We start from the raw sequence: 41,126 nt of genomic DNA on the forward strand, positions 1-41,126 counted from the left end.
CCCGGGATTCTGGCGATCCTTTTCAGAGGGCGTCGACAGCGTTCATGTTGAGGACGGTCAACTGGTTTTGAAGCTCAGGGAATAAGGTTCCCTGTTCCAGAGGAGACTCGCCATGGGTCGACGCCACAGCCTGCTGCTTGCCGCCTGCCTGCTGCCCATGGCTGCACAGGCCGGCGTGGAGCTGACCCCGTTTGCCGGATACCGGCTGGGCGGGGATTTTGAAGTCCGCACTGCCGGCGCCAGCACCAAGGAGGATCTGACCTTCGACGACTCCCGCAGCCTGGGCCTGACTCTGAACGCGGATCTGGCGGAACCGGGCAAACAGCTGGAACTCTACGTCGCCCGCCAGGAAACCCGGGTCCGCTCCTCCGAGCCCCTTTTCACCCCGCCGGCTACTGCCCTGGATGTGGTGATCTACCAGTTGCAGCTCGGGGGCCTGCATTTCCCCCAAGGCGGGACGACCGGCCCATTTGTGTCCGGCGTGGCGGGCCTGACCCGGCTGGAGCCCAAACCAAGTGGCTTCAGAGACCATAACCGTGCCTCCATCTCCCTGGGCGGAGGCTACAAGCTGCCGCTGAACCAGAACCTGCTGATGCGATTTGACCTGCGAGGCATCTACACGGCCCTCGAAAGCGGCGGCGCTGTGTTCTGCTCCGGCGGGTGTACCGCCGTCTTTGATAGCAGTGGTTTTATTCAGGTGGAAGCGAGCGCCGGGCTGACACTGCGCTTTTAGTCGACCGCAGGAAGACCAGTCCTTTAGAAATCTACATGACTCCCGCCGACATGGTCTGGATGAATGTGGGTGATGAGGGCCGTGTCGTTGGCGCTGGCGTCGAGGCCGATGGCGTTGAGGTTGTCCATCAAACCGACACCGCCCTCGCCGGTGAAGGCGCCGATGCCCGTGTCGATCAGGATCCGGTGATCGCCGGTATCCAGCAGAAAGGCGTTAAGGGTGATGCGCGGCGGTGTGGGCCGGCAGTTCTCCGCGTGCAAGCGCCTGGCCTTTTCTTCAGGGATCGACTGGACTAGGCCGAAGCTAGCTTCCATCTGGGCATCGAGCGGGGTTGTGAGGACGGAATCGCCGATGTGGAGTTGGTGGGCGTTGCTGGGTTGAAGTTGGGGCATAAAATTACATCTCATACCGTTAACGGGATCAACCCAGATGGGAAGATTTACGTTTACTCACCCTGCTCTAGTTCTGTGCTACACAGCCGCAACAACTCCTCCCCCAAGTATGTCAGATCTACTTCTAAATCCTTCCTTATTCCATCCAAAGTATCAGAGGTTCGAAGCAAGTTTAATCGCAACAGATTCGAAACGGATAAAAATACCTCCTTAGACGGGAACGGCTGCCCTGACTCACTATTATCCATTGGAGCGGCTTTTTCCGGCAAATAACCTATATAAAAACCAACCTGAAGCGCCTCTGAATAACTATCCAGGGGAGGGGCGTCACCGATAACTTTGAGGATCTGTGCGTCCAAAGAGGTCATGTCCTCAAGTAGACTAACAAAGGCTCGTCTCAGTTCGACTTCGACTCGCTCATCGGCGGCATTAGTCAGCATTGCCGCCCACATATCCCGCAGATACTCATCTTCTTCCAAGGTTGCGGCCTGCAAAAGCGGAACAGCGAATGACAAAGGCACTGCCCGAGTTGGCTCAGAAAGCCCTCTTCGCGCCAAATGATCTTGGAACCTATCTCGGAGCTTAAGCTGATTTACAGCTCGGGTATATTTGAGTTTGTCTTGCCAGATCCCTGCAGCTTCCTCAAGCGGCCCTCCAATTACTCGATCGATAAGTTTAACCATTTCACGAACAGCATCCGCCGTTTTTCCGGATGCTTCCGCAATCTGGTCAATAATTTTTTCTTTTTCACTCATGCTATCTCAGCCTATAGCTTATTACGCATATATTCAGCCAAAAGGCTATTCATGCATCTAATGGAGATTAGACTACCCTGAACTCAGAATGAACGAAACCCAAACTCTCGAAGTCGAAAACTGACTGTTTATCACTTAAAACTTCAAGATAAAACAACTAAAGCACTAAAATAGTATTTTTTGCTCAAGACCTCCACTCTTTAAACAGCTCCTTAAGTATCTTTGTTCTACCTAAAAAGCTATTTTGATCATTCGTAGACCGATTGTACTTTCCAAAATTGACAAACCTTTCATCCATAGAATCTTTCCTTTCCTTTTCAAACCACTCCAAAAAAGCCCTAACCGCAGGGTATTCACTCTCGTCTAAATCACAGATAAAAAGATAGTAGACAGGAATTAAGCCAGCAGATTTGAGAAGCTTGTCCCTTGGAAGAAAGATAGAAGACATCACATCAAGCGTGTCTCTCGCTTTTCTGTACGACAGCTCTAAAGTCGCTTCATCATTCTTCACGCTTCCTGCAAAATCATCCAGATCCTTTTTCTTAGTATCTCTGGCTTCACCATAAAAACAAAACATTAATATCTTCGCGGCTGCGTTTTTATCTTGCCCCCTATTAACCGAAAACGCGATGTTCTCACAAAAGAATTGATGTTCGGATAGCTTTCGAATCAGGCGCGGGACATCGCCCTTCATTGCATTTCTAATCTCTGCCCCTGTCAATGGCTTACTTCGGTTTAGCCTCAAAAACAATTCATTGATCGCATCAACATCCTGAGCCATCACGCTTACAACGGATAAATTAAACTGCTCTACACCTTCGGCTAGTTCAGGATAGTTTTTCCGAAGATCCGAGAACTTCATCCCTCCTGCTTTAAAGCTAGGGTTCGCATAGTATTTAAAATCTGCATTCAAGGCTATTCGGTCATCCAAGAACTCAAACACAGCCTCGAGCCGTTGCTTTCCATCAATGACAGCATACATTTTCTTCTTTGGGTTTAACTTTTCGGTAGAAGACCACGTAAAATCTGCCAAATAAATTTTCGGAACATCAAACCCATTAATTATAGAATCAACAAGGTAGGCTTTATCGAAAGAAGTCCACAAGCCACCTTTTCTTTGATACGGAGGATCAAAATCAATATTATTTATTCTTGATTTCCACCAGGAAAGAGTCCGCCTGTCGTGCTCTGATACTTTATATTTCTCCATTTTCTACCCCTCAAACCCAAAATCTCTTTTTATTTCTTGAGCCAAGCCCTCTAGATCCGGAAATATTACAGATTCCGTTATCCCACTATCCAAAAGCTCTTTGCAAATATCCCCAATAACACTTTTCTTTATTAAAACCTTTTCAAAACAACCGCTTATTTTTGACATCTGATATATTTTTTCCATAGAGTAATCAGGCGCACCAAAAATAAAAAATGACCCGCGCTGGGCAACTATCCTAGAAGAATTGTAAGCCCCATATATCGCTAAGCAATATTGAGGGATACTACTAAAATCAGCCGGCGGCTTGAATGGTCTAAGTTGATCATCATCGACATTTAATATTCCACCTTTATAACCCTGAAACTCCAAAGCCTGATTATTCCACTCATCTGGATCCACCATCCAAACAACGGCATCTTTTTTATAGTTTCCGTTTTGGTACTTTTCTGCGTATTTAACTGCAAAAAATAGCGCCACAAAGGGATTTTCTGACCAATCCAAGAGCCTTGTCGGTACTCCATAATGCTGCATTAAGAACAGCCAACCCCAATCATCAAATGGCCTTGTCCCTATATAAGGCAAGGATCTATCTTTAAATCGGGTTATCATTTGCTTCTCTAGCTCACCAAGTTCGGTTCTACCCTGCACTTCTTTCCGAAGGAGTGACGGAACTTGGGTGTGCGAAGAATTACTGACACCACGCAGCCAAACTTTCGCGCGCCCCTCCCGGAATTTTGACACTATTTTTATGAACTCTCCGAGATTATTCGGCTGATGTACTATTGGTTGCAATCAATCACCCACTTTCATAAAAGCTGATCAGTTCAGTCTGCGCGACTATTACCGAATTTCCAAAAACCATTAGTTAAACCAAATCTTAAAGGTCGACACGCTACCAAGGACAACGTCCAACACCTTGCTGATAGCTTCCTAAAATCAGTTATCTACATGATATGCTCTAAGACTGGCATGGTAATGGAAGTTTAGTAGTAACGGCTATAATCCTCACCGGTGCAGCGTAGCGGATGGCCCATCTCCGGTCTATGGGGGGCATAAAATTCGGTATCCGTCCAGCGAAGGGTAGGTTCAGGTTGCAGCCGCTGATTAAGGGGTTAATCTCAAGAAAAGAGCTCTGTCCCAATGTTTTCAGTCACCTCATCGGCCAGCCGGTCCAACTCGGTCAATCTGTGTTGCTGATAATCAACTGTTGCTTGGTCATTTTGTAGCCCGACCCATACCAGCAGGGTCTCGCAGGCCTCTGCGTCATCAAACACGCCATGGATGTAACAGCCAGCCACAACCTGATCCTGGCTAACTGCCTCATCCGGCCGCCCCTCCAATGACACCAACGGCCGCTCCAACGCACTCCTAGTCGTCACCCCGTTATGAATCTCATACCCACTCATCGGCGTTCCGCTTTCGGCAAACACTCCGGTCACGCGCCGCAGTTGCTTCCCTTCCACCAGCCGCGTTTCAAGATCCAGCAGGTTCAGCCCTTCGGTTTCGCCGGGCTCGCCTTCGATGCCGTCCGGGTCGGCAATGGTTTTACTCAACATCTGGAATCCGCCACAGATCCCCAGCACCTTGCCGCCGTAGCGCAGGTGCGCTGGATGTGGTCGTCCCAGTCCTGGGCCTTGAGCCGTTCGCGGTCGGCTCGGGTGCTTTTGCTGCCGGGGAGGATGATGAGGTCGGCGCCGGGTTTGGGTTGGTCGGGCCGATGATCGCTTTGCGCAGCGGCCGGTTTGCGGAGTACAGCGGAACAAACCGGTCCGACTGACGCTACTGGTTATGAGTTGCTCTCTGATTTCGGGGCTGTATCAGCGCCTCCCACAATGGCAAAAACAGCGATCAGCGTGTAGACAATCCCGAAGCACTGCGCCCAAAGCTCTTCATTCAGCGACAAAATCAAGGCGCCTATTACTAAAACAGCGGCTCCCACAGATATGAAGCCCGCAGGTAGGAGATAGAAACCATTGAATTCAGTGAAGTGCTTGTCATAAAGCTTTGATAAATGATTCATGCCTGCACCACCAATCAGTGTGGCCGCTACGACACTCAACCAACCATCTAACAGTGATGCCCTACCTACGAACCCTAAAAACCACACATAAGAGCCCACAACAAGGCCCCACCAACCAATTGATGCAGATTTAATCCAAAAACGGCAATCCAATAGGATTTTGAAGTTTTCCAATCTCACTACGCTAAGCTCCTTTTTGCCTCATAACAGAGATCAGACCGCATTTTGTATGATTGAATACACGAGCGCTATGGCGATTTTTACCCTAAAAACGACAGCCTGACCGATACTAGGGGAGGTCTATGCAATTATTTAAATTCCCGTTTTCACGCAGCCCATGGGGGGTCGAGCTCGATAGATACCAAGCGGTATAAACTCAGTCCTGTTAAAGCAGGTCCGCGCTAACATGCTCCGCCACAGAGTCGGCCAGCCTATCCAGCTCTGCCAATCTGTGTTGCTGATAATCAGTTGTTGCTTGCTCGTCGGCTAATCCGGCCCAAGCCAGCAAAGCTTTGCAGGCCTCGGCGTCATCAAACACCCCATGGATGTAGCAGCCCGCCAAGGCCTGATCCTGGCTAACCGCCCCATCCGGCCGCCCCTCCAATGACACCAACGGCCGCTCCAACGCACTCCCCGTCGTCACCCCGTTATGAATCTCATACCCACTCATCGGCGTCCCGCTCTCCACAAACACCCCGGTCACCCGCCGCAGCTGCTTCCCTTGCACCAGCCGCGTTTCAAGATCCAGCAGGTTCAGCCCTTCGGTTTCGCCGGGCTCGCCTTCGATGCCGTCCGGGTCGGCGATGGTTCTGCCCAGCATCTGGAATCCCCCACAGATCCCGAGCACCTTGCCGCCGTAGCGCAGGTGGCGCTGGATGTGTTCGTCCCAGCCCTGGGCCCTGAGCCATTCGCGGTCGGCTCGGGTACTCTTGCTGCCGGGGAGGACGATGAGGTCGGCGCCGGGTTTGGGTTGGTCGGGGCCGATGAACTGGAGATCCACCTTGGGGTGGAGGCGCAGGGGGTCGAAGTCGTTGTGGTTGCTCATTCTGGGGAGCGCGGGGACGACGACCTTGAGGGCGTCTTCGTCGGCCTCGGTGCCGGTGAGGCCGACGCTGTCTTCGGCGTCCAGGATGAGGCCCTGGAGGTAGGGGAAGACGCCGACGATGGGTTTGCCGGTGTAGTCTTCGAGCCATTTGAGGCCGTCTTCGAGCAGGGCCGGGTCGCCGCGGAAGCGGTTGATGAGCAGGCCGGTGACGCGGTCGCGTTCGGACTGGGACAGGAGCTGGAGGGTGCCGACGAGCTGGGCGAAAACGCCGCCGCGGTCGATGTCGCCGACGAGCAGGACCGGGAGGTCGGCGGCTTCGGCGAAGCCCATGTTGGCGATGTCGTTTTCGCGCAGGTTGATCTCGGCGGGGCTGCCGGCGCCTTCGACGATGATGACGTCGTAGCGGGCCTTGAGCGCTTCCCAGGCGGCCATGACGCTCTTGCGGGCTTCTTTCTTGAAGCCGTGGTAGTCGACAGCGTCCATGTTGCCGTAGACCTGTCCTCTGAGGATGACCTGGGCGCCGCGGTCGGTCTGGGGTTTGAGGAGGACGGGGTTCATGTCGCTGTGCGGTTCGATGCCGCAGGCCAGGGCCTGGAGGGCGGTGGAGCGGCCGATCTCGCCGCCGTCTTCGGTGACAGCGCTGTTCAGGGCCATGTTCTGGGGCTTGAACGGGGCCACGGAGACGCCCTGGCGGTGGAGCCAGCGGCACAGGGCGGCGACGATGGTGCTCTTGCCGGAGTCCGAGGTGGTGCCCATGACCATCAGCGATTGCATGAGGTGTTGCCTCCGTTGTGCGTTTTCCCTGTAGGAGCGAGCTCTGCTCGCGATCCCCTTTGTAGGAGCTTGCTTGCAAGCGATAGTGCCAGAGAGGGTATCGCGAGCAAGGCTCGCTCCTACGGTAGATTGATTCGCTCGCGATATCGCTTGCAAGCAAGCTCCTACGGGTCAGGGAATCGCGGGCGTGCCCGCTCCTACAGTTCGACGCCTTTTTGGGCGCGGACGCCGAGGTCTTTGAAGGCGTGTTTGACGATGGTCATGTCGGTGACGGTGTCGGCCAGCTCGATCAGCTCTTTCGGGGCGTTACGGCCGGTGACCACGACGTGCTGCATCTCTGGGCGGTTCTGGAGGTCGTCCAGGACCTGGTCGAGGTCGAGGTATTCGTAGCGCAGGGCGATGTTGAGTTCGTCGAGCAGGATGAGGCCGTAGCTGTCGTCCTGAAGCATGCGTTGGACTTCTTGCCAGGCGTTTTCGGCGGCTTCGACGTCTTTTTCCCGGTCCTGGGTGTCCCAGGTGTAGCCCTGGCCCATGACGTGGTAGTCGACGTTGGGTTGGTCGCGGAAGAAGCGTTCTTCGCCGGTTTGCATTTTGCCTTTGATGAATTGGACGATGCCGACTTTCATGCCGTGGCCCAGGGCTCTTGCGGCCATGCCGAAGCCGGAGGAGCTTTTGCCTTTGCCGTTGCCGGTGTTCACGAGGAGGACGCCCTGGTCTTTCTGGGCGTTGGCCATGCGTTCTTCCATGACCTTCTTTTTGCGGGCCATTCGTTGGGCATGACGTTCAGGGTCTTTCGCATTCTCTCTCATATCTGGATCTCCTGACTTGTTGCAGGGGGCATGCCGGGGAGTCTTCCCCGGCATGCCCCTTCTAATGTCTCGATAACTCAGCTACACAAACCTCAACCCTTGAAGAGCTCTGCGATCAGTTTGGGGGCCGTGGGGAAGTAGCCGTGGAAGTAGCTCGCTGTGAGTGAGCCCTGTTTGAACACGCGCTCCCCTTCACTGCCGTTTTTCTTGGTCGTTCTCATGGCCGGTTCCAGTTCCGTTTCGAGTTCGGAGTGGTGGAAGGTGTGGCCTCGGAGTTCGCCATTTTCCGTGTTCAGGGATTGGATGCCCAGTGCCTTGAGTTTGGGGGCCATGGAGACTTTGCCGGGCATGAGGGCGTAGAGGCTGTGTTCGGTGCCGTCTTCCGGGTCGGTCATGGTTTCGGTGCAGGCCATTAGGCCGCCGCATTCGGCGTAGATGGGTTTGCCGGCCTGGTGGTGGGCCTGGATGGCGGCTTTCATGGCGGTGTTGTCGGCCAATGCTCGGCCGTGGAGTTCGGGGTAGCCGCCGGGGAGCCAGAGGGCATCGGCGTCCGGGAGTTCTTTGTCCGCGAGGGGAGAGAAGAACTTCAGGGTGGCGCCCATGGCTTCGAGGAGTTCGGTGTTGGCCCGGTAGATGAAGGCGAAGGCGGCGTCCTTGGCGATGGCGATGGTGGTGCCTTCGAGGAGCCTTGGCGGTTGTTCGGGTGTTGTTGCTTCCAGGGTGACCTGGGCCGGGAGTTGGTCGAGGCCGGCTTCTTTCAATACTTCCGCTGCTGCGTCGAGCTGGGTATCCAGGTCGGTGATTTCGTCGGCCTGGACGATGCCGAGGTGGCGATCCGGGATGTCGAAGGCCTCATTCCTCGGGATGGCGCCGAGGAGGCTGATGTCTTCGGGGAGGCTCTCCTTGCACAGGTGGGCGTGGTAGCCGCTGCCGGTGCGGTTGGCGATGACTTCCTTCACTTCCAGATCATCGCGGTAGCGGGCGAGGCCCAGAGCAATCGCGCCGAAGGTCTGGCCCATGGCGTTGGCGCCGATGACCGGTAGCGCGGGGATGCCGCAGGCGACGGCCATGTCGGCGGTGCTGGGGTCGCCGTCGAAGAGGCCCATGGAGCCTTCGACCAGTATCAGGTCAGCGGTCTGGGCGGCTTCGGCGAGGCGCCAGCGGACTTCGTCCATGCCGGTCATCCAGCCGTGGACCTGGTAGACCGGGTTGCCGGAGGCCCGTTCGAGGACCATGGGGTCGAGGTAGTCCGGGCCGTGCTTGAAGACGCGGACGTTGCGGCCTTCGTTTTTGTGGAGGCGTGCCAGGGCGGCGGTGACCATGGATTTGCCGTGGCCAGAGCCCGGGGCTGTGATCATGGCAGCAGCCGTTGTGCCTGTGATGGTCTGGGTGTTCATTGAATTCAGCCTCGGTTAGTCCTGTTCCCTGCAGGAGCGAGCTTTGCTCGCGATTGTTTTATCGCTTGCTTTGTCTGGATCGCTTGGATCGCTTGCAAGCAAGCTCCTACAGGGGGGTCATTTTTGGGGGTTCTTTCCCTCATGACGGCACGAATACGGGAGCCCCATCCACCTCCGCCCACGTGAGGGGCTGGCCGTAGAGCTGTTCGAGGGCCTTGGGTTTGAGCATGCTTTCGGCCTCGCCCCAGCAGGCTTCGCCGTCCGGGTACAGGAGCAGGAGGTGGTCGCACCAGCGGGCGGCGAGGTTGAGGTCGTGGAGGCACATGACGACGGTGTGCCCTGCCCTGGCCTGTTCCGAGAGCAGTTCCATCACGGCCACCTGGTGGCGGAGGTCCAGGTGGTTGGTGGGTTCGTCGGCGAGCCAGATGCTGGGGCTCTGGGTCAGGGCCGTGGCCAGGGCGACGCGCTGGCGTTCGCCACCGGATAGGGTACTGACGGAACGATCCGCCAGGTCGCTGAGTTCCAGGCGTTCCAGGGCCTTTTCGGCCATTTCGAGGTCGTCGCCGCCTTCTAGCTGCCAGGGGGACAAAAAGGGGTGCCTTCCGATCAGGGCGGTTTCGAGGACGGTGGCGGGGAAGCCGTCCTGGCGTTCCTGGAAGACGAGGCCGAGCTGCCGGGCGATGGTGCTGCGCCGCATCTGGCGCAATGGGGTGTCGTCGATCCGCACTTCCCCGCTCCTCGGGCGGTTGAGGCCGCCGAGGGTGTGCAGCAGGGTGCTCTTGCCGGCGCCGTTGGGGCCGAGGATGCCCCAGGTCTGGCCGGGTTCCATGCGCAGGCTGAGCGGGCGGCCGTCGGCGCGCTCGGGGATGTCGATGATGAGTTCCCGGGTTTCAAGCACGGCCATCAGCGACTCCGGTACAGCAGCACGAGGAAGGTCGGCACGCCCAGCAGGGCGGTGATCACACCCACGGGGAGCTGTTCGGGGGCGATGACGATGCGCGCGAGCGTGTCCGCCAGCGTGAGCAGTGCGCCCCCGGCCAGCGCGCAGGCCGGCAGTATGAGGCGCTGGTCGTTGCCCAGCACCAGCCGGAGCATGTGCGGCACCACCAGCCCCACAAAGCCGATGCTCCCGGCAGTGGTCACGGCCAGTGCGGTGAGCAGGCTGGCGAGCACGTAGATGGTCCATTCCAGCGGGCGCACGGCCACGCCCAGCGCCGCCGCCTGCAGCGGGCCACGTGCGAGGACGTTGAGGCTGCGCCCGAGGGGGATGACCAGCAAGCAGACCAGCGCCAGCGTGATCAGCGCTGGCCAGGGGGTCTGGGCGTAGGTGAGGTCGCCCATGAGCCAGTAGAGCATGCCCGGGAGTTTGTCCGTCGGGCCGATGGCCAGCATCAGTGTGATCACCGCGCCCCAGCCGGAGGCGACCACGATGCCCGTAAGCAGCAGTCGCGCCGGGGTCCAGCTGCCTGTGCCGTGGGCGAGGCCGAAGACCAGGAAGGTGGACAGCAGCGCGCCCGCGAAGGCGGAACCGGAGAGCACGGCGGTGCCGGTGCCGGCGAGCATGGCGGCGAGCGCGCCCACCGAGGCACCGCCGGAGACACCGAGTACGTAGGGGTCCGCCAGCGGGTTGCGCAGCAGGATCTGCATGAGCGCCCCGGCCACCGCCAGCAGGCCACCGGTGGCAAACCCGGCCAGTGCGCGCGGCGCGCGCAGCTCAAAGATGAGGGTGCGGTGCAGTTCACTGCCCTCGCCCAGGATCACCGCCCAGAACTCGCCCGGCGCGATGGTCACGCTGCCGATGGCGACGGCCATCATTAGGGCCAGCAGCCCCAGCAATGCCAACCACACCAGCGGCAGAAAGGGACGCCAGGCGGAAATGGCCATGGAGGCGCTGGCCCGGTGTGCGACGGCCTCAGCGGCGTTCACGGGCGGTCTCCAGTTTCTTGCACAGGGTGGCGCCGCCTTCCAGCAGGCGTGGTGTGGGCCGCTGCAGGGTGGACGGCGGCACGAAGAAAAGATTGCCCCGCTCAGTGGCGGTCAGCGAGCCGTACTGTTTCCATTCCTGCAACCAGTCCCGGTTCTGCTCGCCCATGCCGCCGGCGACGATCGCCTCCGGATTCCCGGCCAGTACGGATTCCCGGTCGATGCGTGGCACCAGCCGGTCGAGCTCCGCGTAGATGTTTTCGCCACCGCACAGTTCAATCACTTCGTGGATGAAGTGCTCGCCATTAACCGTCATCAGGGGCTGATCCCAGACCTGGTAGAACACTGGCACCGGATCGGCATCACCGTATTCATCACGCAGCGACTCGATCCCGGCGCGGAACCGATCGGCTTCCCTGTAGCCCACCTCTTTGGTATCCGCCAGGGTCGAGAGGCGCTCGATGGCAGTCGCGATGCCCTCGAAATCCCTGGGCTCGAGGTAGTACAGGGTGAGGTCCAGCTCTTCCAGCCGCTCGGTCTGTTCCTTGGGGTTGCCGGTCACCCAGACAATCACCAGATCCGGCGACAGGCTCAGGATCCGCTCGACATCGAGCCGCTTGAGGCTGCCGATGATGGGCAGTTCCTTCGCGGCCTCGGGGTAGTCGCTGTAGTTGACCACACCCACCACGTCGTCCCCGGCGCCGGCGGCGAAGAGCAGTTCAGTGGCGCCGGGCGAGAGGCTGATGATGCGTTCAGCGGGGCTGTCCAGGCAGACCTCCTTCCCACGGTCATCCGTGGCACAGACTTGCGCGTGGGCCATCGTGGTGGCGACCAAAAAGAGAAGGGCGATGGCGGTGAGTCGGTGCAGCATCCGGATCACTGGCTGTTCCCCTTGTCGATCATGATCATGCGCCCGGTTTCCGGGTCCCGGTAGACCTGGCCCATGGGCTGGAAGCCTTCACCGGATTCGCCGGCGCCCTCGGGCAGTTCCGGCATTTCACGGCCCGCCTCCACATCCACGCCGCTCTGCTGCGGGTCGTTGGCCCTTTCGGATGCGGCCAGCGCCACCATCAGGCCCACGGCGAACACAAGCATGATATCAGCCAGGTTCGCCAGCGGGCCCATGGGGTCCTCGTCGGTGACGTCGAAACGGCTGCGGCGGTACTCCGGCACACTCATGCGCTGGCCTCCTCCAGCCGTGCCATGGCGCCATCGTACCAGCGGCGGCGCATGCGCCCGAGCAGGAAGCCGATGATGCCGGCAAGCAGGCCGAGGACGGTGGTGTTGAAGGCCACGGTCACCGCCTCCGCCAGCACGTCGAGCTCACCGCGCCCGAGCGCGGCCAGGCCCGGGCCGAGCGGGATCAGGGTGCCCATGAGGCCCATCATGGGGCCGACACGGGCGATCAGGTCGGCGCGGTCAATGCGGCGCTGGGCGCGGGCCGCCAGTGAATCGGTATCACCGCGTTCGATCATCCGGCGCAGGCCGCCGGTGCGTTCACCGATGGCCAGGCCGGTTTCCCAGAGCGCCAGGGCGATCAGCGCCAGCAGCGCGATGATCACCGGCTCCAGGAGGAAGCTCACCATGGAGTCCATGATGTCGAGGGTTGCGGATGTAAACATTGCTTGCCTCCTTCAGGCCTTATGAGAGGCGTCGACCGGCGACGACACCACCACCGAGAAGCAGCAGGACACCACCGCCGATGAACCACGGAAGCAGGACCTGTCCGCCCTCGGCCGAGGCCTTTTGCGCATCGGGTTGCTCGGACGTTTGTTCCGTTTTCTTTTCCGATTGCTGCTGGGCCTTCTCTTCGGCTTCCTGCTGCTGGGGTTTCTGTTTCATAGTGACTTCGCGCATGCTCACCGGCTGGGCCTTGCCGGACTCCGGTGCCTGCATGCGGGCCGACTTGAGGACGGCCCTGAAGTCTTTCTTAAGCTCGGCATCGCTCAGGTTCTCGGCCACCCACTGCATGGTGGGGTGGTCCGGGCGGGTGTGGCCGCTGCCGGGCAGGCCGTTCTCGACAACGAGCTGGGCGAACTCCTGGCGCAGTTTCTTGAGGGTTTCCTCGTCGGGCTTCCAGAAGCCGCGATGCGCGGCCACCAGTGTGATCGCCTGCATGTGGGTTTTGACGTGGACGTTGTGGTCCTTCTCGAGGAACTTATCGAGACCCAGGTTGTGACGGTCCTCGAAGTAGACCTCGTTGATGTCGTCCCAGACGGCGGATTTCACCACGTCCGGGCTCGTCACCTGCCAGCCCCAGAGGTTGTCGAGGAAGTCCGCGGACATGGTGCGTGCGCCGGCGTAACCCTGCTCCATCAGCGGTTTGATCCACTGCGGGTTCAGGTTCTGGCCACGCAGCTCGCTGAGCAGGGCCTGCTGCAGGGATTCGACCCTGGGGTTGTCGGGGTCGGCGTGCATTAGGACGCGGTTAGTCGGGGCCTTGCCGGTTTCGTGTTCCACGGCCATGGAGAGCCCGCCCTGGAAGTCGAAGCCGTCGTCGTTGTCGAGCAGGCCGTAGACGTGGCTGGCGCGGCCGAGGTAGGTGCGGCCGACGTCATCCAGACGATCCTTGAAGGCATCGTGCGCGGGGCGGCCGCCCTGCTTGTCGCCGCCGAAGGCGTAGCCCATACGTCGGGTGTAGGCGTCGGCGACCTTGCCGCGGTCGTCCCAGGCGCCGGAGCGGTCCGCGAGGCGGTTGACGCCGGCGCCGTAGGAGCCAGGGGCAGTGCCGAAGACGCGCAGGGCCGCATCCGAGCCGGCTTTCTCGGCCTTGGCGCCGTTGGCCATCATGGCCTTGGTATCGGCGACCCAGCGGGCGGCCACGTCATTCTTCGCGAGGCTTTCATTGCCGGGATCGCGCATGTCCTCGGGGAGCGGTTCCATGGCGGCTTCCAGGGCGCGGTCCAGCTGCGGGTGCTTGTTCATGATGGTCTTGTAGGCGCCATCCAGGGCCAGGCGCGAGGCCTGGTCGAGGAGCACGAGCTGGTCCTCGTAGAGGTCGCGGAACAGGCCGGAGGTGGTGAAGAGGGCGTCGCGGCGACGGGCCCGGTCTTCCAGCGGCATGCGCTCGAGGCCTTCGACGATGCCACGGGAGTTCCACTTGGGCTTGATGCCGAGCATGTCCAGACCGAAGGCGATCATCACGCCTTCATCACGGACGGTGTCCGAGGCCCAGAGGACGATGGCTTCACTGCCCTCGGCCTTGGGATCGCCCTTGTTACGGGCGTCCTCGGCCATTTCCGCGCCCAGGGACCAGGCGACGCGGGTCGGGACCAGGTCGCTGGACAGGGCGTGGAAGTTGCGGCCGGTGGGCAGTACCGCCGGGGTACGCACGGGGTCGTTGCCCTCGCCCGGGGGGACGAATCGGCCATCGAGGCCGGCCATGAGGTGGTCCATCTCTTCGCCGGGGGAGGCCTTGAGCTTCTCGCGCCACTCGGGCTTCGGCTCCTCGTCGTCACCGGCCATGGAGCTGAGCATGGTCTCGATGCCTTCCTGCTCCCAGTCACGCCCGAAGACGTGCAGGCCGAGGGGCATGAAGCTTTCCTGCATGGTGGTCAGGTAGTGGCCGACCTCGTGCACCAGGAGTTCGTCGTCCACGTCTTCCAGGTGGACTTCTTCCTCGTGGTGGTGCTCGTGGCCATGCTCGTCACCGTCCTCATGCTTATGGGCGTGGGCGTGCTCGCCGCCCTCTTCCGGCGCCTCGACGTCTTCATGCTTGTGGTGATGTTCGGTCTCGGCGTGCACCTCGCCCTCTTCGTGCTTACCCTCTTCTTCGCCTTCCTCCTCGTTGTGCTCTTCTTCACCGTGGTGGTGCTCGGCGGCGAGTTCCTTCTCGATATCCTGGACCATGTCCAGTTCCCTGAGGCGCTTGCGCAGTTCCTTCACGGCACGGTCGCGCGAGGAGGAATCCGGGTCGTTGGAGGACTCCCAGGTTTCGACGAGCTGGCGCAGTTCCAGCAGGTTGTCGTAGAGCTTGGTGGTCTCCAGCGGCGGCGTGAGGTGGCTGATCATCACGCCCATGGCGCGGCGCTTGGCCTGGATGCCCTCGCCCACCCCGTCAACGATGTAGGGGTAGATGAGCGGGAGATCCTTGCCCAGCAGTTCCGGGTAGTCGTCCTCGGCCAGGCCCGCGCGGCGCCGGGGCAGGAACTCGCGCGTTGAGTGGCGGCCCAGGTAGACGAGCGCGTCCACGTTGAAGTCCTTGCGCAGCCACTGGTAGAAGCCGACGTACTGGTGCGTGGGCGGGAAGGTGGTGTTGGCGTGGAGCAGCTCCTCGCTCACTTCCCAGCCACGCGGCGGCTGCGGGCCGATGAACACATTGCCGAAGTGGAGGCCGGGGAACAGCATCTCGCCCTCGTGGACCATGGAGCGGCCGGGCGCCTCACCCCAACCGGAGAGGCCGGGGATGCCGGTGCGGATCAGGGCATCGCGGATGCTGGTGACCTTCTCCGTCGAGTTCTGCTCATTGCGGAGAACCGCGCGCCAGCCGGTCTGGTACTGGTCGAGCAGGTCCAGAGCGCGCTGGGTGGCGTCGTGCTCGTAGTTGCGCAGCATGTGGCGCAGGTCCTTCACGCCGTTCTTGAGCAGGTCATTGCCGAGCTTGGTATGGCCGTTGTTGGCGGCGTTCTTCAGCTGGGCGTGGAGGTAGCCCACGGGGCCGTGCTGCATCTCCGCCTGGACAGCTTCCGGCAGTTGCTTGAAGCGCTCCAGGTAGGTCTCCTTGCTCACGGAGGGCACCTTGCCGGCCAGATCTTCCAGGCCGGACTGCTGGTCCGGGAGGTTCACGCCACGATCCTGGATCTCATCCAGCAGGGCTTCCGGGGACTCGGGAAGCTCGCCCGTCTTGTAGCCCTCGGCCTTGAGCCGCTGCAGGATCTCGAACAGGGATTCCGGGACGTTGAGCTTGTCCGCACCAATGTTCTGCCGGCCCGGCGGGTGGTTGTAGTAGACCACCGCAACACGCTTGTCCGAGTTGTCCTTGGTCTGGAGCGTGACCCAGCGATCCATCCGGTTCGCGAGGGCGTTGACGCGCTCGGCCACCGGCGTGGTCAGCGTGAGTTCCACGCCCGTTTCCTCATCGATGCGCGGCGGCTCGGCCACCGCCAGCACCATGGGCTGGCTGATGCCCTGGAGTTCGGGCATGGCGAGCTGGTAATGCACCGAATCCCACGGCAGCCCTTCATCGGAGAGCAACCATTCGGGCTTGGTGAGCTTGGAGATGCGGATACCCTTGATGACAGGCACGTCCAGATTATTGAACGCCTCGGTCACGGCTTCGCGGCCATCGCCACCGCCAACGGTGAAATACTGCAGGCTGACGATGCCGGACAGCGTAGCCGGCTGGATCCGTTCCTCCAGCGTCTTCACCGCTTCAACGCTCGCCCCACCCCAACGGGCCAGGATGGTGAAGCACTTGATGCCACGCTCTTCCATCTGCTCGCAGGCGGCGTCCAGCAGGTCCCGATCGCCGGGGCGGTCGCCCGAATCCAGGTCCAGCAGGGCCACGGCCGGGCCTTCCTCCAGGTTGAGGGAATCCGGATCGGCACTGGCTTCGCCATTACGGTAGTACCGGATGGGCTCGCGGGGCTTGGGTTCCGGCACCTCGATGTCATACCCGGCCTGGGCCAGCGCCCAGCGGAAGAGGCCATCCATGTGCTCGGGGCTGCGGCCCTGGTAGAAGGCGCGGCCGGTGAGCCATTCCGCCTGCTCCGGGTACTGCTTGCGGCGTTCATCCAGGTGCGTGGCGGGGTCCTCGCCGGGTTCAGGGTTCGCGACCATCTCGTTGATGGTCCTGTCCGAGAGATCCGCCATCACGCGCTCGCCCTCGAGCCGGGAAAGGCGGGTTATGCCGCGCTTGCTGTTCATGGCCATGATGGGCACGTCCGCCCCCGGCCCCTGGTCACGCACCAGCCGGCGGATGCGGCCGGACTCCTCGCCAAAAACGGCGGCCAGGATGAGCGCGTCCGCGTCGCTCCAGAGGTCCGTAACCTGTTCGTCGGGAAGATCCTTCAGCTGCTCGGGCGTGCGCAGCACGATCTCGTGTTCCGGGAACGCGGCCAAATGCTCCTCGGCGCCCGCCGCCATTTCGGCGGAGGAGCGGTCCGAGACGATGCCGACGATGGTGGCGGCGCTGGCCGACACGCTCGTCAGCCCCAGCACCATACAGGTGAGCATCAACATCCGTGTGGCCGACCGCATCACTGAGCTCCATAACTAATAGTGGCGTAAACCGCACGTCCCGCAGCCAGGTAGTCAAACCTGGGCTGGAAGCTCCGGCTGGTGGTGCTGTATCGCCGATCAAAGACGTTCTCCACGTTCACGCTGACCGACAGAAGACGGGTCACGTCCATACCGGCTCGAAGATCGAGCCTGCCGAAGCCAGCAAGGACTTTGCTGTTTCCCCGATCGTTATAACGATCACCTTCGGCGATGAACGATGCACCGAAGTGATAGTTGGCGGGTGTGTAATCGGCATCGACCCGAACACTGCGCTTGGAGCGCCGCGCCAACCGATCACCAGTGGAACGATCTTCGGGATCCTGAAAGGTAACAGCGGAAGTTACCTCAAAGTTCGCCATTGAAAGGCCACCCGAAAGCTCTATACCGTCGATGCGCGCACGTTTAATGTTGTCTGGCTGAGCACTGATCAGGTTATCAACATCCGTCCTGAATAAAGCCACGTCCCAGAAGACCGATTCGCGATCCGACCGAAATCCGACTTCAACGGTTCCTGAGGTCTCAGGCTCGAGGTTCGGATTGCCAAAACCCGGGTAGTAGAGGTCGTTGAAGGTGGGTGCTCGAAAGGCGGTCCCGTAACTGGCTCGCGCACTGTATACAGAGCTCAGATCGTACCCCAGTGCCACTGCCCCTGTGGTCTCTTCACCAAAGGCCTCGTTGTCGTCCCAACGCCCACTGAGCTGCAGACTGGTGGCTCCAAACTCGCTCAACAGCTGAGCAAACGCAGCCCTGTTGCTGCGACGGTCTTCCTCGTAAGGTTCACTGCTATCAACATCGTCCACGCGATATTCAGTGCCGGCAATCAGTTCATGGTTTCCGAAACTGAACGTATTCTCCCACCGCGCTGTTCGACTCGTTGTGTCAAAGAAACTTGGACCACTAACCCGTTCACTGTCCTGTTCGTCCCTTGCCTCACTGAGTTGGATGGACGTCGTCCAGTTCCGGACGACAGGTGTGCTGGCTTTCACACCCAGCGTCCTCATGTCGAAATCGGTCTCCCCGCGGAAAAACTCTGTGTTGCCGCTACTCTGAAGACCAACGACCCCGATGGACGCGCCGTTATCAAACCCATGGCTCACGCTGAAGGTCCCTGCCGCATTCCGGAAACCTTTGTCTTCACCTCCGGGGCGCAGGTTGGTGCCGTCCGTCTCGAGGTAGTGGCCCTGCAGACTGTAGCGGGTGTCACCGTTCTGGCCGCTCACGCCACCGTTGAATTGCTGGGTGGAAAAGCTGCCTCCCCCCATCTCGATCCACTGTTGATCCTGGTCGCCACGCGGGGTGGTAAACCCCTGGATAACCCCACCGACAGCGTCAGATCCGTAAAGCGTTCCCTTGGGACCGCGGACAACCTCGATACGCTGAAGTAACTGGGGGGGGATGTATTGCCAGGGCGCACTGCCGGCAGTTGCCGAACGGATCCGGATACCATCCAATAGCAGGATCGTTGACTCACTGCTGGTTCCCCGAGTGAAAACGCTGGTGTTCTTACCGAAACTCCCACTCGAAGTGACATTGATCCCTGGTTGCGCCTGAAGAACGTCGCCGAGTTCCCTAGGATTACGCTGTTGAAGATCCCTGGAATCAATGACCGTTACAGAGGACAGGCTCTCACTAGCGGTCTCAACGCCAAGCGTCGAGGTAACAACCAGAGGATCCATATTGAAAGCGGCAACCCGGTTAATCCCGTCCGCCTCCTGGGCCGTAGAAACGGATGCGCTAAGACTTATTGCAGCTGCCAGAGGCAGAATGGCCTGTCGGTTGGTCATGGTGTAACTCCCTGTTGCCTGCTGCGCTTCCCCGCACAGCATTGCTGGACGCGTCGCGGGGGCAGACTCAGGGTGACAGGCGGCGGGAGGTTGAATAGTGCGCAGCGTGAGCCGCGGGGGAAGATCCGGCCGGCCTGTCGTTGCCCTCCGCAACGCATGGCGATCCCTTCAGGCCGGTCTACGGGCTGATGAGCGGATGCCCATGGCATCCCCAGCGACCGCCTTCCCATGCTTCTCCGGCACAGTGGCGTGATGGCCGCCTTTGACTCAATCACCGTTGCGGGGGCAGCGCCGGCCTCGCTGCTTCATGCAGCTCACCGGCTTCCCGTTTCATCCCTGCCACAGCAGGGACACCTGAAAGTGGATCGAACCCTACCAAGGGCCCATGACCGGGTCAACTCAGCCATGAATGCCAGAACCAGCCACCGGGCACGGGAAGTACGGATGACGGGCGGCTTGGACTTCCACCTGGCGCTGGCTATCATAGGCCGCCTGACGATTAACACTGGACATTGGATGGAAGGGATTTGCTGAAAACTCAACTCAGGGAACTCGGGCAACGCCTGAGCTGGACCGGCTGGTTTCTGTTAGCCAATGGCGTACTGGCTCTTCTGGTTGGCCTGCGTTATCTGCCCTGGATCACCATTCCAGACGGTACCACCGGCATCTATGTCACCTTCCTGTACCTGGCGCAGTTCCCGCTGCTGGCACTGGTCGCCGGCCTGCCGCTGCTGGTGATCGGACTCATCCCCAGCCGCCGGCTGCTCATCGCTTTGGGGACAGTGTATGCAACGGGCGCTCTCGGGCTCCTGCTGATTGATACCGTCACCTATGCCCAGTTCCGTTTCCATCTCTCCGGATTTGTTCTGGATATGGCCCTTAAGGGCGGCACCCAGATCTTTGCCTTTCCCTGGCAGATGTGGGCCATAGCCGGCGGCGCGACGCTCGGGCTGCTGCTTCTGGAGCTGGTCATGGGCATCTTCCTGTTCCGGCGGCGGCCACGGGGGCGCTGGCTGGCACTCGGTATTGCCACCGTCTTTGCCGGCCAGCTGGTTGTGCACGGCTGGCACGCCTGGGCGGATGCCAACCACGACAGCCGCATCACCTCAATCACCCGGGCCATGCCGCTGTATTACGGCGCAACCGCCAAGCGTTTCATGGAAAAGAACGGACTGGTGGACCCCGAGGCCATCCGGGAACAGAGCGCCGCCAGCGCGCTCACCACTGGCGGCGGCGGTGGCCAGTTGGATTACCCCACCGAGCCCCTGAGCTGTGAAAGGCCGGCCGAACGCCCCAACGTGCTGGTGATCGCGATAGACGGCGCCCGCGGCGACATGGTCGATCCCCGGTGGATGCCGAACATCCATGAATTTGCGGGCAGGAGCCTGCAGTTCACGGATCACTACAGCAATGGTAATGCCACCAAGCCGGGCATTTTCACCCTGTTCTATTCACTGCCCAGCGGCTACTGGGAGGCGTTCACCACCGCCAAACAGCCGCCGGTGATGATTACGCGCATGCAGGAACTGGACTACCGGATGAAGATCCTGAGCTCCGCGCCGCTGATCAGCCCCGCGTTCACCAAGAACGTCTTCGCTTCTGTGGACGATCTGCGCCTGGAAACACCCGGCGACAAACCCTGGGACCGTGACACCCGCATCACCAATGACTGGTTGGACTTCACTGCGCAGCAGAGTGAGGCCAGCACCGGTGAGCCATTCTTCGGGTTCCTGTTCTACGACACACCACACAACCACCGGGTGCCGGACGATTATCCGGTGAAATTCCAGCCGTACTGGGATCCGGTGAACAAGCTGGCCCTGGGCCCGGACTTCAACCCGGAACTGATGCGCAACAACTACAAGTCCACCCTGCATTTCGTGGACAATCAGGTCGGGCGCGTGCTTTCCGACCTCCGTGACCGGGACCTTCTGGATTCCACCATCGTCATGATCACCGGGGACCATGGCCAGGAGTTCAACGAATACGGAAAGAATTACTGGGGCCACGGCAGCAACTTCGGGCAGTACCAGCTGCACACCCCCATGATCGTGCACTGGCCGGGACGTGACAGCCGCACCATTGAGTACCGCACTGAGAACTTCGATGTTGCCCCTACGCTCATGGGCAGGGCCCTTGGCTGCAGCGCCACGGCCCCGGAGACCTATGCCACCGGCAACGGCCTGTTCCAGAAGCGCGAACGGGACTGGAGCATTGCCCACAGTTACATGGACTACGCGGTATTACTGGACGATCACCGGATTGTTCAGTATGCCTCAGGCCGGGTGGAAACCGTGGACGATGAGCTCAATCCGGCGCCGGAGTTCCGGCCGGATCCCCGCACTATCAAGGAAGTGCTCCAGGAAATGTCCCGGTTCTACCGCTAGAGGGTCTGGAGCGCACGCGCCAGCTGTTCCCATTCGGGCTCTGCCCCAGGCAGGCCAAAGCGCAGGGCGGGCGGCGCCTCGAACACACGCACCAGCACCGCCTGCGCGGCCAGCGCCTCTGCGACCCGCCCAGGCTCATCATGGGGGCAGTACGCAAAGTACGGCGCACTGCCCCGGGGAGCCAGCCCGGCGCTCCTGAGCAGTGCGACGAGGCGGTCGTGCCCGTGATGAAGCTGGCTTGCAGCGGCTTTCTGCCAGGCCGTATCCGACAGGGCCTGCTGCGTCAGATAGCGTGCGGGGTGGCTGACAGCCCAGGGGCCAAGCAGCTCACCAAGCGAGCCACAGAGCCCGCCAGGTCCGAACATCAGTCCGGCCCGCAGGCCTGCCAGCCCGAAGAACTTGCCCATGGAACGGTACACCACCAGTCCTTCACGCCCCGTCTCAGGCACCAATGTCTGAGTCGGCTCCGCGTCGATAAAGGCTTCATCCACCACCAGCCAGCCCCCATGGGCCGCCAGTTGCTCGTGGCAGGCCATCAGATCACGGGCCATCACCGGCTCCCCTGTGGGGTTGTTGGGATTGATCCAGACCAGCGCATCCAGCGCGGCCAGCTCCTCATCGCTGGGCAGGGTCGTGAACGGGATAACCCCATGCCCGGCAGCCCGCCACCCTTCGGCGTGTTCAGCATAGCCCGGGTCCGGCACGCCGATGCGCCCCGGGGCCCTTAATCGGGGAAGGGCCTGTATCGCGGCCTGGGTTCCGGCCACGGGAAGACATCCGGCATCGGGCGGCGCACCGGCCCAGTGCCGTGCCTGAGCCGGTAGACCGTCGTCCTCCTCCGGGAGCCGCTGCCAGACTTCAGCCGGCACCGCTGGAACCGGCCACGGCCAGGGGTTGATGCCAGTCGAAAGGTCCACCCACTGGCCGCGGGGAATCCCCCACTGCTGTACCGCCTGGTTCAGTCGGCCACCGTGTGTTGCCATTACCACAGCCCTCCCCGGCCCAGAGCTTCCACCAGCACCGTCACGATGGCCACCGCAAGCATCCAGAGCACAAGACTGCGCTGGATCAGCGTGATGGCGGATGGGATGGTAAGCGCATCGGGCAGCTCGCCATGGCCGAGCAGAGGCCGCTCACGCCAACCGTTGTGATAGGGCGCACGCCCGCCAAGCCATACGCCCAGCGCGCCCGCGCCGGCTGCCATCACCGGACCGGCATTGGGGCTCTCCCATGCCCGTGCCTGGGTTTTCCAGCACCTCAGTGCCATCCGCGTGCGGCCCGCAAGCGCGTACCCCAGCGCGGTCAGCCGTGCGGGAGCCCAGTTCAGGGCATCATCCAGCCGGGCCGCCACCCTGCCAAAGCGGTTGAACCGGTCGCTGCGGTAGCCCCACATGGCGTCCAGTGTATTCACGGCCCGATGCAGCAACAGCCCCGGAAGACCGGCAATCAGGAACCAGAAGAGGCTCGCGAAGATCGCATCCGCGCCATTCTCCAGCAGGGATTCCGTCGTAGCCTTGGCGATGGCTTCTTCATCCAGCCCCCGGGTATTGCGGCTGACCATCATGCCCACACGTTCACGGGCCGTCTCCAGATCCTCATCCATCAGTGGCTGGTAAACCGCCATACCGTGCTCCGCCAGGCTGCTGTGGCCGATGCAGACCCACAGAAGAATCACCGCCACGACCAGCCCATAGGGCCACGGCAGCGCCGACGCCACCAGGGCAACGCCGATCACCGGCAGCACCACCAGCACGGTTGCCAGCCCGCCAGCCAGAATGCCGCCCCGCCCAGAGGGATTCAGCGCAGCTTCAATACGGTCCGCATACCAGCCCAGGCCTACCAGTGGATGCCACCGGCGGGGCTCGCCCACCAGAAAATCCAGAACGAGGGCCAGCAGGCAGCTCAGAAGCGCCACTGCCATCACAGAAACTGCCGCACCAGCGCCGCCGCTACGAACCCTGCGCCGATGGCCGGCAGGGAGCGGCCCGTGGCAACCATGATCACCGCCGTGGTCAGCAGCGCCGCCTTGGCACCCAGATCCCCGGCGAAGGCCATGGGCACGACAATGGCGATCAGAACGGAGCTGGCCATGGCATTGATGAAGCTCTCCACCCGGCGGCTCAGGGGGACCCGTGCCATCAGGAAGGCGCCCCCGAAACGGGTGCCCAGGGTCACCAGAGACATGATGAGAATGATGGCCAGGATGCCGAGGGTTGTGGTCTCAATACTGGTCATGATGCGGCTCCAGCCAGAAGAGACCCACAACGCCGCCGGCCAGCGCGCCCACGATCACATGGGTGTGCGGCGGCAGCCATCGCCAGGCGAGCACCGCCGAGATGCCCGCCACCGTCCACGCCACCAGGATCCGCCGTGATTTCGGCCCGCCCAGTGCCATGGTCAACAGGAAGCATCCCAGCACCATATCCAGCCCGAAGGCTTCCGGGTTCTGAACAAGCCCGCCGAAATAGCCACCGAAGAGGGTACCCGCCACCCAGGCCATCCAAAGCACCAGACCACCACCGAGGATGGCTTCCAGATTCTCGCGCCCGGCCTGATACTGCTGGAAGGAGCGCGCCCAGTTGGCGTCGGTCAGCACCAGCAGTATGCCGTAACGCCGCGCCGGCGGGAGCTTGCGGAGCACGGGGTAGAGCGAGGCGCCCATGAGGATGTGACGGGAGTTGATCGCCAGCACTATGGCGACCAGGGGAATCAGCGAGACCTCCTGCCCCCAGAGCCCCAAAGCCGCGAACTGGGCGGCACCGGCGAAGACGGTGACACTCATCAGGCCCGCCTGCCACGGCAGAAGCCCCGCCTGCCCGGCCGCCAGACCAAACGCGATACCGAATACGGTTACGAAAACCGCAATGGGCAATAACTGGAAGAACTCGGCTTTCACCTGATCGGGGTTGAGCCGATAGGTGTCCGTCTTCGCGTCAGTGGCCATGAGGTGTCCCGGGCAATCGGATGGATCGAACGGGGATTCTATAGCCCGGACAGTGCCCGGTAAAGGCGCCACCCTGGCACTCCCGCAGTCTTCGGAGTAAGGTGCACCCATTTCAGCAATGCGATACTGAATGATGACCGACCCCTTCTGGCAGCTGCCCCTTCCGCAACCTTCCCGCGCCCACTATGACCGGGCCCTGGCCCGCCAGCAGCAGCTGACCAAGCCACCGGGCTCACTCGGGCAGCTGGAAGCACTGGCCTGCCACCTCTGTGCCCAGCAGCACCGCGACCGCCCGGCCGTGAACCGGGTGCATGTGGCGGTTTTCGCCGCGGACCATGGCATTGCGGCCGACGGGGTCTCGGCCTTTCCCCAGGAAGTGACGGCCCAGATGGTGGCCAACTTTGCTGCCGGCGGCGCGGCCATCAGCGTTCTGGCCCGCCAGCTGGGCGCCTCGCTGGAGGTGGTCAATCTGGGCGTGGCCCACCCGCTGCCGGACGATCGGGGCGTGACGGACGAATGGATTGCGGCAGGCACCGGCAATCTCATGAAGGAACCCGCCATGACGGCGGAGCAGCTGGAACAGGCCCTGGAGGCTGGCGACCGCTCGGCGGCACGCGCCTCGGAAGCTGGGGCGGAACTGTTCATCGGCGGTGACATGGGCATCGGCAACACCACCAGTGCCTCCGCTCTGGCCAGCCTGCTGCTCGGGGCCCGTGTGGAGGAGCTCGTCGGCCCGGGAACCGGGCTGGATGAGGTTGGCGTGGCCCGCAAGGCCCGCCGCATCCGGGCGGCCCTGCAGCGCCACGGCAGCGACACGGACCCGTTCAATGCCCTCGCCTCGCTCGGCGGCTTTGAGATCGCCGCGCTTGCCGGCGCCATGATCGGTGCGGCCCACCGGGGAATCCCGGTCCTGGTGGATGGGTTCATCGTCACCGCGGCCGCCCTGGCCGCAACGCACCTGAGCCCGAACCTGATGGCCTGGCTGCATTTCTCCCACCAGTCCCGCGAGACCGGCCATCGTTACCTGCTTAGCGCCATGGGGGCCACGCCGGTTCTGGACCTGGACATGCGCCTGGGCGAAGGCAGCGGTGCCGCCGTGGCCGTTCCAGTGCTACGCTCTGCCTGTGCGCTCCACAATGAGATGGCAACCTTCACGGAAGCGGGAGTAAGCGATGGCTGACAGCGCCGAGCAACCGGGCACCTTTTTCGACCTGATCCGCCATGGCGAGCCGGAAGGCGGCCGCAAGTACCGCGGCCTGATCGATGACCCGCTGAGTGACCAGGGCTGGCAGCAGATGCAGGCGCAGGTTTTTGAATCGGATCAGTGGGATGCGGTTCTGACCTCCCCCCTGAAACGCTGTGCCGATTTTGCCGCCTCGGTGGCCGAGGCCCGGGGCCTGCCCCTGCTGGAGGAGCCAGACCTGCGCGAGATGAGCTTTGGTGACTGGGACGGGCACTCGCCGGAGGCGATCGCCCGGGAGACCCCGGAAGCGCTGCAGGCGTTCTGGCGGGATCCGGTCCACTGCCCTCCGCCGGGGGGTGAGAACATCGGCGTTTTCTACCGGCGGGTTGAGGGCGCCATGATGCACTGGCGGGAACAGCTGGAGGGTCAGCGTACACTGCTGGTGTGCCATGGCGGGGTTATCCGCATGATCCTGGGGATGGTCATGGCAACGCCGCTGGAGCATGCCATGGGTGCCGTGTCCGTGCCCTTTGCCTGCCGCAGCCGGATCCGGATGGACCGGATCGCGGAAACCAGCGAGTGGCTCAGCTGCCTGATTGCCCACCAGCCGGGGAACCCTTGAGAACCTGGGGCAGCCCGGCCACCGACAGCACCACCTGATCGCAGCGCTGGGCCAGCGCCTGGTTGAGCCAGCCCATTTCATCGCAGAAGCGGCGGGTCAGTGCGTCCATGCCGATCACGCCCAGCCCCACCTCGTTGCTGACGATCACCAGCGGCCCGGGGTAGCGTTCCAGCTGGGCCAGAAAGGCCTCGCGCTCGCGTTCCAGCGCGCCCTCCTCTTCTCCCAGAAGGTTGCCCAGCCAGAGACTCATGCAGTCAATCAGCAGGCAGGGTGCTTCTTCCCGGTGTCTTGCCAGGACGCCGCCCAACGCCACCGGCTCCTCATCCAGCCCCCAGTCATCCGGCCGCCTCTGCTGGTGACGGGCGATCCGGTCGACCATTTCGCCGTCATCAGCAGTGGCTGTGGCCACGTACACCACAGGCCGGCCGCAGGCAGCTGCCTCGGCTTCGGCCAGGGCGCTCTTGCCTGAGCGGATACCGCCCAGGATCAGTGTCCGGTTGCTCATCGTCGGCTCCGTTTGCGGTGGCCCAGTGGCACCCAGAAGGGCGTCTCGTCCGAGCCGACTTCCTTCAGGGGAACCCCGTAGAGGTGTTCCAGCCGGTCCTCGGTCAGCAGTTCCGCCGTATTACCGGCCTCCCAGGTGCCGTCAGCGTACAGCATCAGCAGGCGGTCCGCGTACTGGCTGGCGAGATTCACATCGTGCAGCGAGACCATGATCAGCCGCCCGTCGTCCGCATAGTCCCGGAAGCGGTCCATCAGGGCCACCTCATGGCGCACGTCCAGGTGGTTGACGGGCTCATCCAGAAGCAGGGCGCCGGGCTCCTGTGCCAGAAGGGTGGCAATGGCCACGCGGCGTTGCTCGCCGCCGGAGATCTGGTCCGCCCGAAGCTCGGCGAGCTCCAGCAGGCCGGTCTCCTCCAGGGCGCGTTCAACCGCGGCGTGATCCTCCGGGCGCAGCGGCCGCCACGGCGGCCTGTGGGCATAGCGCCCGGCACTGACCGTCTCGCGCACGGAATAGGGAAAAGCCACGTCCTGGTGCTGGAGGAGCAGACCGAGCCGGCGGGCCAGGACCTTGCGCGGCATGCGCCGGAGGTTCACGCCGTCGACAGCAACCTGTCCTGCCAGCGGCGGCACAAGCCCCGCCAGGGTGGCCATAAGCGTGCTTTTACCGGAGCCGTTCTCGCCCAGGACGGCCCAGAATTCCCCGGATCGGGCCTCCACCGTCACTGGCCTGGTGAGCGCCTGGCCGCGATGCCCGAACACAAGCCCATCCAGCTGCAGTGATGCCATCAGCCACCGATCCTTGTGCGCTGCAGCATGTAGAGAAATACGGGAATGCCCACGATCGCCGAGAGAATGCCGACCGGAATCGACCCCGGGATCAGCGGCAGACCGGCGATCGCATTGAGGCCCGTCAGATAGATACCGCCCACCAGAACCGAGAACGGCAGCAGTATCCGGTGGCGCGCGCCGACACGGAGCCGGACCAGGTGCGGCACCACCAGACCGACGAAACCGATGGGCCCGGCCAGCGTCACCGCCAGGGCTGTCAGTACCGCCGCCAGGACGTAGCACACCAGGCGCACCCGGTGCACCTCCACGCCCAGCACCGCAGCCTGTTCATCGCCACGCACCAGCAGATCCAGTGCCGGTGCCATGACCCAGCCGGCCACCAGTGCCAGCGCCAGGGCGACCAGGCCCCACCAGGGGGAGATGGAACGGGTCAGGTCGCCCATCAACCAGTAGAGCATGTCGTGCACGGAGGCGCTGGATTCCATCGCCAGCAGGAAGCTGATGACCGTGCTCCAGCCAGCGGCCATCACGACCCCGGTCAGCAGCAGCCGTTCCCGGGGCACCCGGGCATCACCGCCGCCGACCAGAAACACCACTGCCAGGGAGAAGAGGCTCGTCACCAACGCGGAACCGGAGATCCACCAGCCGCCCAGCCCGAGCAGCATGCAGACCAGACCGGCACTGGCGGCCCCGCCGGAAACACCGAGAACATAGGGCTCCGCCAGGGGCGTGCGCAGCAGCACCTGCATGAGCACACCCGCCATGGCCAGCATGCCCCCAACGGCAAACCCGGTCAGCAGCTCCGCCAGCAGGGCGTTACCCATCGTCCTGGATGGAGAGCTTGTCCACCGAGCTGGACAGTTCGTCTGCCGTGGCCGCATCGGCCCCGAGCTTGATCATCAGGCGCAGGTCATTGGCCGAGTCCGCATGGGCCAGGGCATCCTTGTAGGTGATCCGGCCGTCGGCGTAGTGGTGGTACAGCGCCTGATCGAAGGTCTGCATGCCCGCCTCGCCGGATTTGGTCATCAGGTCCTTGAGCTTGTCCACCTCGCCCTTGCGGATCATGTCCTGGGCCAGCGGTGTATTGATCAGCACCTCGATCGCCGCGACCCGGCCGTTGCCGTCCGGCGTGGGGATGAGCTGCTGGGCCACGATGGCCTTGAGGTTGAGCGACAGGTCCATCCAGATCTGGTTGTGCACTTCCGGGTTGAAGAAGTTGATGATCCGGTCCAGCGCCTGGTTGGCGTTGTTGGCGTGCAGGGTGGCCAGGCACAGGTGGCCGGTCTCGGCGAACGTGACGGCGTATTCCATGGTCTTGGCGGTACGCACCTCGCCAATGAGGATGACGTCCGGCGCCTGGCGCAGGGTGTTCTTGAGCGCGGTCTCGAACGAGTCCGTATCCACCCCCACCTCGCGTTGGGTGACAATACACCCGCGGTGCTGGTGGATGAACTCGATGGGGTCTTCCACCGAGACAATGTGCCCGCGGCTGTTCTGGTTGCGGTAGCCGAGCATCGCCGCCAGCGAGGTGGACTTACCCGTACCGGTGGCACCCACGAAGATGATGAGGCCCCGCTTGGTCATGGCCAGCTCACTGATGATGTCGGGCAGGCCCAGGTCGTCCAGCTGTGGAATCTCGGTCTCGATCCGGCGCAGAACCATGCCGCACAGGTTGCGCTGGAAGAAGGCGCTGACACGGAAGCGCCCGATACCCCGGGCACTGAGCGCGTAGTTGCATTCGTTGTTCTCGTCGAACTCCCGCGCCTGCTTGTCCGTCATTGAGCCGTACACCAGCTCCCGGGTTTTCTCCGGCGTCAGTGGTTCCTTGGTGACCGGCACGATGCGCCCGTTGATCTTGACGCTCGGCGGCACACCGGTGGTGATGAACAGGTCGGAGCCGTTTTTATCGACTACAACCTTGAGCAGCTTTTCGAGTTCCATGACCGTATTCCCCGCCCCTTATCAGAAATTGTCCGGCATCTTGGCCTTGGCCTGGGCCTCCTCGCGGGAGATGGTGCCCTTCTGCAGCAGGTTCTGCAGGTGCTGGTCCAGGGTCTGCATGCCCAGCTGACCGCCCGTCTGGATGGCGGAGTACATCTGCGCCACCTTGTCCTCGCGGATCAGGTTCCGGATGGCCGAGTTGCCGATCATGATCTCGTGCGCGGCAACCCGGCCGCCACCGTTTTTCTTCAGCAGTGCCTGGGAGACCACCGCCTGTAGGGATTCCGACAGCATCGAGCGTACCATGGCCTTTTCCTCAGCCGGGAATACGTCCACTACGCGGTCGATGGTCTTGGCGGCGGAGGTGGTGTGCAGGGTGCCGAATACCAGGTGGCCGGTCTCAGCCGCGGTCAGGGCCAGACGGATGGTCTCGAGGTCCCGCAGCTCGCCGACCAGGATGATGTCGGGGTCCTCACGCAGCGCGGAGCGCAGGGATTCGTTGAAACCGAGTGTGTCGCGGTGGACTTCCCGCTGGTTCATCAGGCACTTCTTGGAGTCGTGCACGAACTCGATCGGGTCCTCGATGGTGAGGATGTGGTCGTATCGGGTCTCGTTGATGTAGTCGATCATCGCGGCCAGCGTGGTGGACTTACCCGAACCGGTGGGGCCGGTGACCAGCACCAGGCCGCGCGGGTTGGAGGAGATGTCCTTGAACACCTGGCCCATGCCGAGGTCTTCCATGGTCAGGACCTTGGAGGGGATGGTCCGGAAGACGGCGCCGGCGCCGCGGTTCTGGTTGAAGACGTTGACACGGAAGCGGGCGACACCGGGGACCTCGAAGGAGAAGTCAGTCTCGAGGAACTCTTCGTAGTCCTTGCGCTGCTTGTCGTTCATGATGTCGTAGATCAGCCGGTGCACTTCCTTGTGCTCCATGGGCGGCAGGTTGATTCGCCGGACGTCGCCGTCCACCCGGATCATGGGAGGCAGGCCGGCGGAGAGGTGGAGGTCGGATGCGCCCTGTTTGGCGGAGAACGCAAGCAGTTCGGTTATATCCATGGTGCCCTCAGATAGAACATCGCAGAAAGACTTCGGGGTTTGTTGCAGCGATGAGGTCGGCAGGCCTTGTCGGGAAACGCTGTAAATACATCCCTGTACGCTGCTCTTCCGCCATCCATGGCTCCAGAGCTTCCCGCCAAGGCCTGCCGACCTCACCGCCCCAAGCGTTGCGAAAACGCCCGGACTACGAGCCAGACGCCAGCCTCGCCTTGGTTTTTACAGGGGCAGACGTTACTTTATGAGCCGTCACATTCCCCCGGGCAGAGCCAATGATCAGCATAGCAGAGAACCTCGAAAAGGCAGCCACGCGCATCCGTTCCGCGGCAGAAGAGGCTGAAAGGGATCCGGCAGGCGTGCAGCTGCTGGCCGTGTCCAAGACCAAGCCGGCGGAACTGCTCCGGGAGGCCGCCGAGGCGGGGCAGAAGGCGTTTGGGGAGAACTACATTCAGGAGGCGCTGGACAAGATTGAGGCGCTTTCGGATCTGCCGGATCTGGAGTGGCATTTCATCGGGCCGCTGCAGTCGAACAAGACGCGGCCGGTGGCGGAGCATTTCAGCTGGGTGCACAGTATTGATCGCGCCAAGGTGGCGCGGCGGCTGAGTGAGCAGCGCCCGGAGGGGATGGCGCCGCTGAACCTCTGCATCCAGGTGAACATTGATGATGAGCCGACGAAGTCGGGGGTTCGGCCGGAGGAGGTTCCGGGGCTGGCGCAGGAGCTGAGTGGGCTTGAAGGGTGCCGGTTGCGGGGGCTGATGGCGATTCCGGATCCGGCCAATCCGGCGGCGGTGCAGCGTGAGCGCTTCCGTGAACTGGCCGGTTTGCTGGCTGAGGTAAGGCGCGGCGTGGATAATGGGGCTCTGGACACTCTGTCCATGGGCATGTCCGGCGACCTGGAAGCCGCCATCGCCGAGGGCGCGACCATCGTGCGCCTGGGCACCGCCCTTTTCGGACCCCGCGACTACGAGGCTCAGTGATGCAACAGGATCCGCAGCAACCCGCCATTTCGTTCATCGGCGCCGGTAACATGGCCCGCGCCATCCTGGGCGGCCTGGTCGCCAACGGCTATGACCCCTCGCGGATCTGGGCCAGCGCACCGGAGGACAAGCACCTTCAGAGCCTGCGCGACGACTTCGGTATCTATACCACCACGGACAACCGCCACTGCGCCAGCCAAGCGGACATCCTGATCCTGGCGGTGAAGCCCCAGATCATGGCGGAGGCCTGCCAGGACATCGCCAGCGTGGTCCAGAACACCCGCCCCCTGGCTGTCTCCATCGCCGCCGGGCTGGATTCGGAAACCATCGGCAACTGGCTCGGCGGTGACGTGCCCATGGTCCGCTGCATGCCCAACACGCCGTCACTGGTCGGCAAGGGCGCGACCGCGCTCTATGCCACGGACGGCGTATCCCGGGAACAGCGTGACACCGTGACGGATATCTTCAGCAGTATCGGCCTCGCCGTCTGGCTCGAGCGGGAAGAAGAGATGCACGCCGTCACCGCCCTCTCCGGCAGCGGGCCCGCCTACTGCTACCTGCTGGTGGAGTCCATGGAGGCGGCGGCGATCGACGCTGGCGTCCACCCGGACACCGCCCGCCAGCTCGCCATCCAGACCATGGCGGGCGCGGCGGAGATGTGCTCCCGTGGCGACGAGGCGCCGGAGCAGCTGCGGCGTAACGTCATGTCCCCCGGTGGTACCACGGAACAGGCGGTGGATGCCCTCGAGAAAGGCGGCATAAGGGATATCGTGAAAAAGGCGTTCAACGCGGCGAAGACGCGTTCGGCGGAGCTGTCGGAGCAGTTGAAAAAAGCTTTATAATCCAGGCCACTTAACACGTTGCCAACGGGGTAGCCGGGAGTCCTGTCCGGGAAACGCTGTAAATACATCCCTGTACGCTGCTCTTCCGCCATCCATGGCTCCAGAGCTTCCCGGACAGGACTCCCGGCTACCCCTTGTTCAGACCACGCGAAGCCTCCGGGCCAGAATTCGCTTTAAGGAGCAGAGATACCCATGGGCACCGAAATCCTGGTTTCATCCCTCCAGATGCTCACCACCTTCTACCTGACACTGCTGATCCTCCGGTTCCTGTTCCAGCTCTGTCAGGTGGACTTCTTCAACCCCATCAGCCAGTTCATCGCCAAGGCCACCAATCCGGTCACCGATCCCGTGCGCAAGGTGGTCCCGCCGGTCAAGCGCTTTGACGGCGCCTCGCTGATTGTTGCCATCCTTTTCCAGGCCCTCATGTACCTGATCATCCTCAGCCTCGCCGGCTACGCCTTCCCGCCGCTGGCACTGCTGGTCTGGGGGCTGCTCAAGGTGATCAGCCTGGTGCTGACCATCTACTTCTTCGCCATCATCGGCATGATCGTGATCAGCTGGCTGGCGCCCGGCAATCCGCACCCCGGCATCCAGATCATCCACCAGATCACCGAACCCATCATGGCGCCGTTCCGCAACCTGCTGCCCCCCATGGGCGGGCTCGACCTGTCGCCGATCCTGGTCTTCCTGGTGCTGAACATGGTCCAGGTGGTGATGAGCAACCTCCAGCAGGCAGCGGGCATGCCGTTCTGACGAACCCGCGTATTCAAACCGAAACATAAAGGCACAGGGGCATTACATGCCCCTTGTTCAGGGACGTTCTATACTTCCGCAAAATCCCGTCAAACGGATTCCGGAAGCTCAGGGGCCTATGATGGCAGATGCAGTTACCCTCACGGATCAGGTTGAGGCCTACCACAGCTGGAAAAAGGAACTGGTCCGGAACATCACACGTTACCGGCGCTGGCTCCAGTTCAACGAGCTGCTTGAAGGGGATATTGAACGCCACCTCCAGCGCAGCATCCGCCTCCTGGTGGAGGACGAACTGACCATCGCCTTTGTGGGCGAATATTCCCGGGGCAAGACCGAGCTGATCAATGCCCTTTTCTTCGCCGGTCACGGTCAGCGGCTGCTGCCATCTGAGGCCGGACGCACCACCATGTGCCCCACGGAGCTGTTCTACGACCGGCACGCCCGCACCAGTTACCTGATGCTGCTGCCCATCGAGACCCGGAACGGCGCCATGTCCCTGCAGCAGCTGCGTCACGAGTCGGGTGCCTGGGAGACTGTGACACTTGACCCGGCCGACACGGAGACCATGGCGGCCACACTGGCCCGGGTTGCAGAGACACGCACTGTCCCGCGCGCCGAGGCGGCGGATCTGGGCTTCAACGATGCCATGCTTGATGCCTCTCCGGACGACCCCGCGCAGGTGCTCATTCCCGCCTGGCGCCATGCCCTGATCAGCCTCCAGCATCCGATCCTTGAGCGTGGCCTGCGGATCCTGGATACCCCGGGCCTCAATGCGCTGGGTTCGGAACCGGAGCTGACCGTCTCCATGCTGCCCTCAGCCCAGGCGGTAGTCTTCCTGTTGGCGGCGGATGCCGGCGTTACGGCCAGCGACATGACCATATGGAATGAACACATCGACACCCGGGATGCGGATCACCGCGCCGGGCGTTTCGCGATCCTCAACAAGATCGATGTGCTGTGGGATGACCCGTCCGGCAGTGACCATACCGGCAACGCCATCGAACGGGTACGCGAGACCACCGCCCGCCAGCTCGGCCTCGGCATGGAGGATGTGCTGCCTGTCTCCGCCAAACAGGGTCTGCTGGCTCGCATCCGCGATGACGACGGGCTGCGCCGCAAAAGCGGCGTGGCGCAACTGGAGGAGCTGGTCAGTGAACGCATCCTCGGGCGCCGGGAACAGCTGATCAGCAGCGAGCTGGTCTCTGATCTGCGCTCCATGATCCGCGACAACCAGGCGGAGCTGGAGAACCAGAAGGCATCACTGGATGCGGAATTTGAACTCCTGCAGGCCCAGGGCACCGACCGCCAGGAAATCGCAGAGCTGGCGGAGAAGACCCGGCACGACTATGACTTCTTCAACCGTCGGCTGATCACCCTGAAATCCAGCCGGCGCCTCATGGCCTCCCAGGGCGATATGCTGCGGCGCATTCTCAACCCCGAGCGTTTTGAGCAGCACGCTGAACGCACCCGCCAGCGCCTGGAAGGCAGCTGGACCACCCCGGGGCTGGCCAGTGCCATGAATGCCCTTTTCGAGGTGCTGGAGAATGACTTCAACAACCTGATGGCGGAAGGCCGCCGGGCGGAGAAGATGGTGGGCTCCATCTACCGCCGCCATACCAGCGGCGACGATGACCGCACGCTGGAGCCGGTGCCGCTGCGCCTGGGCAGGCACCTGATTGCCCTGCGCGACCTGCGCAGCCGCGCTGATCGCTTCCGCAGGGACCCACGCTCGCTGCTGATGCAGCAAAGCCGGCTGATCCAGCAGTTCCTGACCACCATTGTCAGTGAGGCCCGCCAGATCATCCACCGCACCATGCAGGACATTGACCGCTGGCCGGGCGAAGCCCTGATGCCCCTGCTGCAGCACACCCAGCAGCAGAAACAGCGCCTTGAGACCCAGTTCCAGCGGCTGCGCCATATCGTGGACGACGAGAAGGAACTGAAGGCCGAAGCGGACAAGCTGCGACAGCAGCGCGAGACCCTGGACCAGCAGCTGCGCGTGGCGCGCAAACTGGAGGAAGGGATTGCCCCACCGCCCGGCGCACAGTTGCCTTAGGGCTGGCCCCTCGATACACTGCCCGGCCTGACCGGAACCGTCCATCACCGAAGGATCCTTTTCGCATTCATGGCTGCTGAATCCCAGGCCGCCGACTCGGTGGGCATTGTCGAACCACAGAGCCTGCACTTCCCGGAGCCCATCCGGCTGGAGTCCGGCCATACCCTGCCGGAATTCAATCTGGTGTTTGAGACCTATGGCACCCTGAACGCGGATGCCAGTAACGCGGTGCTCATCTGTCACGCCCTGAGCGGCCACCATCACGCCGCCGGCTACCATTCCCGTGAAGACCGCAAACCCGGCTGGTGGGATGCCTGCATCGGCCCCGGCAAGCCCATCGACACCAACAAGTTCTTTGTGGTGTGCCCCAACAACCTCGGGGGCTGCCACGGCAGCACCGGCCCGGCGTCCGAAAACCCCGATACAGGCCGTCCTTACGGGCCTGATTTCCCGGTGATCACGGTCCGTGACTGGGTCAAGAGCCAGGCCCGGCTGGCCGACCGCCTCGGCATTGACCAGTGGGCCGCGGTTATCGGCGGGTCCCTCGGGGGCATGCAGGCACTCGACTGGGCCATCCACTACCCGGAGCGGATCCGCCATGCTGTGGTGATCGCCGCCACCCCGAGGCTGACCGCCCAGAACATCGCCTTTAACGAGGTGGCCAGGCGCGCCATCACCTCGGACCCGGAATTCCACGAGGGGCGGTACCTGGAGAACAACGCCATTCCCCAGCGCGGGCTGATGCTCGCGCGTATGGTGGGGCACATCACCTACCTGTCGGACGTCTCCATGGGCGAGAAATTCGGCCGGGAGCTGCGCGACCACGCCTATCACTTCGGCTTCGATGTCGAATTCCAGGTGGAGAGCTACCTGCAGTACCAGGGGGTGCGCTTCTCCGAGTCCTTTGATGCCAACACCTATCTGCTGATGACGCGCGCCCTGGACTATTTCGACCCGGCGCGGGAGTTCGGTAATGACCTGACCCGCGCCATGGCCGAGGCCCGCTGCCGCTTCCTGGTGCTGTCGTTCAGCTCGGACTGGCGCTTTGCCCCGGAGCACTCCCAGAAGCTGGTCAACGCCATGGTCGATGCCCGGCGCGACGTGAGCTACGCGGAGATCGATTCCGACTGGGGCCATGATGCCTTCCTGGTGCCGAATGAGCGCTACGAGAGCCTGTTCCGGGCCTACATGAACCGGGTAGCAAAGGAGCACGGCGATGCGGGCTGATCTCAAGCTGATCGAACCCTGGGTGGCCCCCGGCTCCCGCGTGCTCGACCTGGGCTGTGGTGACGGCACCCTGATGGACTACCTCCAGCGCGAGAAGAGCGTTGTCGGTTACGGGCTGGAGATCAACCCGGACTACATCGAAGAATGCGTGCGCAAGGGTGTGAACGTGATCGAACAGGACCTGGATGAGGACCGGCTGCACAGCTTCCGGGACCAGACCTTCGACACCGTGATCATGACCCAGGCCCTTCAGGCCGTGCGCCGCCCCGATCGCGCCCTGACGGAAATGCTGCGCCTCGGGCGTGAAGGCATCGTGACCTTCCCCAACTTCGGCTACTGGCGCCTGCGGCTGCACCAGCTCTGGAACGGGCGCATGCCCATGTCCAGCACCCTGCCGCACACATGGTACAATACGCCCAATATCCACCTGTGCACGGTGCGCGATTTTGAGGCGCTGTGCCAGGAGCACCGGATCCGTATCAAGGATCGGACAGTGGTGGACAACGCCCACCGTTCCCGCTGGTACAATCGGCTCTGGCCCAACTTCCTGGGGCAGATCGCGGTCTATCGCGTCACCCGCTGACGGAGGTCATCCATGGTAAAACGTCTCCTGGCCCTTGCCCTGCTGCTTGCCAGCCCGCTCGCCAATGCGCTACCCGACGAGAACCAGGGCATCACCGAGTTCGACAACTACCGGGTTCACTACTCCGTCATCCCTTCGACCTTCCTGGAAAAGAAGGTCGCCCGGGAATATGACCTGACCCGCAGCCGTTCCGTTGGCCTTCTCAATGTCGCAGTCCATAAGACCTCCGGGGACGATGCCCCCAAGCCCATCACGGCCCAGATCAAGGGCACCTTCACCAATGAGGCCCGCCAGACCAAGGAACTGTCCTTCCGGCGCGTGCAGGAGGGTGACGCCGTCTATTACCTCGCCCAGTTCCAGTACCGCCAGGGTGAGCTCCTGATTTTTGAGCTTGAGCCGGCCCCCTACGGGGATTCCACAACCCTGCCGGTGCGTTTTTCCCGGGAGCTCTATGATGACGAGTGATCGGCACTGGGTGCTGGCCAGCAACAACGCCGGCAAGATCGCCGAGTTCAACCGGCTGCTCCAGCCCTGGGGCATTGAGGTCAGCGCCCAGAAGGACCTTGGCGTGGACTCGCCCGAGGAGACCGCCACCACCTTCGTGGAGAACGCGCTGATCAAGGCCCGCCATGCCGCGCGCATCAGTGGCCTGCCGGCACTGGCGGATGACTCCGGGCTGGCGGTGGATGCCCTGGGCGGTGCTCCGGGTGTCTATTCCGCCCGCTATGCGGGCGAGCCGGCGGACGATGACGCCAACAACCGCAAACTGCTGGATGCCCTGGCGAACGTGCCGGACGCCGAACGCACCGCCCGCTTCCACTGTGTACTGGTGCTGATGCGTTCCGCCGAGGACCCCATTCCCATGATCTGCCACGGCCAGTGGCCTGGCCGGATCGCCCGTGAAACGACCGGGGGTGGTGGCTTCGGCTATGACCCACTGTTCCTCGTGCCCGAGGAAGGCTGCACTGCCGCCGAACTGCCAGCGCAGCGCAAGGCCCAGGTCAGTCACCGCGGCCGTGCCATGGCCGAGCTCAGGGAGCGCCTTGGTGACAGCGTCGCCTGAGGCTTTCATCGCCCCGCCGCTGACGCTCTACGTGCATACGCCCTGGTGCGTGCGCAAGTGCCCGTACTGCGACTTCAACTCCCATACGGCGCCGCAGACGATCCCGGAGGACGACTACCTGGACGCCCTGCTGGCGGACCTGGATGCGGACCTGACGACACCGGAAACCCGCCCCATTGAAGCCATTTTCATCGGCGGCGGGACGCCCTCCCTCATGTCGCCAGGGTTCTACGAACGCCTTTTCGAGGCGCTGGCACGCCGTCTGGATCTATCCCGGCTCGACGAGATAACGCTGGAGGCCAACCCCGGCACCGTGGAGGAGGCGCGCTTCACCGGCTTTCGCAGGGCAGGCATCAACCGCCTCTCGCTCGGGGTACAGAGCTTCGACCCGGATCACCTGGAGCGCCTGGGCCGGATCCACGGCGGTGACGATGCCTCACGGGCGGTAACAGCGGCCCAGGCCGCGGGCTTCGAGCGCATCAACATCGACCTGATGCATGGCCTTCCGCAACAGACACCGGAACAGGCGGTCGCAGACCTGGAGACCGCCCTGGCCTTCAACACCGGCCACATCTCCTGGTACCAGCTCACCATCGAGCCCAACACGGTATTCCACTCGCAGCCGCCCACGCTGCCGGACGAGGACACCCTGGCCACCATCCAGGAGGCCGGCGAAGCCTGCCTGCAGGAACACGGGCTGCAGCGCTATGAGGTCTCGGCCTGGTCGCGCCCTGGCGAGGAATGCAGGCACAACCTGAACTACTGGCGCTTCGGGGACTATCTGGCCATCGGCGCCGGCGGCCACGGCAAGCTGACCGACCCGGAGGCCGACCAGATCACACGCTACTGGAAGACCCGCCGGCCCGAGGACTACCTCAACCGCATCGGCAGCCGCACCGCCGGCCGCCAAGAGCTGGAGCCCGTGGATCGCCCGCTGGAGTTCCTGCTGAACACCCTGCGGCTGAGTGCCGGTGTGCCGACCTCTTCCTTCCCAGAGCGAACCGGCCTACCCTTGGAGCGCATCCATGATCAGCTCGAACAGCTCCGCAGGCGCGGGTTGCTGGTGGCGGATGAACAGCGCCTGGCCGTGACCGACCAGGGCCAGCGCTTCCTGAACGACGTGCTGGAGGCCTTCGTGCCATGAAACTCTTCGGCGTGGAACCCCGGCCCTGGTCGCACAGGCTGCGCTGGCTGGCCCTGCTCACCGGTGCCGCCCTGGTAGCGGTGATGCTCACCAACCAGTACCTGGCAACCCCTGAGATTCCCCAGCATGTCATGAGCTATGAGCTGGCGGATGAGCCGGAACGCGCCGAGCAGCTGCACCGCCAGTGGCAGCGCAACCACACGCCCCTGCCGGAGCTCACCCTCTGGGTGGATTTCGTGTTCATCGGGCTCTATGCGGTTTTCCTGGTGGCCCTGGCCAACCACTTCCTGTACGACCGTCCGGGGATCCGGGAACGCAAGGCCGGACGCCTCGCGAAGGTTCTGCTGGTGCTCGGTGCCCTGGGGGATGCGGCGGAGAACGCCTTCCTGATCACCGCCATCCACCAGCCGGAAACCGAAGTCTGGCCACAGCTGGCCGCCATCGCCACCCTGGTCAAGTTCACCGGGCTGCTGGTGGGTGGCGCCTGTCTTCTGGTGGTCCGGGCCGCCCGGCGCCAGCCGGTGCAGCCCGAAGACTGGCGTCACTGACGCTCGAACAGCATATCGGCCACACCGTGACCACGGGCCTCGCCCCGCTTCTCGAACTTGGTCAGTGGCCGGTCCGCCGGGCGCGGCACCGTGGTGCCATCCTCTGACAGGTTCCGGTAGCCCGGCGCCTCGTTCATTACTTCCAGAATGTGCTCGGCGTAGGGCTCCCAGTCCGTAGCGATGTGCAGCAGGCCGCCTGGGCGGATGTAGCGGTGCAATGTCCCAACGAAATCCGGTTGGATCAGGCGGCGCTTGTGGTGCTTCTTCTTGGGCCAGGGGTCCGGGAACAGGATCAGCGCCCGGTCCAGGCTGGCCTCCGGAATCGCCTCGCTGAGCACGTCCAGGGCATCCGCCCGGTAGAGGCGGATGTTGTCCAGACCGCGCGCCTCCATCTCCATCAGCAGTGCACCGCAGCCCGGTTTGTGCACCTCCACGCCGATGAAATCCTGCTCCGGCGCCGCCTCGGCCATCTCGGCCAGCGACTGGCCCATGCCGAAGCCAATTTCCAGGTTCAGCGGTGCCTGACGGCCAAACACCCGTTCCCGGTCGATGGGGCCATCCGCCAGGCTGAGCCCATAGCGCGGCCAGAGTCGGTCCCAGGCGTTCTGCTGACCACGGGTCATGCGCCCGGCGCGCAGCACGAAACTGCGCACGGATCGTTCCTTGCTGCGGGCCAGGTCGTCGCTGGAATCAGTCATGGGGCCTCCGGCTCTGGGGTTTGGGCCACGGATTATCCGGATTCGGCGCCGGACTGCAATCGGTAACCCAGAGCCTCCACCAGATGCGCCTTTTCCACCCGTTCCGCACCGGCCAGGTCCGCAATGGTGCGGCTCACCCGCAACACCCGGTGCAGCGCCCGAGCGGACAGCCCCAGCCGCCCCATGGCCTGCTCCAGCAGCGTTTCACCCTCGCTGTCGAGGGCACAGGCCTGGTGCAGGGCATCGCCCGCCAGCTCCGCGTTCAGTGCACCACGCTGGTGCTGGAGGGTGCGCAACCGGCTGACCCGGTCACGCACCTCGGCACTGCTGGTCTCGCCCTTCTCCGGGCGGAGCAGTGTGCGCCCGTCCTGAACAGGCACGCCCACGTGCATATCAAAGCGGTCCATAAGGGGCCCTGAGAGGCGGCTCTGGTAGCGCAGCACCTGCTGCGCCGAGCAGCGGCAGGCGATATCCGGGTGCCCTTCATAGCCACAGGGGCACGGGTTCATGGCAGCCACCACCTGGAACCGGGCCGGGAAGGTCACCCGGGTATTCGCCCTGGAAATGACAATCTCACCGGATTCCATGGGCTCGCGCAGCACCTCCAGCACCTTGCGGTCAAACTCCGGCAGCTCGTCCAGGAAGAGCACACCCCGGTGCGCCAGCGAAATCTCGCCGGGGCGCGGGCTGCTGCCACCCCCGACCAGGGCCACGGCCGAAGCGGTATGGTGGGGTGCCCGGTAGGGTG

Annotated in this window: 40 protein-coding genes, 1 pseudogene and 1 riboswitch; of the genes and pseudogenes, 14 read left to right on the forward strand and 27 right to left on the reverse strand. The window is 62.8% G+C overall.

From position 1 onward, the window contains the following. The first annotated feature begins 112 nt into the window (after positions 1-112). Positions 113-733: a hypothetical protein gene (locus tag QZ501_RS05875; RefSeq protein WP_295717974.1), complete on the forward strand. Its 621-nt coding sequence runs from the start codon at positions 113-115 to the stop codon at positions 731-733. 23 nt (positions 734-756) lie between these two features. Here the strand turns inward: QZ501_RS05875 and QZ501_RS05880 are convergent, their stop codons facing one another. From QZ501_RS05880 to QZ501_RS05955, 16 genes and pseudogenes are all read right to left on the reverse strand, one after another. Further along, positions 757-1,125, reverse strand: a complete 369-nt coding sequence (locus QZ501_RS05880) for an MBL fold metallo-hydrolase (protein ID WP_295717978.1) — start codon at positions 1,123-1,125, stop codon at positions 757-759. A gap of 53 nt (positions 1,126-1,178) precedes the next feature. After that, positions 1,179-1,880, reverse strand: a complete 702-nt coding sequence (locus QZ501_RS05885) for an Abi-alpha family protein (protein ID WP_295717980.1) — start codon at positions 1,878-1,880, stop codon at positions 1,179-1,181. Positions 1,881-2,064: 184 nt separating this feature from the next. Continuing rightward, positions 2,065-3,090 carry a DUF262 domain-containing protein gene (locus tag QZ501_RS05890; RefSeq protein WP_295717982.1) on the reverse strand — a complete coding sequence of 342 codons (1,026 nt, stop codon included), beginning with the start codon at positions 3,088-3,090 and terminating at the stop codon, positions 2,065-2,067. A 3-nt stretch (positions 3,091-3,093) separates the two neighbouring features. Further along, positions 3,094-3,834: an FRG domain-containing protein gene (locus QZ501_RS05895; protein WP_295718024.1), complete on the reverse strand. Its 741-nt coding sequence runs from the start codon at positions 3,832-3,834 to the stop codon at positions 3,094-3,096. Between the two features lie 377 nt (positions 3,835-4,211). Next, positions 4,212-4,777 (reverse strand): annotated as a pseudogene (locus tag QZ501_RS05900) (hypothetical protein). A 102-nt stretch (positions 4,778-4,879) separates the two neighbouring features. Then, complete coding sequence (locus QZ501_RS05905) at positions 4,880-5,293, reverse strand: hypothetical protein (RefSeq protein WP_295717986.1); 414 nt, start codon at positions 5,291-5,293, stop codon at positions 4,880-4,882. 205 nt (positions 5,294-5,498) lie between these two features. Further along, positions 5,499-6,932 (reverse strand): cobyric acid synthase, encoded by a 1,434-nt coding sequence (locus QZ501_RS05910; RefSeq protein ID WP_295717987.1) that lies wholly within the window; start codon positions 6,930-6,932, stop codon positions 5,499-5,501. 197 nt (positions 6,933-7,129) lie between these two features. Beyond that, positions 7,130-7,741, reverse strand: coding sequence for a cob(I)yrinic acid a,c-diamide adenosyltransferase (gene cobO / locus QZ501_RS05915; RefSeq protein ID WP_295717989.1), 612 nt, complete (start codon positions 7,739-7,741; stop codon positions 7,130-7,132). A 92-nt stretch (positions 7,742-7,833) separates the two neighbouring features. Continuing rightward, entirely contained in the window at positions 7,834-9,138 is a 1,305-nt protein-coding gene (locus tag QZ501_RS05920; RefSeq protein ID WP_295717991.1) for a cobyrinate a,c-diamide synthase, read from the reverse strand. Positions 9,139-9,277: 139 nt separating this feature from the next. Further along, positions 9,278-10,042 (reverse strand): ABC transporter ATP-binding protein, encoded by a 765-nt coding sequence (locus QZ501_RS05925; RefSeq protein ID WP_160898425.1) that lies wholly within the window; start codon positions 10,040-10,042, stop codon positions 9,278-9,280. After that, a complete protein-coding gene (locus QZ501_RS05930; RefSeq protein WP_160898460.1) occupies positions 10,042-11,022 on the reverse strand; it encodes an iron ABC transporter permease in 981 nt (326 codons plus the stop codon). The genes QZ501_RS05925 and QZ501_RS05930 overlap by 1 nt, the downstream gene beginning before the upstream one ends. Before the next feature lie 28 nt (positions 11,023-11,050). Continuing rightward, positions 11,051-11,932, reverse strand: a complete 882-nt coding sequence (locus QZ501_RS05935) for a cobalamin-binding protein (protein ID WP_295717993.1) — start codon at positions 11,930-11,932, stop codon at positions 11,051-11,053. 5 nt (positions 11,933-11,937) lie between these two features. Next, positions 11,938-12,240, reverse strand: a complete 303-nt coding sequence (locus QZ501_RS05940; protein WP_295717995.1) for a DUF2149 domain-containing protein — start codon at positions 12,238-12,240, stop codon at positions 11,938-11,940. Next, positions 12,237-12,683 carry a MotA/TolQ/ExbB proton channel family protein gene (locus QZ501_RS05945; RefSeq protein ID WP_295717997.1) on the reverse strand — a complete coding sequence of 149 codons (447 nt, stop codon included), beginning with the start codon at positions 12,681-12,683 and terminating at the stop codon, positions 12,237-12,239. The genes QZ501_RS05940 and QZ501_RS05945 overlap by 4 nt, the downstream gene beginning before the upstream one ends. Before the next feature lie 19 nt (positions 12,684-12,702). Then, positions 12,703-17,235 carry a cobaltochelatase subunit CobN gene (locus QZ501_RS05950; RefSeq protein WP_295717999.1) on the reverse strand — a complete coding sequence of 1,511 codons (4,533 nt, stop codon included), beginning with the start codon at positions 17,233-17,235 and terminating at the stop codon, positions 12,703-12,705. Between the two features lie 23 nt (positions 17,236-17,258). Further along, positions 17,259-19,064 (reverse strand): TonB-dependent receptor, encoded by a 1,806-nt coding sequence (locus tag QZ501_RS05955; RefSeq protein WP_295718001.1) that lies wholly within the window; start codon positions 19,062-19,064, stop codon positions 17,259-17,261. A gap of 153 nt (positions 19,065-19,217) precedes the next feature. Beyond that, positions 19,218-19,437, reverse strand: a riboswitch (cobalamin riboswitch). Positions 19,438-19,591: 154 nt separating this feature from the next. On the opposite strand from QZ501_RS05955, the gene QZ501_RS05960 reads away from it, so the two are divergent. After that, entirely contained in the window at positions 19,592-21,451 is a 1,860-nt protein-coding gene (locus QZ501_RS05960; protein WP_192497330.1) for a DUF3413 domain-containing protein, read from the forward strand. On the opposite strand, the gene cobD is transcribed toward QZ501_RS05960, so the two are convergent. The 4 genes from cobD to QZ501_RS05980 are packed head-to-tail and all read right to left on the reverse strand — an operon-like array spanning position 21,448 to position 24,395. After that, complete coding sequence (cobD, locus tag QZ501_RS05965; RefSeq protein WP_295718003.1) at positions 21,448-22,434, reverse strand: threonine-phosphate decarboxylase CobD; 987 nt, start codon at positions 22,432-22,434, stop codon at positions 21,448-21,450. The two genes, QZ501_RS05960 and cobD, sit on opposite strands and share 4 nt — an antisense overlap. Beyond that, a complete protein-coding gene (cbiB, locus tag QZ501_RS05970; RefSeq protein ID WP_295718005.1) occupies positions 22,434-23,372 on the reverse strand; it encodes an adenosylcobinamide-phosphate synthase CbiB in 939 nt (312 codons plus the stop codon). The genes cobD and cbiB overlap by 1 nt, the downstream gene beginning before the upstream one ends. After that, complete coding sequence (locus QZ501_RS05975; RefSeq protein WP_151440655.1) at positions 23,372-23,686, reverse strand: AzlD domain-containing protein; 315 nt, start codon at positions 23,684-23,686, stop codon at positions 23,372-23,374. The genes cbiB and QZ501_RS05975 overlap by 1 nt, the downstream gene beginning before the upstream one ends. Beyond that, the gene (locus QZ501_RS05980; protein WP_160898416.1) at positions 23,673-24,395 is read right to left on the reverse strand and encodes an AzlC family ABC transporter permease; all 723 of its coding nucleotides are present in this window, start codon (positions 24,393-24,395) and stop codon (positions 23,673-23,675) included. Before QZ501_RS05980 ends, QZ501_RS05975 begins: the two co-directional genes overlap by 14 nt. 130 nt (positions 24,396-24,525) lie before the next feature. Here QZ501_RS05980 and cobT point away from each other — a divergent pair, with 130 nt between their 5' ends. Both cobT and cobC read left to right on the forward strand, forming a co-directional pair. After that, positions 24,526-25,575, forward strand: coding sequence for a nicotinate-nucleotide--dimethylbenzimidazole phosphoribosyltransferase (cobT, locus tag QZ501_RS05985; protein ID WP_363174649.1), 1,050 nt, complete (start codon positions 24,526-24,528; stop codon positions 25,573-25,575). Further along, positions 25,568-26,200, forward strand: a complete 633-nt coding sequence (gene cobC / locus QZ501_RS05990; RefSeq protein ID WP_160898415.1) for an alpha-ribazole phosphatase family protein — start codon at positions 25,568-25,570, stop codon at positions 26,198-26,200. Before cobT ends, cobC begins: the two co-directional genes overlap by 8 nt. Here cobC and cobU read toward each other — a convergent pair. From cobU to QZ501_RS06015, 5 genes are read right to left on the reverse strand one after another with little or no spacing between them, the layout of a single operon-like run. Beyond that, positions 26,163-26,705, reverse strand: a complete 543-nt coding sequence (cobU, locus tag QZ501_RS05995) for a bifunctional adenosylcobinamide kinase/adenosylcobinamide-phosphate guanylyltransferase (protein WP_151440658.1) — start codon at positions 26,703-26,705, stop codon at positions 26,163-26,165. The genes cobC and cobU overlap by 38 nt on opposite strands. Then, the gene (locus QZ501_RS06000) at positions 26,702-27,490 is read right to left on the reverse strand and encodes an ABC transporter ATP-binding protein (protein ID WP_295718010.1); all 789 of its coding nucleotides are present in this window, start codon (positions 27,488-27,490) and stop codon (positions 26,702-26,704) included. The genes cobU and QZ501_RS06000 overlap by 4 nt, the downstream gene beginning before the upstream one ends. Next, a complete protein-coding gene (locus tag QZ501_RS06005) occupies positions 27,490-28,317 on the reverse strand; it encodes an iron ABC transporter permease (protein ID WP_160898413.1) in 828 nt (275 codons plus the stop codon). The genes QZ501_RS06000 and QZ501_RS06005 overlap by 1 nt, the downstream gene beginning before the upstream one ends. After that, positions 28,310-29,434: a PilT/PilU family type 4a pilus ATPase gene (locus QZ501_RS06010; RefSeq protein WP_151440661.1), complete on the reverse strand. Its 1,125-nt coding sequence runs from the start codon at positions 29,432-29,434 to the stop codon at positions 28,310-28,312. Before QZ501_RS06010 ends, QZ501_RS06005 begins: the two co-directional genes overlap by 8 nt. 21 nt (positions 29,435-29,455) lie before the next feature. Continuing rightward, the gene (locus QZ501_RS06015; protein ID WP_160898412.1) at positions 29,456-30,490 is read right to left on the reverse strand and encodes a type IV pilus twitching motility protein PilT; all 1,035 of its coding nucleotides are present in this window, start codon (positions 30,488-30,490) and stop codon (positions 29,456-29,458) included. A gap of 269 nt (positions 30,491-30,759) precedes the next feature. Here QZ501_RS06015 and QZ501_RS06020 point away from each other — a divergent pair, with 269 nt between their 5' ends. The 10 genes from QZ501_RS06020 (at position 30,760) to QZ501_RS06065 (ending at position 39,680) form a co-directional block, all read left to right on the forward strand. After that, a complete protein-coding gene (locus QZ501_RS06020; RefSeq protein WP_151440664.1) occupies positions 30,760-31,464 on the forward strand; it encodes a YggS family pyridoxal phosphate-dependent enzyme in 705 nt (234 codons plus the stop codon). Continuing rightward, on the forward strand, positions 31,464-32,306 hold the full coding sequence (gene proC / locus QZ501_RS06025) for a pyrroline-5-carboxylate reductase (protein ID WP_151440665.1): 843 nt from the start codon (positions 31,464-31,466) through the stop codon (positions 32,304-32,306). The genes QZ501_RS06020 and proC overlap by 1 nt, the downstream gene beginning before the upstream one ends. A 192-nt stretch (positions 32,307-32,498) precedes the next feature. Continuing rightward, on the forward strand, positions 32,499-33,059 hold the full coding sequence (locus QZ501_RS06030; RefSeq protein WP_095616422.1) for a YggT family protein: 561 nt from the start codon (positions 32,499-32,501) through the stop codon (positions 33,057-33,059). Between the two features lie 118 nt (positions 33,060-33,177). Continuing rightward, positions 33,178-35,115, forward strand: coding sequence for a dynamin family protein (locus tag QZ501_RS06035; RefSeq protein WP_192497331.1), 1,938 nt, complete (start codon positions 33,178-33,180; stop codon positions 35,113-35,115). A gap of 69 nt (positions 35,116-35,184) precedes the next feature. Continuing rightward, positions 35,185-36,342, forward strand: coding sequence for a homoserine O-acetyltransferase (locus QZ501_RS06040; protein WP_095616420.1), 1,158 nt, complete (start codon positions 35,185-35,187; stop codon positions 36,340-36,342). Continuing rightward, on the forward strand, positions 36,332-36,925 hold the full coding sequence (gene metW / locus QZ501_RS06045; RefSeq protein ID WP_095616419.1) for a methionine biosynthesis protein MetW: 594 nt from the start codon (positions 36,332-36,334) through the stop codon (positions 36,923-36,925). Before QZ501_RS06040 ends, metW begins: the two co-directional genes overlap by 11 nt. A 12-nt stretch (positions 36,926-36,937) precedes the next feature. After that, positions 36,938-37,390 carry a DUF4426 domain-containing protein gene (locus tag QZ501_RS06050; RefSeq protein WP_151440668.1) on the forward strand — a complete coding sequence of 151 codons (453 nt, stop codon included), beginning with the start codon at positions 36,938-36,940 and terminating at the stop codon, positions 37,388-37,390. After that, on the forward strand, positions 37,380-37,988 hold the full coding sequence (gene rdgB / locus QZ501_RS06055; protein ID WP_151440791.1) for an RdgB/HAM1 family non-canonical purine NTP pyrophosphatase: 609 nt from the start codon (positions 37,380-37,382) through the stop codon (positions 37,986-37,988). The genes QZ501_RS06050 and rdgB overlap by 11 nt, the downstream gene beginning before the upstream one ends. Next, entirely contained in the window at positions 37,972-39,132 is a 1,161-nt protein-coding gene (hemW, locus tag QZ501_RS06060) for a radical SAM family heme chaperone HemW (RefSeq protein ID WP_295718017.1), read from the forward strand. The genes rdgB and hemW overlap by 17 nt, the downstream gene beginning before the upstream one ends. Then, positions 39,129-39,680, forward strand: coding sequence for a hypothetical protein (locus QZ501_RS06065; protein WP_151440669.1), 552 nt, complete (start codon positions 39,129-39,131; stop codon positions 39,678-39,680). The genes hemW and QZ501_RS06065 overlap by 4 nt, the downstream gene beginning before the upstream one ends. Here QZ501_RS06065 and trmB read toward each other — a convergent pair. Beyond that, positions 39,674-40,378, reverse strand: coding sequence for a tRNA (guanosine(46)-N7)-methyltransferase TrmB (gene trmB, locus QZ501_RS06070; RefSeq protein ID WP_151440670.1), 705 nt, complete (start codon positions 40,376-40,378; stop codon positions 39,674-39,676). The genes QZ501_RS06065 and trmB overlap by 7 nt on opposite strands. A 32-nt stretch (positions 40,379-40,410) precedes the next feature. Beyond that, the coding region (locus QZ501_RS06075; protein WP_295718021.1) for an ATP-binding protein at positions 40,411-41,126 on the reverse strand (716 nt) is incomplete at its 5' end.

Source organism: uncultured Halovibrio sp., assembly GCF_913056445.1.
GTDB classification, from domain to species: domain Bacteria; phylum Pseudomonadota; class Gammaproteobacteria; order Pseudomonadales; family Oleiphilaceae; genus Halospina; species Halospina utahensis_B.

Excerpts from the sequence above, each read along its gene's own strand:
- QZ501_RS05875 (WP_295717974.1), top strand. The coding sequence starts at position 113 with ATGGGTCGACGCCACAGCCTGCTGCTTGCCGCCTGCCTGCTGCCCATG.
- cobO (WP_295717989.1), bottom strand. The coding sequence starts at position 7,741 with ATGAGAGAGAATGCGAAAGACCCTGAACGTCATGCCCAACGAATGGCC.
- QZ501_RS06050 (WP_151440668.1), top strand. The coding sequence starts at position 36,938 with ATGGTAAAACGTCTCCTGGCCCTTGCCCTGCTGCTTGCCAGCCCGCTC.
- QZ501_RS05885 (WP_295717980.1), bottom strand. The coding sequence starts at position 1,880 with ATGAGTGAAAAAGAAAAAATTATTGACCAGATTGCGGAAGCATCCGGA.
- QZ501_RS05925 (WP_160898425.1), bottom strand. The coding sequence starts at position 10,042 with ATGGCCGTGCTTGAAACCCGGGAACTCATCATCGACATCCCCGAGCGC.
- cbiB (WP_295718005.1), bottom strand. The coding sequence starts at position 23,372 with ATGGCAGTGGCGCTTCTGAGCTGCCTGCTGGCCCTCGTTCTGGATTTT.
- trmB (WP_151440670.1), bottom strand. The coding sequence starts at position 40,378 with ATGACTGATTCCAGCGACGACCTGGCCCGCAGCAAGGAACGATCCGTG.
- QZ501_RS05930 (WP_160898460.1), bottom strand. The coding sequence starts at position 11,022 with ATGGCCATTTCCGCCTGGCGTCCCTTTCTGCCGCTGGTGTGGTTGGCA.
- QZ501_RS05955 (WP_295718001.1), bottom strand. The coding sequence starts at position 19,064 with ATGACCAACCGACAGGCCATTCTGCCTCTGGCAGCTGCAATAAGTCTT.
- QZ501_RS06020 (WP_151440664.1), top strand. The coding sequence starts at position 30,760 with ATGATCAGCATAGCAGAGAACCTCGAAAAGGCAGCCACGCGCATCCGT.
- QZ501_RS05910 (WP_295717987.1), bottom strand. The coding sequence starts at position 6,932 with ATGCAATCGCTGATGGTCATGGGCACCACCTCGGACTCCGGCAAGAGC.
- QZ501_RS05935 (WP_295717993.1), bottom strand. The coding sequence starts at position 11,932 with ATGCTGCACCGACTCACCGCCATCGCCCTTCTCTTTTTGGTCGCCACC.
- rdgB (WP_151440791.1), top strand. The coding sequence starts at position 37,380 with ATGACGAGTGATCGGCACTGGGTGCTGGCCAGCAACAACGCCGGCAAG.
- QZ501_RS05940 (WP_295717995.1), bottom strand. The coding sequence starts at position 12,240 with ATGAGTGTGCCGGAGTACCGCCGCAGCCGTTTCGACGTCACCGACGAG.
- cobU (WP_151440658.1), bottom strand. The coding sequence starts at position 26,705 with ATGAGCAACCGGACACTGATCCTGGGCGGTATCCGCTCAGGCAAGAGC.
- QZ501_RS05950 (WP_295717999.1), bottom strand. The coding sequence starts at position 17,235 with ATGCTCACCTGTATGGTGCTGGGGCTGACGAGCGTGTCGGCCAGCGCC.
- QZ501_RS06065 (WP_151440669.1), top strand. The coding sequence starts at position 39,129 with ATGAAACTCTTCGGCGTGGAACCCCGGCCCTGGTCGCACAGGCTGCGC.
- QZ501_RS05980 (WP_160898416.1), bottom strand. The coding sequence starts at position 24,395 with ATGGCCACTGACGCGAAGACGGACACCTATCGGCTCAACCCCGATCAG.
- cobT (WP_363174649.1), top strand. The coding sequence starts at position 24,526 with ATGATGACCGACCCCTTCTGGCAGCTGCCCCTTCCGCAACCTTCCCGC.
- proC (WP_151440665.1), top strand. The coding sequence starts at position 31,464 with ATGCAACAGGATCCGCAGCAACCCGCCATTTCGTTCATCGGCGCCGGT.
- QZ501_RS06015 (WP_160898412.1), bottom strand. The coding sequence starts at position 30,490 with ATGGATATAACCGAACTGCTTGCGTTCTCCGCCAAACAGGGCGCATCC.
- QZ501_RS06040 (WP_095616420.1), top strand. The coding sequence starts at position 35,185 with ATGGCTGCTGAATCCCAGGCCGCCGACTCGGTGGGCATTGTCGAACCA.
- QZ501_RS06005 (WP_160898413.1), bottom strand. The coding sequence starts at position 28,317 with ATGGGTAACGCCCTGCTGGCGGAGCTGCTGACCGGGTTTGCCGTTGGG.
- QZ501_RS06000 (WP_295718010.1), bottom strand. The coding sequence starts at position 27,490 with ATGGCATCACTGCAGCTGGATGGGCTTGTGTTCGGGCATCGCGGCCAG.
- cobC (WP_160898415.1), top strand. The coding sequence starts at position 25,568 with ATGGCTGACAGCGCCGAGCAACCGGGCACCTTTTTCGACCTGATCCGC.
- QZ501_RS06035 (WP_192497331.1), top strand. The coding sequence starts at position 33,178 with ATGATGGCAGATGCAGTTACCCTCACGGATCAGGTTGAGGCCTACCAC.
- QZ501_RS05975 (WP_151440655.1), bottom strand. The coding sequence starts at position 23,686 with ATGACCAGTATTGAGACCACAACCCTCGGCATCCTGGCCATCATTCTC.
- QZ501_RS05920 (WP_295717991.1), bottom strand. The coding sequence starts at position 9,138 with ATGAACACCCAGACCATCACAGGCACAACGGCTGCTGCCATGATCACA.
- QZ501_RS06010 (WP_151440661.1), bottom strand. The coding sequence starts at position 29,434 with ATGGAACTCGAAAAGCTGCTCAAGGTTGTAGTCGATAAAAACGGCTCC.
- QZ501_RS05890 (WP_295717982.1), bottom strand. The coding sequence starts at position 3,090 with ATGGAGAAATATAAAGTATCAGAGCACGACAGGCGGACTCTTTCCTGG.
- cobD (WP_295718003.1), bottom strand. The coding sequence starts at position 22,434 with ATGGCAACACACGGTGGCCGACTGAACCAGGCGGTACAGCAGTGGGGG.
- QZ501_RS05945 (WP_295717997.1), bottom strand. The coding sequence starts at position 12,683 with ATGTTTACATCCGCAACCCTCGACATCATGGACTCCATGGTGAGCTTC.
- metW (WP_095616419.1), top strand. The coding sequence starts at position 36,332 with ATGCGGGCTGATCTCAAGCTGATCGAACCCTGGGTGGCCCCCGGCTCC.
- QZ501_RS05880 (WP_295717978.1), bottom strand. The coding sequence starts at position 1,125 with ATGCCCCAACTTCAACCCAGCAACGCCCACCAACTCCACATCGGCGAT.
- QZ501_RS06030 (WP_095616422.1), top strand. The coding sequence starts at position 32,499 with ATGGGCACCGAAATCCTGGTTTCATCCCTCCAGATGCTCACCACCTTC.